The sequence below is a fragment of the uncultured Phocaeicola sp. genome (genome assembly GCF_948499155.1).
Lineage (GTDB): Bacteria > Bacteroidota > Bacteroidia > Bacteroidales > Bacteroidaceae > Phocaeicola > Phocaeicola faecalis.
Genome location: NZ_CAOOSE010000020.1, coordinates 1 through 54,685 on the forward strand (window position 1 = coordinate 1; position 54,685 = coordinate 54,685).

The window sequence follows — 54,685 nt, forward strand, 5'->3', positions numbered from 1 at the left end:
TAAGCTGTTATAGTTCAGTGATTTACAAGCCTATTTTTGCTTAGGCAAAATTTTATGCAAGTTATAAGGGATAATATATACTAATATATAATATTATATAGTTAATTAAGAGTAAATATATGAAATAGGGGTGTGGGGGAAGAACAAAAAAAGGCACTTATGGAAGTGCCGTAATTTTACTTTGGTAGATTCTATTTTGTTTCTACGCTAATTATGTCCGATATATCTTTGTTGAAATGATAAGTGCAATTAGTAATTGCATATCCCCCATAGGAGTTTTTGGCTCTATATCTATGGGAAATCTCCCAAGCTAAAGTATCGTATGGATTTATACCCTTGTTTTCAAACATAGCTTTGATTTGTTCTAATTTTGAGTTAATGCTATCTGTTGGGAACTCTCCATCCGTTGCTCTTTTAACGGTTTCCACTAATGCTTTAGACATAGGTGTGACTATTCCTATTTTCCCCATATCCATACACTCATAACTATCAGGGTCTTTTAAATTATTCTCCAAATACCTATTTATTAGTTTCTCAGCTTTACGTTGCGGAGTGTCGCTATTACATCCTGTTATCAAAGCTATCAGGCAAAGCATTAGCAAAGTTTTCATAAGTGTGTATTTAACGGTTGTACTTAGCAAGCTACTGTAATACACACGAAAGCGTGGGATTACTCCGAGGATTAAGAGGTACGACCAAGCACCTAACAGCCCATACAAGAGTAATGCCCACGCAAAGCGCAGGCATTAGCAAATTGTCTGAGGGCTGTTTCTGAAATTTGGTCGTTTTCTTAATCCCTACAACAATAGCCAATGCTATTTAGTGATATTTTAATTCAGCAGCAAATATAGTGTATTATTTGTTATAAAAATAGTCTTGCAGTGTTATATTTATAATGACGTATCAAAAATATATAGGTTTTTGTTTCCAAATAAGCGGGGATTTTGTACCTTTGTAGAAAATAGTAGTTTATATGGGTAATTGGAGCGTACAACAAGAAGCTAAGAAAGAGGTCAAGGAGAAAGAAAGAACAAGTAGGGAAACGCTTGGAAAATTCTTCTACGACTTGGCTAAACTTGTATTTACGGCTATGGCTTTAGTTGGGGGCGTTTCGCTGATAATTGATGAGCCTCAGATAAAACAAGGGGTGTTGCTCGCAACAGGAATGCTACTGACATATATATTTGCTTCTATAGGTTATAACATTTTAAAAAGATAGAAATATGGATTTTATGATTATGTTTTTCTCTATATGCTCAGTAATAGGCATTGGAATCTTAATTTGGTTTAAAACCAAAAGCGGTAAAAGATGGTTAGCTAATTTATGATATGGAAATGTTAGGAGCTATCTTTACCGTTGGAATAGTCGTGACGGGTGCATTTATGATTTGGCTAAGAACAAAATCAGGCAAGAAATGGCTCGCTAATTTATGATATAGAATGTTTGTAAGAAATAGCCCTATGCAGACTAGTAATGTTTGCATGGGGCTATTTTTGTTCTTCAAACATTCTTCCAAATCCAGTAAGCAGCCATTTGGCACTTACTCCATACTCCTTAACCATAGGATACAACCAAGATAATTGAAACCATCCACGCTCCAAGTCTTTTCTTTGCGCAATAAAATTTCTTCTATCTATGTTGTTGAGCCTACAGTATGTATTTACTCCTCTTATTTTCTTCATGGCTATAATGGCATCCAGCGCACTATAGAACCTTTCCATTATTTGCTTGCTTATAACGGTATTCATTGCGATATATGGCTCTTCAAGTTCTCTATATCGGATTTTAGCAACTCCAATTCACCTGTAGGCTCATTGGTTATTATAGCCGTAGTAATAGCGTTGGATATTTCCCTTTGCGCATCTAATACCCTATCGGGGTTTACCCGGTTAATTAAAAGAACTTCTTTGTAGAGGTTTATAACCATTCTGTAATACTTTTCCATATCAATACTTTCTTTGCTTTAAACCAAACACTATACGGCATTGGCACATCCGGCAGGATTCTCCATTTGGGCACTTCCCTTTTTAAGTTCCTCTATTTCGTTTTGCAATCTGCCTATCAATCTATTCAACCGTTCTATTTCCTTATCTTTTTCTACTAACATTCCATAAGGTGCAATCAGCTTGTCATTCATCATCTTTACGACTTGTCTTGAAAAAGCGTCAGCACCAGCAAACATGAAATCTTCGGGAGTGACTTCTTTTAATATCGTATTTTGCTTTGGTGATATATCCGAATAATACTTTGAAATATCACCGAATTTAGACTGCAATATATCCAATTTCTCTTTTGAAATAGGTTTTATTCCGTTTTCTATATTTGAAATATAGTTTTGTTTACACATTAATATCTCTGCCAACTCCTTTTGAGTAAGTTTTCTATCAAGCCTAAACCTCTTTAAATCAAATCGTTGCATGTAAATAGAATATTTTTAATAGAAAATATATCCAAAAAGTTTTGTTACATTCGGATATATAGCCTATATTTGTTGCGTAATTAAATAAATGACATTACAAATATAGCCAAAAAGCGTGTTTGTAGAACATATAAATTAGAGAAAATGAAAAAAGTAACCCAAAAAGACTATCAGTCTTTTATTCAGATTTACAAAGGATTGCCTGAAAGGAGTGCTGTAAAAGCTCCAAAAACTGAGTTTGTGGAGGAAATAGCGGCTCTGTGTATGTGTAGTACCAAGACGGTACGAATGTGGATTCATGGCGTACAAAAGCCGGATGCCCTCAAACAAAAGATGATTAGTGATAAACTGGGCGTTCCAGCCGATATTTTATTTCCTGTTACAGAATGAAAGCTATAGAGTTCTACACAACCCCGGAGGGTGAAGTTACTATGCGCCCTATCGGAGAAGCCGAAAGGCAGTTGAAAGAAACTGATACCGACTTTATCCAAGCTTTCTTGGCTATACTGAGGGAGTTTTATCCCGAAGCATACGATGCGCTTATGGATATATACTCTAAAAATTCAAACAACAAGAGGTATCGGGATTTCATAGCGGTGCGTAGATTCATTAAATGCAACTTCGGTCTGTATGACAACATGATTGATGTAGATGAGAATTGGAACTTTAATTTTGAGTTTGTAGGTTGTCCATTACGTGGAGAATGCAAACATGATAAAGTTATTTGCGCTCCTAAATTCAACTCTAAGTTGTCCGATAGGCAAATAGAAGTTATGCGAATGCTCTATGATGGGAAAAACGATTCAGAAATAGCCGAAAAGCTGTTTATCTCTTTAAATACCGTGAACAACCATAGAAAAAACAGTTTCCGAAAGGTGGGAGTACATTCAATGGCTGAATTTATGCGGTATGCTATGACTAACAATCTTTTCAAATAACAAATGCAACACCGATGAAAGGAGAAACTTTAGCAAACCTTATCCAATGTGGCGTTACGCTACTTCTTGGCATTATTGCCCTTGCTGGGGCATTGTTCTGTAATGCCTCATTTCACTTCTTTACCGCTATGGCTTGTTTTTGGCTGGCATGGGTTTTCTATACCGACAATGAGTATGGGATAGTAAGTGTTAGAGAATATTTTAAGAACCGCTACAAAAAGGACTGACTTATGGCAATTCAGATGGAACTATACGAGTTAAAGAATCTCTGTATGGAAATGGCTTCTTTGGGTGCTGCCAACTATGTAAAACAGACTATCCCGGCAAAAGACCTCATTTCACAACGTGAAGCATACAGATTGTTTCAAGAGTGCCGGGTGAAACGCTGGCAAAAAGACGGCAGAGTTTCTACTATCCGTGGCGGTAGCTCTATACATTCCAAAGTATTGTATTCACGTGCCGAACTTATGGCAGTGGATAAATCAGAGAAAATCAACTCTATAATTAATAAGTGATATGCGAACAATCAAATTAAAATCATTATCCCTTGTGAATTTTAAGGGAATCAGAAGCCTAAATATCGGTTTCTCCGATGCGGAAACGCTGGTTGCTGGAGAAAATGGTACGGGCAAAACAACTGTGTTCGATTCATTCCTTTGGCTTCTTTTTGGAAAAGACAGTACGGGACGGTCGGATAGTAATTTCAACATTAAAACGTTGGATTCGGACGGCAAGCCTATTTTGCACCTTGAACACTCCGTTACTGGTGTACTATCAGTGGATGGCAAGACGGTAACACTGCAACGCTGCTATGTGGAAAACTGGGTCAAGCCACGTGGAACTACGGAAGAAAGCCTAAAGAATCATGCAACAGAGTTCTATTTGAACGGTGTTAAGTTGGCTACCAAAAAGGAGTATGATAGTGAAGTAGCTGCCATCATCCCGGAAGATGTTTTCCGAATGATAACCAACCCTTTCTACTTTACATCAATGAAGCCGGAAGCGCAAAAAGAAATCCTTTTGGATATGGTAGGAACGCTTACCGACCAAGACGTAGCGCAGACCAAGCCCGAATATTTGGAGTTGCTGGCTCAGTTGTCCGGCAGGAGCATCGCCCAATACGCCAAAGAGGTAGCCGCCAAGAAAAAGGCTTGCAAAGATGAATTGTCAGTTATTCCCTCTCAGATAGAAACGGCTCGTAAACTTATGCCGGAGGAAGAGGATTGGGTAGCCATTGATAGTGAGATTGAGGATAAAAATGCCCGTATTCAGCAGATAGAGGAACAAATTGCCGACAAATCAAAGCTGAATGAGCAGGAATATCAACGTAAGGCTTTTATCCAAAAGCAAATAGGTGAAAAACGCCTACAACTCAATAGTAGAATGAATGAAATCGCTACAGAAGCTAACAAAGGGCGCAATGAGGCATCTTTGAAGCTGAACGAATTGGAATATTCGTTGCGTACTGAAAAAGCCTCTTTAGACAGAAAAAGGCAATCGGTTGCGGATATGGATATTGAGATAGAAAAGCTTAATACCAAATTGTCCGCATTGCGTGGTGAATTTTCATTTATCAGCAAGGAGGAACTTACCTATAATGAGGGTGAATTTATTTGCCCCACTTGCAAACGTCCTTTGGAAATTGAGGATATAGAAGCCAAGCAGCGTGAAATGCAAGCCAACTTTAACGCTAATAAGGCGGCACGTCTGAAAGCGAATAAAGAGGCTGGCATGGCTAAAAAGCAACGGCTTGAAGAAATGCAAGGGCTTAAAGACCGTACCAATGCCGAAATCGAGGAGCTGGAACAAAAGATAGAGCGTATCAATGCCGATATTCAACAAGCAAAGGCTTCTATCCCCGAGGCGCAAAACGTGGAAGCAATGATAGCATCCGACCGAACTTGCATTGACATCAAGAACGAGATTGTCGAACTTGAAAATCAGCTCAAAGTGGATGCAAAGATTGTGGACGTGTCGGAACTGCAATCGGAGAAAAGAACTTTGAATGAAGCCGTGCAAGGCTTATACAAGCGTTTGGCAAACCGTGAACAAATCGGCAGGGCTGAAAAGGAAATCGCTTCTTTGGAAGAAAAGCGCATTGCCAACAATCAAAAGTTGGCAGACCTTGAAAAATGGGAGTTTACGGCACTCCAATTCCAAAAGGATAAGGATGCGGAGCTGTTGAAACGCATTAACGGAATGTTCAGATATGTATCATTCTCCTTTGTGAACGAACAACTGAACGGAGGCGAAAAACTGACGTGTGTATGCACCGTGAACGGTACACCTTTCCTTGACGTGAACAATGCCGGACAAATCAATGCCGGAATAGATATAATCAATGCCATTTGCACGGCAAAGGGGGTATCTGCACCGATTTTCGTTGATAATGCGGAAAGCGTGAATCAAATAATCCCATCACTCAGTCAGATTATCCGGCTGGTGGTAACTACGGACAAAGAACTAACCATTAAATAATTGCGATTATGACACAGCAAGCGACTACAACCATACAACAGGCTGCAAATGGTGGGCAGGTAGCTACTCAAAGAAAGCCTGTAGATATTCTTAAAAGCATGATGAATGCCGAAAGCGTACAAGAACAATTCAAAAATGCGCTTGGTAAAAATTCGGCAACATTCGTAGCCTCTGTAATTGACCTATACAACGGAGATAGCAATCTGCAACTCTGTAATCCTAAACAGGTGGTAATGGAAGCACTCAAAGCTGCCACGTTACATTTGCCAATAAACAAGGCTTTGGGCTATGCTTTCATTATCCCGTTCAAAAACTCCAAAAAGGATGAAAAGGGCAACTGGATTAAAGTGTATGAGCCGACTTTTCAAATGGGCTATAAGGGTTATATTCAGCTTGCCATGCGCACGGGACAATACCGTACCATCAATGCGGATGTGGTGTATGATGGTGAGTTGCGCAAGGTAAACAAACTGACCGGGGAAATAGCCTTTGACGGTGAAAGGAAAAGCGATAAGGTGATAGGCTATTTCTGTTACTTTGAACTTATGAACGGCTTTAGCAAGACTTTGTACATGACAGTGGAGCAAATGGCAAACCATGCAAAGCGATACAGTAAAGCCATCACAAGCGATAAGGATGTAACGGTTGAAAAGTTGCTGAATTTGGCTAATTTGCCCGTTTCTCCCGATAGCAACAAGGTTGGTTGGATGGGTAACTTTCACGGAATGGCACAAAAAACCGTTATCCGTAATTTACTGAGTAAATATGGCTATTTGTCCGTAGAAATGCAAAATGCCATCACCAATGACTACGAGGGTGACGAAACTTCACAGCGTGAAATATTGACCGACAATTACGCAAACAAACAGTTGATTGATGCGGAAGATGTTAGCTTTGAAAGCGTGTCAAGCGAGCAACAAATGGAAACTATTGACCCCGGATATTGATAGCGTATGAAACTGATTGTTCTTGGTTCAAGTAGTAGCGGAAACTGTTACATTTTGGATAACGGTAAGGAGGCTTTGATTATAGAGGCAGGCATCCGTTTCCAAGAAGTCAAGAAAGCGTTGGATTTCAATCTGAGAAAAGTTGTAGGGTGTGTGGTAACACACGCCCACAACGACCACGCCAAATATATTAAGGCAATGGTGGATAGTGGATTTCACACGTTGGCATTACGGGAGGTATGGACTGCAAAGGGCGTTTGGGATTCCCGTTCTTTGGTGGTTAAAGAGGGCAAAGGCTATAAGATGGGTAATTTTAAGGTACTTCCTTTTCCTGCTTGCCATGATGTGCCATGTGTCGGCTATCTGATAGACCACCCCGATATGGGAAAGATGGTATTTCTTACCGATAGCTGTATGTGCGAATATCAGTTCAAGGGGCTTAACCATGTGCTGATAGAGTGCAATTACTCTGATAAGAAGCTCATTGAGGCGATTACAGCCGGGCGCACGTTGCCCTCACAGCGTGAACGTCTGCTTACCTCACACATGGAGCTTACTACGTGCAAGGGTTTTTTGGAAGCAAACGACTTATCCCATGTTTCGGAAATCGTGCTTTTACACCTTTCCGAGAATAATAGCGATGAGCCTTATTTCATATCGGAAGTGGAAAGGCATACGGGGAAAGTGGTTTATGCGGCAAAGCCGGGTTTAACGATTGATTTAGATAGAACATAAGGATATGGCTAAACTCCAAGTAGAAAAGAGAAACGGGTTATTTGATTTGAAGCCTCTGTACGAATGGATGCGTAACGCTTTGGATGGTATCTATAGGATAGAGGTTAAGAAAGTCAGAAAACCACGTTCTTTAGACCAAAACGGGTGGTTGTTCGGGTGTATTTACCCTATCCTTTTAGATGCTCTTTTAGAAGCTGGTTGGGAGTTCGTTTCAGTGGAACAAGTGCATGAGTTTTTTAAGGCTCAAATGACGGCTGACAAAGTGGTAAACAAGCACACGGGGGAGATTGTAGAGTTCCCATGTTCTACAGCCACTATGGATACGGTGACATTTTCCACCTATTGCGAAAAACTGAGGGAGTACGCCAAAGAGTTTCTGAATGTGGATATTCCCGACCCGGATAAATATTGGAGAAGCCATGAAAAGAATACCTAACAGCGTGGTATCTGAGCTGATACGCTTAGTGCCCATTTTGATAGCAAATATTCCACCCGGACAAAGTACGAGAGTGGATAACGCAATAAGATTAACAAAAAAGATTATTAACAAATTAAAAACATTGAAAGATGAAAGTAGAAATTGAAGAAAGCAAGTTGCAAACAGCTTATGCAAATGCTTGTGATGGAATTAAGGATTTTATGGAAAGCCTGTTTGGAAAGAAAGTGTTTGAGGCTGCAAAGCCCACGTTGGACGATTACAAGACTATCCGCACGTATGAGGATGCTTGTGTGGCGTTAAAACAAGATGCAATAAGAGTGGATAGTGTGAATGGAGATACTACCATAGTTTTAACCAATGGAGGTGATAGGGTAAATATGCCATCCCATATTGTTGCTCTTATGAAATTAGAAACTATTAGTCGGGCTTTGTGGGGTAGAAATTTCCAACCAAAGCCGGATGGAGAGGGAAGCAAAGTGTATTGGTATCCGTGGTTTGCTTTGTATACTAAGAAAGAAATTAATGATATGTATCCCGAACAAAGAGGTGCCCTTTTGTCTGCTCTTGCGGGTCATGGTGCGGCTGCGGGTTTCGGTCTTCTGGATGCGGGTTATCGTTCCTCGAATGCGGGTGCGACCCTTGGGTTCCGCTTGTGCCAAGAAACGGAAGAAAAGGCTAAGTATTTCGGGCAGCAATTCATTGAACTTTGGGCTGAATATTTGAAATTCAACTTTACCGTTGGAAATCGTTTGAAATAAAAGTGTGTTTATTAAACATATTATTAACTAAAAACAAGGTGAAATGAAAGACATCATGTTAGCCGATACCCCGGTGGAACAAAGGGCACAGATTCTACGTGATAGCTGCGACCAAATTGTAGAGCGTAGCTATACACGCAAATTCGACCAAGAAGAAATCAACGAAAGGAGGGCAGACCTCGCTAACGTGGCGATTCAAAAAGCAGATTTGGAACAATCATTAGCGGAAATCAGAGCCGATTACAAAGGCAAAATCAAGCCTTTGGAGGAACGCATAGTTAAACTCCGTGACGAACTGAAAGCCGGGGGCGATTGGATTAAGGGCGACTGTTTCAAGTTTGTAGATGAGGAAGAAAAAATGGTTGGCTTCTACAGCCCGGAGGGTTATTTGCTGGAACAACGCCCCATGACACAAGACGAAAGGCAGCGTAACGTGTTCCGTGCTATCCGTGCGGATAAAACGGGTACAGACGATTAAGTATTAATAATTAAAACATTTCAAAATGGAAAATCAAGAAAAAGGATTAACCGTGAACATCGGTGAGTACAAGGGTGAAAAACCTATCGAAGTAGTGTACAGAATTGGTAATGCTCCTAAAGCATTGGACGAATTGCCCATTAAGCAACCGGAAAGTATTTCTGTATCAGGTGTTATCAGAACTCCGTTAGATTGGTTGGAAAAGCGTATTGACACCATCGACCAAAAACGTGCGAATATTAAGGTAAACCGTGAGAAAATGAGTATCACGCTTACCGTGAATGAGGATGATTATTACACCAAAAACACCTTTGTAGGTACGGTGGAATTATCGGAAGTCTTTTCAAAGTTCGGTATCAATGACGGAGAATGTGGCTGGATTCCAGCTAAACTGGGGCAGTTCCTGCGTTTGAATCGTGGCGTATTCATGCAAAAAGAGGATTGTATGAAGCTCGTTTCGGTATTAAAGAACTTCACGGCTAACGCCAAGACTGAAATTCAGAAACAGCGTGACCCGTCCGGCTCTATGGCTGAGGTGTACCGTTCACAAGTAGAAAGTAATTTGCCCAAGAGTTTCACGATAAACATCGCCATTTTCAAGGGAACTGCAAAAACACCTATTGAAGTTGAGTTCGACCACTATCTTTCTAATGGTGATGTGTTGTTGCAACTTGTTTCGCCCGGTGCTAACGAACTGGCAGAGGACTACAGAGATAAGTGTATTGACGAGGTGTTAGACGGCATTCGTACCATTGCCCCGGACATTGCTATTCTTGAAATCTAAATACTATATCGTGGGGGAGAAATCCCCCACTTATAACAGCTCATAATATGGCTAATAAAAAAATCATACCGCCTATGCCTTTCGATGCCACCGCTTGGTTATCCAACAATGCGGCTATGAGGTTGTCATTTGCTTGTAAGGGCTTGTGGTTGGATATGCTTTGCTGTATGTGGGTGAGTATAGAGCGTGGGGTTATGCTGAAACCTATTGGCGGTGCGTACACGGTTGATGAATTAGAAGCTCTCTACGGAAGTGGAACAAAGGAGCTGATAGAATCATTGATTAACGCTGAATTATTGTCTGTAAGGAATGATGGGGCTTTGTACAACGCTGATATGGTTAAGATGGAATCAATACGGGTAAAACGGTCTGAGGCTGGGAAAAAAGGTGGAGTAACTATGGGTAAACGGATATTAGCCAAAGTTGATGCGCTTGTGGAAACGCCACCGATAGAAATGCCACATACACCTTCCCCAACGGCTGAAACACAACAAGGGGCGCAAGCAGACCTATTTCCCGATGATTTGCCGGAGAATCCACCGCCACTGACTGATGAACAACAGCGGAAGATTGCAAAAGCCAAGAAGTACAATTATGCTGATTACGTTACTTTGACACGTGATGAATACACAAAATTATGTACCGAATATGGCGAAGAAGCCGCTAAAGCGATGATTGATATTCTCAACAATTACAAAGGTTCTAAGGGTAAGAAGTATAAATCCGATTACCTGACTATTAGGGGCTGGGTAAAAGATAAGTATTACGAAAATATGAATAGATATGGACAACAAACTGGTACAACGGCTGCAACAGATATTGGCAAACCAAGCGCAAAGAGGACTTTTAGGGACACGCTTTAAGATTGAGAAGTTTCCCGAACAAGACATAGCGGAAATGCTAAGGATGTGTTATCAGTCAGAAGTTGAGCGCAGAAACATGAAGTATGTTTCGGATGAAGCCACGTTGGAAAAGATAGGCAAAGCGGCTAAGTTCCTTTGCGGAAACGGAAAGTTCGGCTTGCTTCTGTATGGTACGGTAGGAAGTGGTAAAACCACGCTTGCAAAGGCGATATGCAATATTATAGGTATCTTGTACAATAGTGATTTATCTTCCGAAAGAAAGGGAGTGTACCGCATATCAGCTCTGAACCTTGCCAAGTCAATAGCCGATGACCCGACTTATTTCAACAAGCTAAAGAATCAAGAACTTTTGTTTATTGATGATGTGGGCACTGAACCAGCAAGCGTGAAAAGTTGGGGCAACGAGTTTTCCCCGGTTACTGAATTAATCTATGCCCGATATGACAGGCAGCTATTCACTATAGCCACTTCCAATTTGGCAGATGAGGAATTTGGCGACAGGTACGGAGAGCGTATTGCTGATAGAATGGAAGAAATGTTTGAACGGCTGCACTACAGCCAAAAAAGCTATCGAAAATGAGATTTGCGCTCAGAAACAAAACAAAGCTCATTAATGCTTTCGGTGAAGCGTATTACAACGAACTTATTGCAAGCATTAATAGCTTTCAATCTAACTACACGCCCGATTGCCATTATTGGAACGAGGCGATACAAAAAGAAATGCTGGATATGCCAAGTAGTACCCACCCGGATAAGACATTTTCGTTTGCCATTGTGAGCGAAATGTGGGATGTGATAACGCTTGCTTATTATTCAGCGAGTAATACACCAAGTAAATAATAAAGCTATGCAACACCAAAAATCAGAAAAGAAAAAAGTGGTTGTGACCTTATGCCGTGTATTCCCGGTTACACATTCTTTGGCTGGAAAGCCTACAGAGTTTGAGGGCAAACTAAAAGAGCATAAAAAGATACATACTATACGCTACAATAAAAATGGCGTGTGGGATAAGAGATATAAAGATATTGCATCCGGTAAAAAATATCTTTCAGTGCGTGAATGGACGGGCAGACCGTACAACTCAGAGCAACGGGAATTTGCCCAGTATGAGAAGATAGGTTTACAGCATATTACTATGACCTATGGAAGCGATGATGCCGTACCCCAAGTATGGATTGACAATAAGAAAGTCCCCGTTGAAGTTGTGGCAAAGAATGACGGTTTGAGCGTTGAAAATTTTGTAGAGTGGTTCTTTGGGAACTCCAAAAGCAATGTGTTTGAGGGTGTTATCGTACATTTTTCTTCGTTCAGATATTAAGCCTATGAAAACAGATTTAGGAAAGCCTCAATATTTGGAATATCTCACTTATCTGGATTGTAAAAAGCGGACGAAAAAACAAGTGGGATTGTGTGATAAAGACAAAAACGATGAGGTTTTAGTGCGTACTATCCTTGCTAATAGTAGTATAGTGGAGCATGAAAACGAACGTTCATATAGTCGTGTTTATGATGCCGTAGATTTGATTTGCAAACAACTTTGTCCCGGGCAATGGTGTACCCGAAGCCACTGCCAACATTATAGTTCAAGTAGTGCATGGAATTGCGCAAAAACACGTCCTGCGGTATGTAAAATATATAAGAAATATATTGAAAAACAGAAAATTAACAGGGAAAGAAGTAATTATGGGAACGAATAAAACAAAAAATACAGACCTCTTTTTGATTGACCCCCGTAATATCGTGGTTGTGGACGGCTTCAATGTAAGACGTGATTTTGACCTTGACGAACTGAAAGAGCAAATAAAGGCAAAGGGTGTCTTAAATCCTCTGACGGTTATAGCTTTTAAGGATGATGAGGGCAACGAGAAATACAAATTAGTGGATGGTGAACGTAGATACAGGGCTACCATGTTGGCTATATCCGAGGGTGCGGATATTCCTTATGTTCGTGCCATGAAAGCCCGAAAGGACGCTTCTACTGAAGAATTGTATATTCAACAGATGATGCGTAACGAGGGTAAGAAATTTACCGAATACGAGTGCGCTATCATGTTCAGACGTTTCAAAGAAGAATTTGGATATAGCCAAGTTGAGATAGCGGATAAGTTCAAGAAAAGCCCGGCTTTCATAAGCAAATGCCTTTCCTTGTTGGATTTGCCCCCGTACATTCAAGAAAGGATTATGAAAGGGGAATTGTCGGTTAAGGCAGCTAAGGAGATTGCCGCCAATTATGGCAGTGAGAAAGAACAGGTAAAGGCTGCAAAGTCGGCTGTGGATAACGCCAAAGAAAACGGTAGGAATACAGCTACCAATAAGGAGGTTCTTAATTCTCTGAAAGATTCTAAAGAAGCAAAAGCCATTGCGGAAGCTCTGAGAAAGGTTTGGGCTTATTTGGATGGTGAGGTTATCGTGGACGTGGATAAGCTGGCAAGGCTACTGGATAAGACGGAAAGCCTTAGCCAAGCGATGAGAGAATACAAGAAAGGGGGCATAAAATGAAAATGAGAAAACAGAAAAAGCAAATTCCTGCGGATTTCCGCAAGAATTTGTATGAGAATTACAAAGCCAATATGACTTTCTACGGTAAACCAATTCTCCCGTACAAACAATGGCTGAAAGAGGTGTTTAACACTAAATTACCTTGTTGTGGTAAATAGATGGCATGAAAACGCTGATGATTGACATAATGCTGAATGACCGCTTTTATGCGGCTTTCAGATACAGGTATTGCCCGGCTTTCAAATTCGATATTGAGGATATGACTAACAAAGTTTATGAGCGATACCCCACCCTGCGAAAAATGGCTATGAATGGCGAAAAAGTAGTATTTGCATTTTAATGATTTGAAGATATGGAAATTAAAAAGAAGATAGTAGTGCCTACGGGCGAAATATATACCGCTATAGGTGAAAAGGGAATGTTGGAGTTCCTTACGGTTGGAGATTATGGTAAGAACGCTAATATCAAAGCGGACTTTTTGGGGATTACCCGTGATTTGAACGGTGTACCCAATGGCGAGCCGATGCCTCTTACTGAAAAATGGGTGATTACCATTTCCACACAGTACGGTTGCTCTATGGGCTGCAAGTTCTGCGATGTTCCAAAAGTGGGTATTGGGAGAAATGCCACTTTTAATGATTTGAAAGGAGAAGTGCTAACGGCTATCAAGCAACACCCGGAAGTGAAGCACACGAACCGCCTAAACATACATTATGCACGTATGGGAGAGCCTACATGGAACGAAAATGTGTTGCTTCATGCAATCAGTATAAAGAAAGACATAGAGCCGTTTATAGGCGATTCTTTGGTACACCCGGTTATAAGTACAATGCTGCCAAAGAGAAATAAGAAGCTGGTTGAGTTCTTACATAAGTGGTGTTACATAAAGAACGAGTTTTATAAGGGTGATGCCGGACTTCAATTCTCCATCAATACAACGAATGATGAAGAAAGAAATTATCTGTTTTCGGGTAGTTCGCTTTCACTTGGTGAAATATCAGAAATTGGAAAATCGCTGCCTATGCCTGTTGGCAGGAAATATGCCTTAAACTTTGCTTTGGCAGATGATACACATATAGACGGCAAGTGTTTGAGAGAGCTTTTCAACCCCGATAAATTTATGTGTAAGATTACCCCATTGCACCGAACAAATAGCTGTGATGAGAACGATTTGCACACAAGTGGAGGCTATGAGCTGTTTACCCCATATAAAGCCGTGGAGGAAGATTTGAAAGGCAACGGATTCGATGTTATTGTGTTTGTCCCCTCTTATGATGAAGATAACGGGCTTATCACGTGTGGAAACGCTATCCTATCCGGGAAAGTTCCTACTTCAAGTTACCAAGAAACAATATACTGATATGGCTAAAATAGTAGATAACCCCAAAAGGTTTAAGGTGATTGAGTTGAGCCGAAACGAGTTGGCTAAAATTGGCGGTATTGGTATTTGCGATAGATGTAACGGTACTTCTAATACTGGCTATTATGTAGCCGTGCTAAATTGCTGGTTTTGTCCTAAATGCTACAATGAATGGTACGGATGCGCCACTCATTACCCGGAAGATATAAATATAGAAAATAAGAATTTTGAGTATTATAAAAATTTATTTGACCTATGAGCAAAGAAGAATTGCAAGCAAAATTGGCGAAAGCCAACGAAGAGAACAAAGGTATGGTGGTTTACCCTGAATACTTCAAGAAGAAAAAGAAGCGTATGCGCCCCGACTTCATAAAGAAGCTGGAAGAAACTGCAAAAGCGGATTTTACCGATGTGGATGATTACGGAGTGTATAAAGTTGGTTCTTTCCTCTATAAGAATGCCTTTGTAACCATATCTAAAGAGGATGGGCTATGGACGTTGCACGTGATAAGTGAAGCCCCGATAGGTTTGCCGCTCATTAAAGAGGTGAGGTACAAATATCTGCCTAATAACCTTATGATGGCTCAGATTTTCGGAGATAGAGCCGAAGCAAACGAGATTAAGGGCGTTATTCTGTATCAGATTCCCAACGGAGAAATGGAGGCTGAATAATGATTTATGTAGGGATTGATACGGGTGTAAATACCGGGTTCGCTGTTTGGGATAGCAAGCAGCGTTCCCTACTTCAAGTATGCTCTTTGCCTATACATAAAGCGATGGAGCGTGTACGTTCCTTGTATGATGAGTATAAGGCTGGTATAGGTGACAAAGTGATTGTAAGGGTGGAAGACCCCCGGCAAAGAACGTGGTTCGGAACGGAGCGTATGAGCCGTGAAATGGAACGTAAGAAGTTGCAAGGTGTAGGCTCTGTGAAACGGGATGCCTCTATATGGGATGATTATCTAAAAGAGTTGGGCGTGGAGTATGAAATGGTTGCCCCGAAACGCAATGTAACCAAGCTGACACAAGAACGGTTTAAGGCTTTGACTGGATGGCAAAAACAGACAAATGAGCATGGACGTGATGGTGCAATGTTGGTTTATGGCTTTTAGTATTCTTTTTACGGTTAAATATGTGTTTGATAAACGCATATTTAGTATATTTGCAATATGATTCACCAAGTAAACAAATAAGCTATGGGTATGTATATTCTTATCGGATTAACGCTGTTTTTTTTAGCCTTGTTGCTCATGTCTGAGTATATAGGTAGGAACTTTTGGAGGTTTGCCCCAAAAGAGCATTTGAAGCAAGGGGAAAAGATACACGTTTATATCAATGGCAAATACGATAGGCACGCAACCATTACGAGCGTGTCCGATGATTCGGTTAGTATCTATGGTGCGGTGGCATTGCCCGTTGATTACCGGGGTTCTTTCTATGCTATTGGCAAAGATTCCGTAGGTGCAAAGCTGGTATATGTAAAGTACCGCAGGCGTTACCGTTTTGTGAAGCTCTGTGAACTTTTTAGAAAGGGCTTCTGTGTAGAAGATGATGAGGAACAATTAATGCCGGATTCCCATTCTTCGGAGAATGACGAAATCAAAGACGAAACGGAGGTTGAGAATGAAATGTAGTGAGATTACATACAAGAAAGTTTCGGAGCTGGTTTTGTTGCCTGAAAATCCCCGTACCATTACGAAGAATGACTTTGAAAGGCTGGTGGATTCCATAAAGATAAACGGCTTTTGGAAACACCGACCTTTGGCGGTTATGGAGCGTGACGGTAAACTGGTGGTATTGGCAGGAAACCAACGCTTGAAGGCTGCAAGAAAGCTGAAACTTGCCGATGTGCCCGTTATTCTTTATTCGGAACTGACCCCGGATGAGGAAAAGGATATTATTCTGAGGGATAATATCAACAATGGCGATTGGGCTTACAATGCCTTACAAATGGATGAGTTTTGGAAAGATGTAGATTTCGGCTTTATTGGGCTTGATTTTCCATCTGATGATGAGAAGCCCGGAAAGGGTAAGAAGAAAGCGGTTAAAGAGGCAGAGGAAACGGAAGCCGACCAAAGCGCAGAGGAAGAAATGGACGATGAGGAACAAAGCGAGGAAGAAGCCGAAAAGGAATCTTTCTACCGTTCCATGTTTAAGGACGTTCTTTATGAAAGCGATAACGTCTTTGAAATTCCCAATCTCTTATTGGATATGCAAGCTGGAAAGGTAGAATTGCCTTTATCTCCGTGGGGTGCTAACAGCCGTTTGCGTAAAGATGTGGCGACATATCATTTCTATGTGGACGATTATCGCTTTGAGGCTCTTTTCAAAGACCCGATAAATTTACTCACAAGCGGATGCAAGGCGGTGGTAGAGCCGAATTGTAGTTGCCACGACCAAACGCCTGTAGCGTGGGGCATTCAGCTTATCTACAAGAAACGTTGGCTTTCTCGTTACTTCCAAGAATGCGGAATCAAGGTTTATGCAGACTTGAATGTTTCTCACAAGTTTATTGAGTACAACAAAATGGGTATTCCCAAAGGATATAATGCTTTCTTTACCCGTGGGCTGGACGGTTGGATGGAAAGCCTTAAATCTGATTTGCAAGTAGCCCAAGAAATAAGCGGGCTTGAAAAACCAAACCTTATCGTTTATGGTGGGGGTACGGAAATTCAGAAGTTCTGCCGTGAACATGGGCTGTTGTACGTCACAGATTTTATTAACGCAAAAAAGAAGTAAAGTATTATGGGACGAAATTCAAGTGGAACACGTGGAGGACTGCAACCGGGTGATGCAACATATAAAGGCTCTGTTGGTAAGCCTGAGCCTTTGGTAAACATGAAAGACCCGGCTCTGTATAAGGCAACCAAAGAAGCTATTTCACGCTATCATTCCGTACTTGGTGTAAGGCAAAAGAATGTAAAGTTGGCAGAACTATCGGCTGGCACTTATGGCGTACACGTTACGGCTAATGGGAAGTCAGAGGGTGTTTACCTTAACAAAAAGCATTTCATGCAAACGAAAAAAGCTGTGGAAGCCTCACACAAGAGAGGCTATGCGAGTGGGTGGAGTACGAAAACCAACAAAGCGGTAGCCCATACCGTAACGCATGAGTTGGCGCACGCTACATGGAATGCAAATATGACAGGGGCAAACCAAAAAGCGGCTGGAAAGGAAGTGAATAAATTATTTAAGTCTTGGAAGAAAGACAATAAGAAATCCGGGTATGGAAAGTATGCGGAAACCAATGTGTCGGAGTTCTGGGCTGAAACCGTTACTAAAGCGATACATGGTAAAAGTGATAAATATACCAAGAAAGTAAAGGAAATCTGCAAGAAATACAAACTATAGAGGTATTTTTGCTTAAATTAATTCAATGCAACATGGAGAAGATAGAATTAACCGCTGATGAGATTAAGGTAATCAAGCAGCAATTAAATGGTGAAATCGAGGTTTGGAATGCTGATGATTATCAGCAAAAGCATCTCACTTCGGTAATTGACAAGGCAAACGCCCTTTTGGAGGAATTGGATGCCTACGATGAAATGATAGACGAAAAGGGCGGTGATACCATCCTTTGGTTTTGGGATAAGTACAAGGCACAAGAGAGTATCATAGAATAATTAACCGGGTAAAGGGAATCGGACGGTATCACGCTATCCGATTTTCTTTACTTCGTAAGTGTGTTTATAGAACACATAAACCAACGATAAATCAACGGATGGCACTTTTTGAGAAAGGAAATAAAATAGGGAATAGATTTTCATCTGATAACCAACCCAAAAATTCGGGTAGGAAGCCGTCCGTGTATAAATACATCAAAGATATTACGGGCAAAAAGGTAGCTCCGGAAATGAGCAAAGAGGACTACTATAAGGTTATCCGTTTCTTGATGGAAAGTACGCCCGAAACTTTGGAGGGGTTGGTTAAGAACAAAGACGGAACGCCCAACAAGAAAACGCCCGTGTGGGTGCTAAATGTGGTGTCTGCCATTAACGCAGATATTCGCTATGGTAGGACTTATACGGTAGATAGTCTGTTTGATAGGGTTTTCGGTAAACCCACCCAACAGATAGAGAGCGAAGTAAACGCACAAGTAACCAACAACAGCATGGATTTGTCGGCTCTTACTACGGATGAGTTGCTACAATACAATTCCTTGCTGGAAAAAATAAAGGCAGGCAATGGCACGAAGTAAGGTTACAGACGTGCCGATGGCACTTGCAGTGAAGATTGAGCTTTTCAAGCGTGGTTGTTTCGACTTCATCACCGTAAAGGATGGTTTGAAGCATGAGAAGCAAGAACACGCTTTGAAGATACTTACCGACAATGAACACGTTGAACTTTTGTACGGAGGTGCTGCCGGGGGTGCAAAATCATGGACGGGTGCGGTGTGGCTTCTGTTTATGTGCCTCTGTTATCCCGGTTCAAAGTGGTTTATCGGACGTGCCGAGTTAAAGCGTATCACACAATCTACACTTATCACATTTTACAAGGTTTGCAATCAGTACGGGGTTGATGATACCTTGTACAAGTATAACGGGCAATACAATTATATCGAATTTTTCAACGGTTCACGTATTGACTTACTGGACTTGCAATATAAGCCGGGAGACCCTCTGTATGAGCGTTACGGCTCAATCGAATATACAGGCGGCTGGATTGAAGAGGGTGGCGAGGTGAATTTTGGAGCTTATGATACATTGAAAACACGTATCGGGCGACACCTTAACAATGAACTGGGGTTGAGGCGAAAGTTATTCATTACGTGCAACCCTAAAAAGAATTGGATGTATGATACATTCTACAAGCCGGATAAGAAAGGGGAATTGCCCGAATATATGTACTACCTTGCTTGCCTTGTACAAGAAAATCCATTCATAGACCCCGATTATATAGAGGGCTTGAAAACCACAAAGGATAAAGTAAAGCGTGAACGTCTTTTGAAAGGTAATTGGGAATATGACGATAACCCCAACGCCCTTTGTTCACATGATGCAATCTGTGAGATATTCGGGAATAAGATTTCAATCAAGACAGGTACAAACTATATTACAGGCGATATTGCACGCTTCGGAGCTGACTATGCCCGTCTTGCCGTTTGGGACGGTTGGCATATCATAGAGCTACAATGTTTTCCCGTGTCTAAGACTACCGACATTCAGACGTGGATAATCAACAAGCAAAAGAAGTATAGAATACCCAACCATAAATGTATCGTTGATGAGGACGGTGTAGGCGGTGGAGTGGTGGATAATTGCGACATTCAGGGATTCGTGAACAACTCTACCCCTTTCAATGGTGAAAACTACCAAAACCTACAGACCCAATGCGGCTACAAGCTGGCAGACCACATAAACGCTACGGAAGTGGGGATAGATGAGGATTTGATAAGCACTGCCGATAAGGAAGAAATCATAAGGGAACTGGAACAACTGCAAACATGGAAAGCTGATTCGGACGGGAAACTAAAATTGAAACCCAAAGAAGAAATCAAGATGGATATTGGTTGTTCCCCGGACTGGAGGGATATGTTTCTGATGCGAGCATGGTTTGACTATAACGAGTATGATATACCCGATGATATAGAACGCAGATTAGGTATAACCGCTTAAAAACAATAAAGCAAAATGGGATTATTAAACATTATTTCTAACGAGGTAAAGGCGGCTATTGGCTACCAACAAAACTTTGCCGACCTTTTGACGGCTAAGGATGTGACCCGTGCTCTTTCCATGATGAAAGCCCATGCGGAAGAAGCCGCCAATAATTTACGTGAGTATAAGATTGACACTCACAAAGTGATGGAGCGTAAGGATAGAGCCGTTTACGATAAAAAAGGCAACTTTCTACGTTGGAGTAAACGGTGGAAAATCCCCATTCCTTACCCTCAATTCATCAATGAAATTTCTTTGGTGTTTCTCTATGGCAGACCCGTAAAATGGCAACAGCTTTCAACGGGTACGGATTATGCTTTTCAGAACTACAAAGATTGGCTGAATGAAATACATTTCAATGCCAAAGTTAGAGAGGCTAAACGTTTGGCTGGTGCGGAGGGCATTTCTGCCATTCTTTACCATGTGTACCGGGATAGTGATAATAAACCATCCCTTTTGCTGAATGTGTTGAGCCGGGAAAACAACGATGATATTTATACCATTCGTGACCAATACAAACGGATTACCGCTTTTGCGTGGGGTTACTATCTGACAGAGGCAGGCAACAATACCGTTTACCATGTGGATATATACACTAAAGAGACTGTATATCGTGCCAAACGTGGCAAAATGGGTTGGGAGGTTGAGATAAAGGATAATCCAATAGGGAAAATTCCCGTGCTGATATTTGAGCAAACGCCCGAACATAAGGAGGTGCAACCCATGATTGAACGCTCTGAAATAATGGAAAGCACCGATGCAGATACTAATGACCGCTTTTCTAACCCGGCAATGGTGGCTACTTCTGAAATCCTCAATAGCTTGCCAAAGTCGGAAGAAGAAGCCAAACTGTTTATTCTCAAAAATGGCGGTGATGTACGCTACCTTACATGGAATGAGGCGAGCGAAAGCAAAAAGAATGAGTTTGAAAGATTGGATAAACACATTCTTTCAAAGTCTTTCACGCCCAACATTGATTTTGACAATATGAAATCATTAGGCAACCTTTCGGCAAAGGCTATACGCAAAGTGATGTTGCTTGCCGTTATCAAGGCAGAACGCCACAAGGAAAAGCACGATGATTATATGAAACGCCACGCTAATCTTATGATAGCTATTTTAGGTAATGTGCTTGACTATCGGCATAAGGCTGAATATGATGCCTTGCTGTTAAGGCATGAGTTCCAAGAGCCTTTCGGGGAAGATGTGAGCGAATTGCTTGCCGACCTATCTAAGCAATACAATGATGGGGCATTGAGCCGTGAAACCTATGTAGAATTGTCCTACCTTGTAAAAGATGCGAAACAAGAAATAGAGCGGCTAAAACAAGAAGAAGCGGAACGGATGGAGCAACAAATGGAGTTAAACAAAATGGACGTTTTCGGAGGGGCTGAATAATGGAAATAAAGACAAAATACAATGTTGGCGATAAGGTTTGGATTATGCGCAATAATAAGCCGGAGAAAATCCAAATTAGCAATATTGAAGTGGAGGTAATAGGTGATGTACCTGTAGGTACTTGTTCCCTTTCGGGGGAGTATTATACCAAAATTATATATGTAGAGGTGCAAAGAAGTGAATATAGAAGTTTTGGTGATAAAGACCCAATTTGTAAGCATAATGAATGTAATTGCTTCAATACTAAAAAAGATTTGTTATACAGTTTCTTAGATGATAGCGACTATGGCAAAGAAGAAACAGACATCAACGCAGAACTACCATTGTAGGGACTGCAAACACGCTTTCGACTTCCACGAATTGAACTGGAAAGGTGAGCCGTTCTTATGCAAATGCCCTTTCCATAAATACAGCAAGTTTTTAGATAAGGACTATTGCGCCAACTTTAAACTAAAGTAGTGGCATGGCAAAGAAGAAGTACATAGACTATAAGAAGATGCAAGCGGAGCTTTTCAAGAGAACGGAGGGTTACGCTGCCAATGTCCGTATCATCTACCAACAAGTATTTGAGCGAATAATTAACTTGGTAAAGGGTACGGAGTTGGAGGATGGGAAGCCTTTCTCTTTTGCCGACTATGGGTATAGTGAGGAAGTTACGCCCATTCTTAGGGATATGTACAGCCGTGTTTACCAAATTATCCGGGGCGGTGTAGAAAAGGAATGGCTTGCATCTAACGAGAATAACGATGCTTTGGTTAAAAGTGTGTTCGGTGAACAATCAATAAAAGATAATCACTTTGCCCGTTTCTTCAAGCGCAACAAAGAGGCTATGGATGCTTTCTTTGCCCGTAAGAGTGGTGACGGTGGTTTGAATCTCTCTCAAAAGGTTTGGCGATATACGGGTATGTTCCGTGATGAGCTGGAAAATACTTTGGATTTGGCGATTGGTGAGGGTGTTCCGGCTAATCGTTTGGCGGCTCAGATAAAGAAGTATCTACAAGACCCCGATAAGTTTTACAGGCGTTTCCGTATCAAGGTAGGGGAAGATGAGAACGGGCAACCTATCTATGGTAGAAAGTGGAAACGCAGGGTTTGGGACAAAGAAGCCAACTCCTACAAATGGGTGGATGATAGCCCGAAACATTTTCATCCGGGGCGGGGCGTGTACCGTTCATCCGCACGTAACGCCCAAAGGCTTGCACGGACTGAAACCAACATTGCGTATCGTACAGCCGATTTTGAGCGTTGGGCGCAACTCGACTTTGTGGTAGGCATTGAAATCAAGTTATCCAACAATCATCCCGTATCTGACATTTGCGATGATTTGAAAGGTGTGTACCCTAAAACATTCTGTTGGAAAGGGTGGCACCCGAATTGCCGTTGCTATCAAGTACCCGTACTGGCAAAACAAGAAGAATTGGACGAAATGCTGGATAAGATTTTGGACGGGGATAATCCGGCAACGGTGGAATGTGAGGAAAAGGTAAAAGAGCTGCCATCTCAATTTACCGGGTGGATGCAAGACAATGAGCAACGCATCAAGGATGCAACGGAGAAAGGGACTTTGCCCTACTTCCTACGGGACAATGAAAAGGTTATCTATCCACCGACTGCAAAAGAGATAGCGAAAGCCCGGCACGAAGCCCGGACGGAAGCGGAAGCAAATGCCATCCGGCAACGGTGGAATGTGAGAAAAGCGACCTATCACTATGGTAATAATATGCTCCGTGTTATGGGTGGTATTTCTGACGTTGATACTACGGCTTTAGCTGAGGCTCTAAAACACCCTGATTTGTCCGCTATCATGTTGGAAGCCCGTAAACTGAAAGTTATAGGCAAGGATATTTATTCACTGGGTTACATAGATAGCCCTATGGAGGTGGCTAAAAAGTTCTCTTTAGCCGATGCAAAAGCCGTAAACAAGGCGGTTGCTGATAAGCTGGCACAATGGGATAGCCTTTCTTTGGAACAACAATTAAAGAAACTGAATTTTGAAGCATACGACTTCTTAGGTGGTAACTATCACAATGTACAACAGAAGTACCCAACGTGGCAGGTGTCACAACAAGCCTATGTTAAACAGATTGGCATTGTTCAAGATAAGATAGATTGGAAAGCCATCAAGGATAACTATGCCGACCTATCTAAGTTCTCTACCAAGTCCAAGCCTTACCAATCGCTCATTGCACAGCTTGAAAATGCAATCAACGGCAATGATAAAGCAATGGCACAACAAACCATTACGGAACTCAATGTAAGGAAAGAAAGCATTGAAAAAGCCGCTGCCAAGCGTAAATCAAAAGTAAAGGAGGTTAAGTTTAAGGATTCCGATTTTACGCAGGAAAGAAAGGATGAGGCGAAATGGTTTATTCATAGTTCAGATGCAAACGATTATTTCTTTGATAATGCCGTGGATATGTGGAAACTTGCAAGCACCAATGAAAAGGCGGCTATGTATCAATATACGGCTGGTAGTAGTTATATAACAGAGCCTTTGCGTGCTATTAAGGGATATTATCACTACTATGGTAGTAGATTGTCCGAAGCTGAAAAGCATATTGCCGATATGACCCAATATATAGCCCGAAGCACACTTAAAGATGATGTTTGGGTAAAGCGTGACGAAATCAGTGCTTTTGTAAACTATCGGTTTGGGCTGTCTGATTTGGATGCTTATATATCTGACCCGTCTAAGCTTGTTGGCAAGGTTGGTACGGATGATTCCTTTATGTCGTGTGGTAATTGCCGGAATACGAACTTTGGAAGTAAGCCCGTTTGTCTGAATATCTATTGTCCGAAAGGTACACAAATGACCTACGCAGAGCCTTTTTCTGCATTTGGTTCAAGCCATGACAATGGGGACTATTGTCCGGGTAAGAAGTGGAACGGAACTTCTAAGCCTACAACAACGGGGGAAAATGAAATCATCCTACAGCGTGGCACTAAATTCAGAATAACCAAAGCTGAATATACAAATGGTAAATGGTATATAGATATGGAAGTTTTGGAACAAAGCCCAAAAGAGATAAAGGAAATGGTTACTACTTCGATGGGATTCTATTGCAAGTATTGACACAATAAAGGCGCACCGTTACTGATGCGCCTTTGCTTTTTGTTTAGCCTTTGATATAGGTGGATTGATACAGGTCTTTGAAGCCCTCTATATCCGTCCTTTCGGCATACTTGCAGTATCTATTGAAAAGTACCGCTTTCAGTGTGATAGGCACACCATCGTACATTTCAAAGTTGGATAGCCCGGCATTTGTGTACTCTTTTAGGATGGGGGCAATACGTTCACACCCGGCATCGCTTGCAAGTTCGGTTTGCTCAGTCCACCATTTTTCACCAAGCCAAAACATTTGTTTGTCGGCTTCTCTGAAAGGGCATTCTTTCTCTCCTTTGTAATAGATGCAAAGGTGAGTTAATGAGTTGTTTTTTGTTTTTGTCATAACAACTTGTTTAAATTACTTCGATTTTAGTGTTATAGAAGCATCCAATAACATTACGCATATCATCAGGAAGTATTCTTAGAGCATTCCAAATGAAACTATCTGGTATGCCCCAAAGTGCTTCTGCCATTGAGCCTACTATTGCCCCTATCGTGTCGCTATCACCACCCCATGAAATTGCCCGTCTGATTGCATCCTCAAAAGAGGTGCTTACACGAATAATTTTCAAACAAAGCGGCACAGTGCCTTGACACGTTTCATCAAATATTCCAGCATAATAATCGTTTACCATGAATTGAGGATAGTACGATTGCATTATATTCTCATATACTTTCTGATTGTGGGTTGTCCTCAAATAATAAATGGCGTGTGCGACTGCTACAGCTCCTTTAACTCCCTCCGGGTGATTATGGGTTACTATAGCCGTTTTCTCTGCCTCCATCAAAACCTTATCTAAGTTGTCATAAGCCCATGCAACCGGGGAAACACGCATTGCAGAGCCATTGCCGAAGCTGTTATATGGTTGTGGGTTGTCTGAGGCTATCCAGCGGGCAAAGCTGCCACCGTATGCCCCTTTCGGATTGGGGTATGCCCTACACCATTGGAGAAACTTTTCTTTGTAGCTTACGCCCGTATTGATTGCATCCGCTACCGCTATAGTACAAATTGTATCGTCTGTAAACGTGCTATCCTTTGTGAATAGTTCAAAGTTGTAGTTATCTGTATTGTTGAACTCAAAGCGTGAGCCTACAATATCGCCTATAATTGCTCCTAACATATTACTTGAAATTTTGATTGAAAAAACGCTCTGCTTTAATTCTATGATATTTAGCTTCACGGTACTTATGTTTGTAGTACCATCGTGTAACAAATGAAGATTCTGCCAGTTTAATGAGCATTGCAGATTCTCTTAAAAAAAGAGCCGATACAATATGCTTTTCTGTAGATTCTATTGTAGATGCACAAGCCTTTTGAAAATCTTCTAAAGATTCATTCATGCCCTCAAATGCTTTCAAAAGGGATTTTGTCATTTCTTTCGTAATACATTCATCCATTGTTAGCCTCCTTTCTTTTGCCTCTGTTTGATTGCTTAGTATGAAGTGTGCCATACCTAACAATCGCCTTTCTTCCCATGTGTTCACCATTCCTTAAAACATTCCAAAGAGATTCTTTAGACACCCCTACTACTTCGGTTGGCAATAGCTCATATATAGCCGTAATGCTTCCAAAGTAGTAGTGACGTTTACCCTTGTATGGCTCTTTCAATTCTACATGAATAACTTTTCTTTGCTGTTTCATTGCTATATGTGTTCTATAAACGCAAAATTACTATATTATATTTAATAAAACAAATGTTTACCGAGTTTATTTTATTATACAAGGTTAATGCGGTCTATCTCCATTGTGTTTATCCTTTTATTCGTCCTAAAAAAGACAATTTTAATATATCGCATTCCAAACCTATAACGGCAAACTCCAACATAGCATTATCATCAGAAAGGTCATTAACCTTTAGAATTGGATAATCTTCTCCGGTACTGGTTACATATCCCTCTTGTGAAATATCATCTGTTATGTGCTCATCGCTGGTATTACCAAAATATGAATCAAGACTTTTGATGATATGCTTGTTTAAATAATCCTCACTATACACAGAGGCTATTTTAGCTTGCTTCCTAAGTGCGTACCTCATTCTTCAATTCCTTTCTGATTTATTATGAGGGGGTATACAATTCATATCCATCATCCCAAAGACTATCACTGCGAAAATTAAAAAAATCTTCCAAAGAGATACGTACGCCATCTTCTAAAAGAAGAAATCCATTTTCAATAGTCATCCATTCGTCAGAGGAAAAGAAACGGTGCGTAACCTTCTTACCCTCTTTCATTGCTTGTATAGCTTCTTCTTTACTCATATCTATATTTTTTTTGAATGTTATCCATTATACAGCCCAACACTATCACGTTTACTTCTTATCACAACTTTAGCTATCTCATCAATATTAGCACATAAAAGTTCAAAGAATTTTCTTGTACATATACCCTGTTCTTCATGCGTCATTTGTCTATCAACAACAAAACCTATTGTTTCATCCATGCGGTCAGTTATATTATTTGCTATCCAGTCATGTACATCAAATGTACCTTTCGGGTATTCATCCTCTAAGCCTCTGATAGTCCACAAGCCGCCATCCATAAGTATGTAATGACACAATATTTTGCTTATATATAAATGCAAATCAGCCCTCTCTCCACTTCCATAACCGGGCATATTGACAAGAATATATCTACCGATTGTTTTATTTAGTATCATCCATAAAAGATGCTTTTCTCTTTTTGTCATATTAGCTCCTTTCTCTAATTATTTATAACTTTGATAGCCATTGTTCGTAAACTCGTGTAGCCACTTGCGCCATCATAACAGGCGGTACACTCATACCGCAAATGTAGTGCGGTGAAAAGCCGCAAAAATCGTAGTCTTGCGGGAAAGTAGAAGCGTTGCACACCTCAGATTTTGATAAATACACAGGCTTATTAAAAGGAATCGTGCTGTCTGCATGAGCCGTAAGCGTGTTGCAAATTTTATCCTCATACAAATAACATTGATTGAAAAATCCTCTTTTGCCTGTCAGCTTCCGATAAGCATTTGACATATCAATATCCCCATGTGTTCTATTATCAAACATTTCTTTCATGCGCTTGCCGTATGGTTTGCCCATGTAATCCGCAAATTCTCCGTAGCAAATCCCCGGCTCGTTGAAGTCCATGCTAATATGCGGCTCAACATTGAAGAGGTCAGACACTTTCAAGAAATTCACGCCCAAATCATGCCTAATACATACAAAGAACACCCGGTTTCGCATTTGTGGTACTCCCATTTTAGAAGCATCAAGTAAGAAGTGTTGGCAATAATACCCAGCATCTTCAAAGTCCTTGTAAATGCGCCTTACATAATCTATGGCATTACCCATAAGCAAGCCTTTCACATTTTCCGCTATCACAACCTTTGGTTGCAGTGCTTTTGCCAAAGCAATGAAGTCGAAGAAAAGTGTATCAAGAACTTGTGCCGTTTGCCCCTCTCTGAACACCTTTTCTTTGCCCCAATCCTTTTCACGGTTGCCGGATAAGGAGAAAGTGGAACATGGGGGTGAGCCGTCCAAAATATCCAAGTTATAAAGTTCGGGCGGTAGCTCTCTCTCTCTCAATTCTCTTATATCCCCTAAAAAATTGAACCGTGGTGCATGGTTGGTTACATACACCTGATTCACTTTAGGGTCTATTTCATTGCAACCTATCACATCAAACCCTGCCAACTTGTAGCCCATAGTTGAACCGCCACCACACGCAAAACAAGAAAACACTTTGCCTTTGTCTTTAGTGAAATTGGCTTCTGCCAGCTTCCAGTTATAAGGGAATTTATGAATTTCCATTATTGCACCTCCTCATCTTTACACATAACGACATCGCCACAAATATAATCCCAACCAAAAATAGCATTGTGTTTATGCGCTATTTCCGTGGCTGTTTCGTTGGAATCTAAAACGTCTTTCCCATTATCATTGATTACGAGAATATCCCCATTGTGTAGGTTTATAATATCAATGTAACCATCTACGAACTTTTGCAGTTCATCCAGTTGGAAGCCCAGCCCGTTTTGAGGTTGGATTTCCAATTTACTTCCGTCTGTCTTTATCAGTGTTGCCATCTTATTTTGCCTCCTTTCGTTTTAGTTGAAGTTTTACCTTTTCGGCATCAAACTCATAGTTCATACACTCAGTAAAGTTTCCCATTATAAGCATTAGAGGGAAGAGCATACCATGCTTACATCCTCTTCCTAATTCGTCTGATGCTGCCTTGCATGAATCACATCTATAAATGTCTTGTACTGTTACTATTGCCATTGTGAGCCTCCTTTCTTGCCTTGTGAACGCCTTTAGTATAATTGCGTTCAACACGTCTAACGTCATTGTATTTTGCTTGCGCTGTAGATTCTATCATGTGGGGTTTTTCGTTTCCCACCCAATGAGCATCCGGGTGTTCCTGCTGTATTGCCGCTAAAATTGCATCTTTCAATATTCCCATATCCTAAAATTTTATTGGTTGATACACACGCTTGTTGGAACGATTAATTTATAAGTCGCACCATTTGGGAAACCATCTTTAATGGCTTCTTTTATTTCTTTTGCGGATGGAACGCTGTTGCGCACTCCAAACTCAATCTTTCCCAAACGTCTGCCGTTATGGTCGAAAATGATATAAGTGTATTCATTCATAATTTTGAAATTTACTTGGTTACTACTGTTACAAATTGGCACTTTGCCCAAAGTGTAAAATCATTGCTGCTTATGTACTTCTGATTTTTGGCTTCAATGGCTTTAGCTTGTTTTTCGCTAATCTCTTTGCCTTGCAAATAATATTTTTTCATACGGTGTTGCATTGTGTAGGGGATTGCTACCCTACTGGTTATTACTTTCTTAAAATTTCGTCTAATAGTTCTTTGTCTAATTTCCAAAGGTTGTACCCTTTGGCTATTTTTCTTCTGAGATACTCTCTTTCTCCAATCATAGCTATTGCTTTTTCTCTTAAATCTGATGCACTCCACTTTTCGGCTTGTTCTATAAGAAAGTTTGCAAGACATTTGCGTTCTTCGTAAAGTTCACGAACTAACACCGTTTTTTGCTCTATTTCTTTCAGAGCTGCCGGGTTTTTCATCCACAACTTACAAAACGCATCTTTATCAAGGTCTGTATTCATGTAGCAAGTTTCAACCTCTATATAGTTGTCCGCTGTTAGCTTCAACCCGGTTCTTTCTTCAAATTCTTTCTGTGTCATGGCAATATGTATTATAGTATTGATATTTCTTTTTGAGCTAATTTGCTGTCTGTGAGGCACAGCACTTCATATTTCATTTTTTTGTAGTTGTAAACTACCTCTAATGTGTTTTGCCCTCTGCCGTCTGCCCTTTCGTCATAAATGGTTTTGATATGCTGGTACATGATATTACCCATCATAAAGTTTACACATCCCGAATCATAGAAGTAAAATGCTACCGCATATTCCAATGTTTTCTTTTTATCAATACTCTTAGTTGCCATAATCTGAAAATTTAGTGTTGCATTATTATTTTTGTACTTTGTATATTTCAACATCAGGTACTACTTTCTCTACTCTGTTGCGTATGAAATCGGTAATAATATCTTCGTGGCTCCACTCTTTAGAATAAGACATTGTATCATGGTAGCCATCACAGATTACGCTTCCATTGCTGGTTACGGACAAGCTAAAATAGATAGCCATTTCTGCTAAACTGTGGCACTTAAAATGCTTGTTTCCTTTTATTAGAATATAATTCACATCCATATCACATATATTTTAAACGTTATCAATCTTATTACGATGCAAATATAGGCTATATATTTAATATAACAAAGTATTTGGATATATTTTTGGATATATTTTCAAAATACCTATGTGATAGTTGGTTTTGATAGTCTTTTAGTGGTAATTTCCTTTATTTAAGATGGGTGAAAATGCTCGAATGGATATATTTACTGCAAAACAGGATATATTTTGTGCTTTTTGAGGATATATTTTTGTTGAGTGAAAAATATTATTCCTATTGTGTTAATCAAACACATATTTGTTATATTGAATATAGTAAATGAAAAATCGCTTTTACGTCTTGTTTTTAAGCGTAAGATGCTAATAGGCAAGTAATTTACCGAGTAAAATATGTGTGTTTATAGAACGCATATATGATTTTATTTCATATCTTTGCTCTGTAGAAGTTCAACTTACTAAATAACAAAAGCAACAATGAATAAGAAACTCTTTGAGAAAGTCAAAGGCTTGTGTAAAGACACTGGTCTTTCGGAGAAGTACCTTAAAGCGATAACCGAAAAAATGGGTGGCAGCATTGAGGATGATTCTACCGATGATGAGGCAATAGAAAGTACGGCAAATCTGATTGCGGAAGTGGCTAAGGAAAGTCAAGGTGAAGCAACCCGATGGGCAAACAAAAAGAAACCAACCCAAACCGAGGATGAGGAAGAGGAAGAAAGAAAGCGTAAGGAAGAAGAATCTAAACGTAAGGGCAAGGTGGCTTTGGACGAAGCGACTGAAAAGAGGTTAAAGGAAATGGAGGAAAAGATTGCTAACTACGAAGCCAAAGAAAGCAAAGAAGCCCGTGCGAAGGAAGTAGTTAAGGCTATGGAAAAGCACAAAATCCCGGCTTATCTCCGTGACCGTTTGGCAAAATCAATCTCCGATGATGAAGATATTGAGGATGCCGTTTCCGCTTACAAACAGGAGCTTATTACAAATGGGCTTGATGATGAACACTCAGGGGGTTCTAAGGCGGCAAGTGAAAAGCAAATTGATGAAGCTGCTGATAGCTTGCTGGAATCAATAACCGTAAAATAAAAGATGAAATGAAAAGAAAGACTGCTTCATTTACCGGGATGCGACCCATTTTCACGGGTTCGCCCTCTATCGTGCAAGGCGGCTTCAATCTGGACGTGGAAAACCAACATTTCGCTGTTGGCGATACCGTGCCTGCCGGAACGCTTGCTATCAAGGATGAGGTGAAAAGGACGGTGCAAGTCATCAAGACTGCAAAAGTGGTGGAAGTGGATGCAGAAAACACCAAGAAAGTAAGCCTGTACGTGGATGAGTTCTACGAGCCTTGCTTTGCCGTTGGTGATTTGGTGCTGAAAGACGGCACAGCCGCTACAGCCATTGCCGATGTTCCCACAATCGAAAAGATTGAGCGAAACGGAAACAATTACATTGTCACTCTCTCCAAAGCCATTGCCGGGCTTGTAAAGGATGATGTATTGGTAGAGGTTGTTTCGGACGGACAAACTGCCGCAAAATCAAAGGAGCGTGGCACTTCCAACTCCGTACTGATTGCCGATGTGGAAGTAGGCGAGTTTGAAACCTCTGTAGATGTTTCTGCCGACACCATGCAATACGCAATGTACGAAAGACGTGTGCCGCCTATCCCTGCCGGGCAAAAGGACACTACGGGCGATTACTTGAAAGGGAATCCCCACGTGAAATTAACGAAATCACACTAACTAAAATTAGCGTAACGACATGAAATCTATTTTTTCAACATTCAAAGGGCTTCACAAGGACGGCAAACCGCTTGACTTTTTGGCAACGTGGAAAAAGACTTTTGATAAGGCTTCCGAACGTGAAACAACCCTTTTTCAGAAGATGTACTGTGATAGCTGGTTTACTACCAACACGCCCCAAATGTCATTGACTGCCGAGGCACTTGTAGGTAAGTACAACTTGCGTATCATGGCTACATTGATTGGTGATGAATCACCTACACCTATGAGGCGTTCTGACGGCTTCGATGTGTGGACTAAGGAAATCCCCCGTGTGGGTCACAAGTTCCCCATGTACGCACGTGATTACCGTAAACTGATGGAGGTTTACGAAAATCCCCGTTTGAGTGAATCCGCTAAGGTGAAGCAAATTGAAAAGCTCCTTACCCACGACATGAAAGATGCTTATTTGGGCTGTAAGGACGTGATGGACTTTATCGCTCTGATGGCATTCTCTAATTGGGGTGTGGCTCAGTTCGTGCCGGAAATCAACAATCCGGGTGGACGTAAGTACGAGGTGGATTATCAAATGCCGGAAACAAACAAGCTGGTATCAGCTTTCTTGTGGAACTCTGCCAATACCAAAGCTGGCAAGTTGTCCCCCGTTTTGATGTTGTCGGCTATCTGTAGTGACCTGCGTAACCGTGGCATTGAGCCGGGCGAAATCCTTATGAGCCAAGACCTCTATTTTTGGTTGCGTATGGACGAAACGACCCGTTTGTTGGTACATGGTAACGATAAAAAGGCTCAGACCGTAACAACGGCTCAGATGGCAGATTTGCTTGCTGGTAATGAAATCCCCCCTGTAACGGTGATTACCCGTAAAATGGGTATGGATATGGACGGTAAGCGTAAATCGCTTGAACCGTGGAATCACAACTTTATCTGTATCAAGCCTGCCGGGGTTATCGGTGAAATTCAGCCCGCCATTGAAGATAGCGAGTTGATAGAGGAAGAAAACGTGGACTACATGAACGCTGGCGGTGGTATTCGTATCGCCAAGTGGCGTACCGGGGAATCCACTGGTCAAGTTGCAGCCGAATATACACAAGGCTCTGGACGTTTGTTGCCTCTTATCACTGAAATTGGTGCTATCATCTGTTTACAGGTGCGTGGCTTTGAGGAAAAGGAAGTACCAGCCGATGCAAATGGTGTGGCACGTACCTATTGGACTAAATCCGAATTTGAGAGTGCAACAGCTCTTGAAGTAGGCTAAATCTTTTGCTTATGGAACTGGCAGTAAAGAAAGCGTTTATAGACAAAAACGACAAAGGCAAAATCTACAAGGTAGGTGAAACCTTGCATACCGATGAGCTTAACCGAGTTAATGATTTGGTTGCAAGGGGCATTTGTGTGATTAAGTCTTTGGAAAGCAAACAGGCTGAAAAGGTCACTTTCCAAGACAATGAATATGATTTGAATGTGGTAAAGGATGCTTTGGAATCCATCAATGCCCCCGTTGCCAAAAATGCCGGGGTTAAAGGTGTAACCAAAGCGATTGAAGCCCTTTCAGATGAGAGTGTAACGGCTTTGAAAGAAGCCCTTGAAAAATAGTAGTGATGGGAACTTTGACAAAATACAATGCGTTGGTGGGTGAGCTTGAACCCTATACCCCAAGCCGCCTTGCTTTGCAAAAGGCACTTGCTGATGTGAAGATAAGCGACTGGGATAGTGAGTACAATGCCGACACAGACCAACGCACGATAGCCATAGCCGCTATAAAGGTGCTAAAGCGGATGATTGTGCTTACCAATGACACGTTAGGTAAGTCCTCACAAGGCTACAGCGTGGAGAAGTTGGAGAAGCGCATTAAAGACCTTTGCAACGAGAACGGTTTGGACGTTTCGGATTTTGTCGAAGTTTCTTCCATTACGGACGGCTCTAATTTGTGGTGATATGGCACGGAATAACGGAACTTTCAGATACACCGCTTTGCCCCTTGAAGCAACGAGGGATGAAGCAACGGGATTTTACACGGACGATGATGCGCCCGTGTGGGTGAAAGGCTGTGAGTGTCAAGTGGAGAAATTCATACCTGCCAAGCAACGATTGGGAACGGACGGGCAAATGTATTCATACACCTTTGATGTGTTTTTACCATCCTACTTTGAGGGTGATTTGAGTATAGGCGCACGTGTGGAAGTGACTTTGGAGCGTGGAGGTGTGGATGAGTTCACCATTTCGGGAATAGATGATACAAACCCTAAATACATAGAGATATGGGGATAATGCCGATGTTTGACAAAGGGGCTATCTTAAACCCCGTGGCTGCTTTCCAAAAGCAACTTGAATTGGCTTTCGTAACCTTGTTAAAATACATGGGCGAAAAGCTGGCTAAGTATGCTAAGGATAGCCACAACTACCAAGACCAAACGGGCAATTTAACCAACTCTATAGGCTATGCCGTGGTACAGAATAAGGAAATCGTTTACTATGGTGGGTCAGACCAGCCCGGAGAGGGTGCGAAAGCCATGTTGGAGGCTGCAATGAAGTATGCCGCCACGCTGCCAAACACTTTTTCCCTCATTATAGTAGCCGGAATGAATTATGCCGCCTACGTGGAAGCCAAAGGGTACAACGTGATTCTACCTGCCGAACTGAAAGCCAAAAGCGAACTTCCTGCCGAGATTAACAAGTTGGTGATGAAAGCTAATAAGAAAGCAATCGAATTATTCGGGAACGCAGCATGATAACGACTGAGGAAATAGCAACAAAGGTTTACGCCATGCTTCAAGCAAGCGAGGTGAAAAACTTCATTTCGGGTGTGATTGATTACGAGCGTAACGACTACACCAAAGAGGATGTGATAATTGTCCCTCATACGATAGACGGTGAAGCATCCGTGCGCTACGGTCAGATAAACGTGAATATTCATGTGCCGGATAAGGTGATAGCCAAAGGCAAGGGGCAAGCCGTTTACAGGACACATTTTAAGAGGCTCATAGAGATAAGGGCAAAGGTGGTTGAGGTGTTGAAAAACCATTATGAAAGTGGGAAAGGCTATAACTGGAACATAGGGCGGTTTAACCCACCGATTAAGGAGAAAGACCAAAACGAACATTTTGTTTCCCTTGCTTTGGAGCTTACAGTAAGAGAAAAGAGTATCAACTAATAAAAAATTAAGATTATGCCGATTTTAGCAACAATGGGGTTGAAAAAGATTTATATCGCCCCTGCCATGACCGATGGAAGTATGCCCGCAAAAGGCAACCAATGGCTTGATTTGGGCGATGTGTATCAAGACACTTGCAACTTGAAAGATGATTCTCCCGAAATCACGGAACATAAGTCGGAAACGTCAAGCAAGGTTATTACGTTGGTGGGTGAAACACCTACAAATGTGGAGCTTTCTTTGATGGACCCGGATTTGGAATTGCTTGCACGTTATTTCGGTGGTACTATTGCTGGAGAAAAGGGCAAGCGCACTTGGATTCGTCCACGAAAATTGGAATACAAGGAGTGGGCGTTATGGATTCAACCGGAAGAGGGCTTGTTTATCGGGTGTGCCAATGTGCGTATCATCCCGACATTCGAGATTACCTATTCTTCAAAGGGTATCTGCCTTGTGCCTATGACTATCAAGTTCCAATCAAACTTGCAAGCAAGCGAGGAAATGAGCGACCCAACAGTAGCATGACACTGAAAAAGTCTGAGAACCGATAGCCTCCTATCCCCGGATGGGGGGCTTTTTAACTTTTAAGACAAATGGAACAACTGAATAATGAACGTGAATTGACCCGTGAAGAACGCTTGGAAATCGAAGAAAAGGCGATACAGGCACTTGTGAACATGGGAGTGAAATTCAATGTACCGCTTAAAATTAACCCGGTAAAACCGCCACGCTTCATCCGTTGGTGGAATAAGCATTTTCCGAACCATGTAAAGATGTGGCGTGACAAACGTATTCCCAAAGGCTGGGATGTGTCCGAAACAGAAGTACCCAATGCCGCTTTGCAAACTATGGAGCGTGTATATATGCGCCACTTCCATTTGAAGCCTCTTTATTTGGGTACGATGGATTGTTTGAGGCGGTTGTATCTGAATATAGAATACGATGAGGAAAAGATACAAGCCGAACCCATACAGGAAAGCAAACGCCTTTTCAAGTATATTCCTCTGATGGCTGAGATTGCAGCCGTAGCCGTGCTTAACAATCCCGTGGTAGCTGACCCCTCTAAAGACAAAGAGGTGAAAGCCTTGAAAGCGTTTTTCATGGAACACCTTACATCTACCCGGCTTGAAAAGCTGGCAGACGTGATAAGCCAAATGATGAATCCCGGGGGTTTTACGTCCTCTATTCGGTCAATACGGGAGATAGGAACGACCAATCCGAAGAAACTCAAAGCAAACCGAGTAGAGTAATCGGGCTAAATAGCCCGTGGGGTAATCGTGGGGAAATTATCAAGTCCTTTGGCTGGACTTACGATTATCTGCTTTGGGGTATCAGTTGGCTAAACGTACAAATCATGCTGGCAGATGCGGCACGTGTGGAACAAGAGCCGGAGCAAACGGACGGAAACAAAGATGGTGGGAAGCCGCCTGTACAGCTAAAGACAAAGGATGATATTAAGAATTATCTGAAAGGAATAATGTAATGGATAATATAAACGGAGCGTTGGCGTTCAAAGCCACCCTTGATATAAATGATTTCAACGTGTCGGCACAAGCGATGGAAAGGAGTATCAAACAGGTTTCATCCACAGCCGTATCGGAATCGTCTGTGATGGATAACTCCATTCAGAGCTTTGCGCAAAATGGGGCGAAATACATTGTTTCCTACCTCGTTGGGCAGGGTATGGGGACTTTGCTTCAAAGTATCGTGCAAACACGTGGGCAGTTTCAACAGTTGGAAATTGCCTTTACAACCATGCTCAAAAGTGGTACGCAAGCAAAGGGCTTGATGGATAGGCTTATTGATACAGCCGCCAAAACTCCGTTTGACCTTTCGGGCATTGCGAGTAGTGCCAAACAGATGCTTGCTTACGGCTCAACCGTGGATAATGTGGTGGATGAGCTGGTAATGCTTGGTAACGTGGCTTCGGGCGTGGGTGCGCCACTACAGGATATTGCCTACCTCTATGGAACGCTACGGACACAAGGCAGGGCATTTACCGTGGATATTAGGCAGTTTGCCGGGCGTGGTATTCCCATCTATGAGGAACTGGCTAAAGTGCTTGGCGTAACCAAAGATGAAGTTTCCAGCCTTGTAACGGAGGGTAAGGTTGGCTTTGCGGAAGTAGAAAAGGCTTTCCAAAACATGACGGGTAAAGCCGGGACTTACTACAACCTCATGCAAGAACAAAGCAAGTCCCTAACGGGTATGATTTCCAACATGGGTGATGCGTGGGAACAATCGTTAAACAAGTTGGGTGCGGATAACCAAGATGTTTTTGCCGGAGCTATTGAAAGTGCTACCTATATGGCAGAGCATTTGGATGATATTTTGCGTATTTTGAAAGCCGTTGCTATAGGCTATGGAAGCGTGAAAGCCGCTATTGTACTGAATACATTAGCCACAAAGGGATATACGGGCGTTGCTCTTTTGGATAACACGGCAAGGCAGGCTAAGATTTCCTTAATGAAGTTGGAAGCCGTTGCTACTGGGCAGATGGTAGCTCAGACAAAAGCGATGGTTGCAGCCCAAAACAGCCATGTCGCAGCATTGCAAGCGCAACTGACGGTAGAGGAACACGCCAACATGGTAAAGCAGTTACGCATTGCCACCATTCAACAAATGCTTACCATCCAACAAGCAGAATACCTTTCCAATTTGAATCTAACGGCTTCTTCTGCCAATTATGAGGCGGTGGCTCTGAGTGTTCTTACCGTTGAACAAAAGCAAGCTCTAAGCAAGTTAGACTTGTCGGCTAAAAGTGCCGTGTATCGTGCCGCTTTGGAAAATGAGGTTGCCGTTAAGACACAAAACAGTGCGGCTACCTTAAATGCCATGCGTACCGATGTCAAGGCAGCAGCCGTAAAGATGGAATCGGCACGGGCTGATGCACTGGCGGCAAAGGCGGCTGTAGAACGTGCCTATTTGGAAGTGTACAGGGCACAACAGACTGGGAACGCTGAAAAGATAGCCATTGCCACTAAGAAGATGGAGGCAGCGGAGGATAACGCAGCTATCGCACGAAAGACGGCTTTAGCCACCCAATCCGATTTTTACGCAAAGAAAAAACTACTTGAAGCTACAGCCACCAAGCAATCCACAGCCGCTTCCGTGGCAGATACTACGGCAAAGACAACACAAGGGGCTGTAACTTCCGTACTGACTGCAATCACGACAAAAGCAACGGTAGCGGTGAAAGCTCTTTGGGCTTCCATGATGAGCAATCCTATCGGCTGGGTAATGGGATTGATAGGTGCATTAGTCAGTGTAATTACTCTTTTTACGGGCAAACAAAAAGAAGCGACCACGGCAACGGGTGAATTTCAAGATACCACGAAAAAAGAGATTGACGATTTGAATTTACTTTTTGCCGTATTGCAAAATACGGAGAAAGGAACTCAAACACATAAAAATACGATTGAAAAAATCAATGCCGTATGTAAACAATATAATAAGACATTGCTTGATGAAAACGCTACACTTGATTTACAGCGTCTTAAATATGAGGAATTGACTACAGCCATTCAGCAAACTACAGCCGAAAAAATCAAGGCTAAATATACCGAACAAGCTATGCAAGAACTGGTACAAAGCCAAACGGATGCACTTGATAAGCTGAAAGAGAATGCCGAAGATGCAACCTACAAAGAAATTCAAGAAGTTATGGAAACCACCCCGGAGGGTGTAACCGTTATGATGAATAAGGTTGTTGATGTGGCTTCAAGTTCTATTCGTGGAGCTTCGGGGGCTGTATGGGATGCGGTAGAATCTATGGCGGTAGAATCCGCAAACCAATTGAAAGGGCTAACAGGTCAAGCCTATACCGATGCGTTCAACAACTCATTGGATAGCATTGTTTCTGCCGTACAAAAGTCCACCGGGGCTACAGGTAAAGAAATGGATGCTTTCAAGGAAAATATAAAAACTTATCTTGAAAGTGTCGCACAATCAGCAAAAAAGGCAGATGAAACCATAGGCAAGGTAGATAGGCAACTTGAAAAATTCTATGGTAAAAAAGATACGACTTCTGTAACAGAGAGTACCGACTATGTGGCTATGTCGTTTAACGAGCTGGATAAGAAAATAGGTGAAACTCAGAAAAGTATTGATACCCTCAATGCCAAAAAGGTAAAGGTGGAAGCCGATAATACCCAACTGAAAGAGCTGAAAGACTTGTTGGATAAATTGAATGGTGCTGTAAACACCAAGAATACAAACCTTAACACGGAAAAGGGAATATCAGACCGTATCAAGCAGCTTAAAGAATTGCGTGAAGCTGCCATTATCGGTAGTTCTGACTATAAGAGTTATGATACGCAAATAAAGAAGTTGGAAGCCCGTTTACCCAAGCATACCACGGGGGATAAAGCGGATAGTGCCGCCAAGCAACTACGTGAAAGGCAACTTGAAGCTGACCGCAAATTGGAGGCTGACCGTATTGCAGTCTTGGAAGAGGGCTACGAAAAACGCAAGCGCACCCTTTCGCTCCAACACAAGGAGGCATTGGATAATATAGACAAAGAGGAAAAGGCTTTGGCTAAAGCTCGTAAGGATGCCGGAAAAGGTGGCTTATCTAAGTCTGAAAAGGACGGCTTCGATGAAAGGCGAACACTTGAAAACAAGAAATATGACAAAGCCCAAAACAAACTCTTTGACGGTGAAATAGAGTACAAGAAACAGCAATATGCCTTGTATTTCCGTTGGGTGCGTAACATGGGCGAAGATGTAGCCAATACCCAATTTGCCACGCTTTTAAAAGGCGGTAAATCATACAAGGAGTATGTGGAAAATGAAATCAAGGCTCTAAAGGATAAACAACAAGCCGGAACACTCACAGAGGGAGAAAGTAACCAACTTATTTCCCTTAATATGCAATACAATGAAATCACGGGGGCAAAGTCCGCTATGGATTCTTTCAAGGAATCTGTATCTAAGACCATTCAGCAAGCCCAAACACTTGCCGAGAAGTTGGAAGCCATAGCCGATGCAAAAGAGAAGCTGGCTAATGGAAGTTCCGGGCTTGTGGGTGCTGACGAAAAAGCGGAAGCCACTTTGTTTGTTTCAGAAGAAGATGAAAAGTTACAGGAAGAAGTACAGCAAAAGATACTTTCCTCTTACAGAACCTTTGAGGAACAAAGAAATGACATCCAAAAGGAATACGCCTTGCTGCGTGCTGCCGCTCAAAAGACGGGCGACCAAGAACGGATTAACCAAGTAAACAAGTCGGAGGCAGAAGCGTTAAGCACCCTTACCGCCAATATGTTAAAGCAATCGGATAGTTGGAAGAAGTTATTTGGCGATTTGGATAGCCTTTCTGTAGCTGAAATAGATAAGTTGGTGGCTGATATTGAAACAAAGCTAAAAGATGCGGATTTGAAACTGAATCCCGTAGATTACCGTGCTTTGATTGATAGTTTGAATCAAGCAAAGGAAACGCTTATTTCAAAGAATCCCTTTAAGGCTTTAGGCACGTTCTATGATGATTACATTGAAGCCAAAAAGAAGCTGGCAGAAGCCAAAGCGAATGTTGCTGCCGGAAAGGGTACGGATGAGGATGTGAAAAAGGCAGAGGCTGACATGAAGAAAGCCGCCAAAGGCGTAACCAAGTCCATTGAAACGATTACCGATACGGCTACCACGTGCGGCAATGCCATTGCATCCATGTTTTCTGATTTGGGACAGGATGATTTGGCAAACGGCTTAGGCACTGCAATGGAGTTGTTCGGGCAGTTGGGCAATGCCGCCGCCTCTGTAGGTAAAATGATGAGCGGTGACATATTGGGAGGCGTTACGGGTATGGTAAGTGCCGTTACTTCTGTAGTGGGCATATTTGCCAAATTGCATGATTCCAAGTATGAGAAGAAAATTCAAAATCTGCAAAAGGAAATAGATGCGCTGGAACAATCCTACAGCCGTTTGGAACGAGCCTACAATAATACTTATTGGGTGTTCAATGATAGCCAACGTGAAGCCTACGAAAAGAATATCCAACTGATTAACGACCAAATACGGGCTTTGGAACAAGAAGCCAACGTAGCAAAGAAGAATTGGGATTTTGCCCGTTACGCTCAACTCAACAAGGAGATTAAGGAACTCAACAAACAGTTGAAGAATGCGGAAGAAAACGGAGATATGTTTTCTATCTATGAGGCTCAGAAAAAGAACCTCAAACAGCAACAAGAGGATTTAAGAAAGCAAATTCAAGCTGAAAAGGATAAGAAGAAAACCGATAACGGAAAAATCCAACAGTGGAACGAGCAAATAGAATCCATTACCCAACAGATAGAGGATTTGGATAGGTCAATGATGGAAACGCTTGCCGGAACGGATGTAAAAACCGCCATTGATGAATTTGCCGATGCGTTGGTAGATGCTTATTGCAAAGGTGAGGATGCAGCGGAAGCATTGGGCGAAAAGACAAAAGAAGTCCTTAAAAAAGCGGTTGTGGAAGCGTTGAAACGTGAGTTTTTGGCAAAGGGAATCAATGATGCCGTTCTCTATTTGGGAGAATCCATGAAAGACGGGAAACTGACCGATGTAGAGAAGCGAGAATTTGAAAGGATGGTGAACGCTGCCGGGGATTTGTTCAATTCCGCATTGGAGGGTATTGGTGATTGGATTAAGGATGTGGAGGAAGAAACCGTACAGCAAGACCCCCTTACGGGTGCGGTTACTTCCATGAATGAGGAAACGGGCGGTGTGATAGCCGGGCGGTTGAATGCCTTTGTCATAAACCAAAGCGACCAAACCTCTATTATGAGGCAGGCACTTGTTTACCAAGCCGAAATAGCCGCCAACACGAAGTTGAGTGCATCAGAGCTGACGGAGATTAAAACTACTTTGAAGCGCATTGAAAATAAAGATAGTTCACTTTTATCACAAGGAATAGCATAGTTATGGAACTGGTACAACAACTTAAAGAGGATGGCAAGGCAAAGGGGCTTTGCCGGATGTGGCAAATGAAGCTAAGAACGGGGCTTGACTATGAGCAACTGATACAGCTTTACATTAAGGGCATAGATTTCTGTATATCGGAGAATTACCCCACGCTTGACTTTATACGGGAACACTTCAAAGGCAAATGCGAGGTTTACGGGGTGTTTGTGGATGATGAGGTTACGGATAAGGTGAATTTACCCGATGTGGTGCTGAATGGTGACTGCAAAGCTATGTTGGAGTATGACGGCTATTCTGTTTCACGGGTATATGCACGGCATGATTCCCATAGTGCCGTAAACGTGTCGGACAATGCGATTGTTACCATAGACGCTTTCGATAACTCGTATCTGTATGTGGCGGTAGCCGGAACGGATGCAAAGGTGCTTGTGAATCTGTATGGCAATGCCAAAGCGGATATAGAGGGAGTGGGGATAGAAGTTAGACAAATGAATAAAAATACTTACTGATATGGATAAGAACATGATTTTACACCTGCCTTTCGATGACCCGGACGGTAGTATAGCTTACGACTTTTCACAGTACCGCAACGATGCCACCTTATCGGATGGTGCGGATTTTTCTAAGAAATCTAAAGTGGGTAAATCACTTGCTTTGAATGGTACGGGCGAATGCGAAACAGCTCGTTCCATACCCTTTAGCGGTAATTTTACACTTTGTTTTTGGGTGCTGCCTGTTTCTCAAAAGTTAGGCTGGGTGCTGAATATGCCCGGTATAGACAATTATAAAGAGCAATGGCTTGATGTAATGCCCGATGGCTGGATTTTCTTTGCTTTCGTTAAGTCCGGCAATATGTTTACCGTCTATGAGAACACGACCCGGATATTCAGTGAAATATTACCAAAGACACCAACGGGGCTTTCCATCAACGACCAATCACTTTTTGGGACGAAAGCCTTGCTGGACGAAGTGAAACTGTTTGACGTGGCGAAAGAACCCCGTGAAATATTCGAGTTGCAGAAAGATACGGATGTGGAATATTTCATAGACGGAAAGAACTTCAAGGAGTTTGGGGTATTCGTTTCCAAAAGTGCCGGATTGGTTGGACGGTTGGAGCGCAAAGAAGCCTTGCAAGTGAACTGGGACAATTACCACGGTATTGTAAGGGATAAGAAGCGACCACGCTACAAGGAACGCAACATTACACTGGATTGCTTTATTGAGGCTTCGGGACGTGCCGCCTATGTGGAATGGGTAAACCTTTTCTTTTCCCAATTCGATGCGGAGGGGAACCACCGTTTGCGTGTGGACTATGACGGAAAGGCAAAGCCTTTGGTATATGAAGTGGAATTGCTGGATGAGGCAGACCCGGAAAAGAGCTGGGGACAATATAGCAACGATTTGATGGTGGGTACATTCCGTTTAAAGCTGGTGGAAGATGAACCTGTGAAAAAGGTGCTTAGATATATAGGTGGAACTGCAAACGGCAAGGCTACGATTACCGTCACTTCGTCCAAGCTGCTTAATATCTATTGGGGTGACGGCACGCACACTTACGATGTGTCCGGCAGCGAACAAACGATAGAACACACTTACGTTACACCCGGTGAATACGAGATAATCGTTTCGGGCGTGATTGAAGACATTGAAAAATTTGAAACCAATGCTATTGTGATATGGGAACTCTTGAAATAATCAGGCGCAACGGTGAAAAGGTACGCTTGTTTTCCAAAGAGCCGTTTTGTACGCTGAAATCAGCCGCTCAAAACAGTTCCTTAATGGGGGATGATAACGTACAGCTTTCCATTGTTTCCTCTGAGTTGCTTAATTTAGGCAAGGGAGATAAAATCATAGTGGAGGGTGAAGAATACACCATCCGTACTAAGGTGAACCGTGAAATGCTTTCGGACAACCATTATGTGCATGATGCCACTTTCTACGGAGTGATGTACGAGCTGATGAAAAGCCTGTACCGAAACACCGATGCAAACGGGAAATCCAGCAAAAGCACGTTTGACCTCACTTATAATATCCGGGACTTTGTAAAGGTGCTTATCTACAACGTGAGCCGTGACTATCCGGGCTTATGGGCTTTCGATGAAGCTAATTGCCCGGACACAGAACCACGTACCATTTCCTTTGCCCGTAACAATTGCCTACAGGTTTTGCAAATGCTTTGCAGTGACCGTGAATTTGATTTGGAGTTTCTCATTACCCAAAAGGACGGGGTGCGTACCATCCACATAGGAAAGTTCGGTGCAAAAGTTGTGCCCCCGGGTGGCAACGCTTTCTTTGAGTGGGGCAAAGGCAACGGCTTGTACAAGCTCAAAGAGCAAAAGGTAGATGATAAGACCATTATCACAAGACTTTGGGTGGAGGGTGGCACGACCAACATTCGGAGTGATTACAGGGACTATTCAGAACGCCTACAGCTTCCGTTTCCAGTGCGTTTGAACAAAAAGGAACACAAACTATGGGACGGTACAATAGTACCGCCTCAGAGCGAATATATAGGCATATCCGATGATAACAAGCGTTATTTGGAGGATGGCGATTTGAGGGATGCACTGGGTAGTGATGAGGATGCTGTGACGTATGATAATATTTTCCCGAAACGGACGGGTACGGTTACTGCTTTGGTGGCTGATGATATAAACAGCTTCATTGATGATACAATGGACTTTGACCTGAACGAGAAAGACGATAAAGGTACAAAGTATCTGATTAACGAGGTATCGGCAAAGATTAATTTCATTTCGGGTAAATTAGCCGGACAACAATTTGAATTGGCGAAAAAGGGAGGATACGACCATGCAACAAAAAGGTTTACGCTCATTCCATTTACGGACAACAGGGGGCTAACTATTCCTACCACTGAAAGCGAGGCTTACCGAATAACGGAGGGTGACACGTATAAGATTACGGATATTCACCTGCCTAAATCTTATGAAGATGATGCAGAGGAAGATTTATGGTATGCCGGATATAACGAGTTCAAGCCACGCACACAGGCACGGGCGCAATATCAGCTTACCTTTGAACGTTCCTATTTTTTGAACGCTTTGCCAAGCGATAGCGAAACAACCGTCTTTCATGTGGGTAACTATGTACCCGTGAAAGATGAGCGTTTCGGTATTGAAAAGAATATCCGCATCCAAAAGGTGACAAAGAACCTGCTTGTGGAGCATGACTATACACTGACCCTTTCGGACATTACAGCCATTTCCCCAATCACTCAAACGGTTGTGGATGTTGGACGGCACGAAACAATCATAGAAAACAATCGGCTTCGGGACTTGACTAAGGCACGGAGGGGATGGCGTACAACAGAGGAACTGCGTACAATGGTGTATGATACGGACGGTTATTTTGACCCCGAAAACATCAAGCCCAATTCCATTGACACCAATATGCTTACGGTGGGGTCTAAGAGCCAACAATTTGTTTTGATAGATGTGATACTGCAAGCCAACGTAAACGGAATATCCAATCGTTTTGATGCTTCTGCCGGGGTATTGGCTCACTTGACTATTGATGATGAGATAATCAAGCATTGGAACATGGCGGCTGGCTCATTCACTCTATCAAGCCCAAAGGGGTACTATGTGTTTGCCAAGTGTTCCAAGAAAAGCACGGATGGCATTTGGTATGTGACACAGGAACAACTAAAGGTTGAACCAACCGAAGACCCGAATAACTATTATTTCCAAGTGGGTATATTGGGGTCAGTGCATTCGGATGATGATTTCAGGGACTTTACCACCACCTACGGATTTACCCGTATTAATGGGAACACTATCACTACGGGTAAGATTATAACAAGCGATAAGGAGTGCTATTTGGATTTGGACGGCAACAAGTTCCGTATCGGTGATTCTTCAAGTTCTATTGATTGGAACGTAACGGCAAAACGCCAATTAACGTTGCACAACGTCCGTTTGCTTTCTGATAGTGGGGACACCTCACATATCGGGGTGTTCCGTGGCACATATAACCCGAAGTACGTGTACTATGCCGGGGATGAGGTGGCTTACACGGTGAATGGTGAAACGTGTACCTACCGATACACTAACCCCACACCAAGCATGGGCAACCTGCCTACCAATTCCGTATATTGGTCGGTTGTGGCGAAAGGTTCTACCGGGGATAAGGGAGAAAGCGGTTTATCCGTATTCTATACCTATAATGACAGTGAAACCAAGCCTGCCACCCCTACGGGGGATGGCTCTACGGGAGGTTGGCACAGAACTTCGTCCGAAAACGTGGTTTGGATGAGTATAAAGAACGCCAAGACTGATACGGAGGGTGCGTGGGGTATTCCTTTTCGTGTGCGTGGTGCTGATGGTACTTCAATCAATATCAAAGGTTCTAAGGACAATGTTTCACAACTGCCTACCGTTGGAAATTCAGAGGGCGATGCTTATCTAATCGGGGGCAACCTCTATATTTGGGATGGCACGAACTGGAAAGATGTTGGAGCTATTAAGGGGGAAGATGGAAAGAGTAGCTATCTTCATAAGAAGTATTCCGATGATGGCGGCAAAACGTTCACAGCCGGAAACGGTGAAACACCCGGAAGATGGTTGGGTTTGTATGTGGATATGATACCCACCGATAGCGACAAACCAAGTGCCTACAAGTGGAGCGACACGAAAGGACAAGACGGAACGCCCGGTTTACCCGGTGAAGATGGGCGTACTCCATACTTCCATATCAAGTATTCGGACAACGGGGGAATGTCGTTCACTGCAAACAATGGTGAAGAGCCGGGCGACTACATAGGGCAATACACCGACTACGTGCAGAAAGACAGTGATAATCCGATGGATTACACTTGGGCTTTGATTAAAGGCGAATCGGGTACAGGTGGAACGGATGCCGGAGCTGGTGAATATTACGAGTATCGTTACGCTAAAAATGGCTCGACTTTAGTACCGCCCGATTTGGATGTTAATTCTTCCAACCCTACCGGGTGGAGTACGGAAATGCCGAAAGTAGGAGCGTTGGAATATATTTGGTGTACAATGGCTAAGAAGTCCGGGCTTGCAGACCGTACCAAATTTCATTTGCCCATTGAAGCTAACGACACTTCAAGCATTGCCGATATTTCGGGTAACGGTTATAATGGTGTGCTGGGCGGTGGGACGGTAGTAAAAGACGGAACGAGATATGCCCTCAATCTGAGTGGTGGAATGGAGAGCCGTATTCCTTATGATTTACCCTTTGGGGAAAGTTTTACACTCTGTTTTTGGATGAAGTCAGACCAAAATCAAGTCAAGTGGATGTTGAACGGATATAACGGTAGGCACTATGTGGAAAAGAGTATTGCAATCACGCCTAATACGTGGTTTCACCTTGCATTCCGTTTTAATGACCGTACCGTTACGGTATTCAAAAACGGAGAGCAATTACATAGTGGTAGCGTTAATATCATGGCTGTAGGCTTTGCTATTTACGATGATGATGTATTCGGTTCTGCCGTGTATTTCGATGATATACGTTTGTTGATGGGGGCTTTACCTGTGAATGACATTGCTTCCGTAATGAATGGCAAAGCAGACCTGATGATACAGAAATGGAGTACCCCTATTCGTGTAAATCCTTATGATGGTGAAGATGGAAAGCATGGTGTTAGTGTGACATTGGCAGATGTGGAATATGCACAAAGCACGTCAAATTCAGTTGCGCCTACTACGGGGTGGCAGACAACCGCCCCGACATGGATAAATGGGAGGTATATATGGAGTAGAACGAAAGTATCTTATTCAGACAACACGACTACCTACACTAAGGCGGTTTGTATTACAGGCGGCAAAGGCTCTACGGGTGATAGCGGTGTTGGCGTAAGTTCTATTATTGAACAATACTACCTATCCAGTTCGGCAACCTCATTACTTAATGGCTCATGGAGTACAACACGCCCAACTTGGAAAGACAAATGGTATATATGGACACGCTCGGTTATCACTTATACGAATGGAACGAGCGACACTACGGCTGCAATATGTGTAACGGGGTCGAAAGGTGATAAAGGTGAAGATGGAAAGCCGGGTGATAAGGGGGAGAAAGGCGATAGCCCCGTACTTGTTTATAGGGGTATTTATGATTCATCCAAGACTTATTACGGAAATAGCAAACGGTTGGATGCTGTAAAATACAACAATCAATACTATATAGTCCGTATTGATGCAGGAACATTCTCAAATGTCACTCCCACGACAACAAGCAAATGGAATACGTTTGGAGCGCAATTTGAAACTATTGCCACAAACTTGTTATTGGCTGAGGGGGCAAACATTGGAGATTGGTTTATTAAGGGCGGTAAGATTGTTTCCACTATGGGTAATGGTAACAGGGTAGAGCTGGATGCTTCAATGGCTCGTATTTATATTGAATCTTCAAGTGGTGGTGGTGATTATGCGCTCGTTGATTTTGGCGCAAAAATGACAATAGATGCCAACCGTGGAATTTTTGAAACAAGGGCTAAAAATGCTCCTAACTATTCTAATGCGGTTTCCTATATGTCACCAACGGGAATATTCTCAAATATGGCAGGTACGGACGGTATGCCAGCAAGTAGCGGATATACGCACCGTGGGGCTATTGTTGGGCTTGGTTTTGCAAATGTTCCGGCAAGAACATGGGCTATAAATGCGGTAGATACAATCGTGGCAGGTGTTTATGGTCGGGCTTCTAATTCGGGGACTGCACCAGCCTTTGGCGGTTTCTTCTATGATTTATTTGCCGGAGGCTTGATTTTTGGTCGAAAGTGTATTACAGGAACGTCGAATAACACATGGTATTTGAATAGAGAAGATACCGTGGTAATAGGGTACACGTCTGCCGCATCAGTAGTGTATCTTCCGGCTTCTCCTAAAGAAGGACAGGTTATATTTGTAAAGCAGTGGTGGAGAGGCTATATGAGATTCAGACCAAGAAGCGGCTACCTAATCTATGATGATACTTCGGTAAATGACTACTACGATTTTGGAGAGGGTCAAGGTGGTATGTTTGTATATACCGTAGGATATGTAGATGGAGTTAAAAAACAAGCATGGTTAGTAAGTAGATGGAAATACTAAAAATATGGAAGAAAGAGTATTATACGGATATATGGATGGCGACTATCTACAATGTATAGAAATAGCCCCTATTCCTCAAAAAATCAGAAATGAGAAAACGGGGGAAATAACAACACGCATGGTATCGGTTATTGAACAGGTGGCTGAACTGCCAACCATATATAAGCCAGTGGATGCAATAGATGAAAGTAAACAAAACACAGATAAGGAGGGCTATGTTGTGCGCATTGTGCCATACGATGCCGGGGACAGGATTTCATTCAGATACATAGAAGTCCCCGACTTTCAAAAGGTGGCACATGAGATTGAACGCTCAAAGGAGGTGTTGGCAAGTAGCGATTATAAGATAATCAAATGCTACGAAGCCGCCCTAATGGGGTATGCAATGCCGTATGAGATAAAGGCATTGCATAATGAAAGGCAGTTGCTAAGAGATAAAATCAATGAACTTGAAGCACGTTATACCTCATTATCTGATGATATACTTTAATTATAATCATAAATGTGTTCAGCAAACACATTTATGATTATATTTGCAGTTAAATAAACTTGATTTACTCAGTGAATTATGGAAACAACGATGTACAGCCTACGGATTCTTTCCAAAGGTAAGGTTACAGACCTTTCCAATGGTTTTGCTTTGGGTGGTGTTCCGTTTACCGTCTTTGTACGACCTAAAGAGGTTACGATGGAAACAAGTACGCTGCTTAAATGCAAGCTCATTTGTGATAAGGAATTTAGTATGTTCCCCGTACCTATCGGGGATTGGACGCCCGGAGCGATAGCCGTAATATCCCCAAACGGTATCGACCTTTCGGTATATGATGTGTATTGGGGTGCTGGTGAAACTATTAAATAACTTATAGCTATGGGATTATTATTGGGAAGCGGAAACACGAAACCGCAATATCCTTACGACCAATGGTATGGGGTGCAAGGTGATTTCAACTCACAGGACTACAAACTAAAGCGTGTGGGTAATTTGGATTTGCACCGTACATTACCCATTCAAGCGAAGCTGAAACGCTTTGTGGAAAACCCTGACGGCTCGGTTAAGTATTACCTTAACCAAAATGACAGCCGTAAAAAGGATTCGGGTGCAACGGCTTTGATTGACAGCACGGACGGTAATGTAATGCTTGAAAAGCCGGAATATTACTTCAAGTTGGAAATAGAGGGAACGAAATGGATTCGTGCCTATTCCGAATATCCGTTGCCCGGCTTTATCAAGATGGAACGAAAGACGGTAAGCCCGTGGTATGCAACGGTGGATATTACCAACTCTGTAGCCGTTTCGGGATGTTGGCTCACTTGGAATGGCGATGAAATTGCAAGGGATTCAGACGGATTTGTTATACTCAAAGCGAATGCCGCACAATTCAGAGGTGGTTCGGGTGCTGGTGATGCCGCTAAGGATGGTACTTACAACTCCATGTTGGGTATGCCTCGTACTTCCATTTCAAAGGCTGGTGTTCGTCCTCTTTGCAAGAACGGAACACACCACGGGGCGTACAGGGTGTACAATGAAATTGCTTGGTTGCAACGTGTGGAATATGCCTCATTGCACTGCCAAGATGCTTACACCGAAACGCTGACTGCTGACGGATTCCATCAAGGAGGCTTAGGGAGTGGTCCGGTTGTTAATGGTACGGAGTGGAATACATGGGGAGGTTACAGACCCTTTGTGCCTTGCGGTGTTACTGCAACGCTGGGGAACAACACGGGTAAGGTGTCCTACACCATCAAGGGATGGACTGGTGGCGATAAGGTGGTACAAATAACCTCTTACCGTGGCTTGGAAACTCCTTATGAATACTTGTGGATGCTTGCTGATGATGTACTAATTTGGCATAAAGCGGATGTATCTATTGCCTATGTATGCGAAGACCCGACAAAATTCACCTCTCATTCAGATAGTGCTACTACCGTACCTATCGGATATGAAGCCATTACGGAGCTTCCACGAACTGAGGGCTATGTGCTTTCTATGGCTCATTCCACTAAAGGTTATTCCTTTGCCGAAAAAGTAGGAGGTTCAAGTAATAAAGGGTATTGCGATTACTATTGGACTCCCACAGGTGGTAGTACGTGGTCTGCTGTAGGCTGGTATGGTGCCCTTTTGTCTGCTAATGCGGGTGGTGGTGCGTATGCGGGTTTCGGTTGTCTGGCTGCGTTTTATCGTTCCTCGGCTGCGATTGCGACCGTTGGGTTCCGCTTGTGCCGTTTTTGACGGACTGCAAAACTCGGTGAACGGAGCAACGAAAATGGCGTTGGATTGAAAAAAATAAAAATATAACAGGGTTGTGGCGGCTGGTGCCCTTTTGTCTGCTAATGCGAATAATGGTGCGAATGCGGGTTTCGGTTATCTGAATGCGAATAATCGTTCCTCGAATGCGAATGCGAACATTGGGTTCCGCTTTTACCGTGGTTTCAACTTATAACTGTTGCTGCCACGCCCTTACCTCACAGGGACTATCGGCACGTCTGATAGTTGGTAAAATAATATGGATTAGGACGGTGCAAGTAAGTAATTGAAAGCTCTGTTTTAGAACAACGGCACAAATGGGTGTAGTAAAGACTGAATACGGGTTATGTTATACGGCTGATACCTGCTTTAATCAATACTCGGATTTTGAGGATTGCGGTTTATATGTCGGTGATACAGGAAAGATATTCATTTCCCAAGCTAAGAAAATTAAGAATGTTTATCACCTGATATATGAATGCTCCAACCTCATACGGGCGCAATATAAGGCACAGCAAGGCAAAGGAGAGCGTACCGAAATATCCAAGTTCAATGAGAACATTTTGGAGAATTTGGATAGCTTGTACTGGGACTTGCGCAATGAAACTTATACCCCCGGTGAATATCGGATTAAGGTTATATATGAGCCGAAAGAAAGGGTGATTATGATTGCCCCGTTCTTCCCGGACAGGATAGTACACCATTGCATTATCAATGTGTTGGGGCGTTACTGGACTAACTTCTTCATTGCGAATACATACGCTTGTATCAAAGGGCGTGGTATTCATAAATGTATGGAGGATGTGCATACGGCTTTAATCATAGACAGAAAAGGTACAAGGTTCTGTTTGAAGATTGACATCAAGAAGTTCTATGATAACATAGACCACGCAGCATTGAAAAGGATAATCCGCTACACTATAGCGGATGAACAACTGTTAAGGCTGTTGGATAAGATAATAGATAGTAACGGTAAAGACAAGGGGCTGCCAATAGGCAATTTCACAAGTCAATATTTGGCTAATCTCTATTTAGCATATTTCGACCATTGGGTTAAAGAAGAACTGGCTAAGATAGTGATGAAGCGTTTTGGGGTGAAAATCTACTACTATCGCTATATGGATGATATGGTGATACTATGCGCTGACAAAGAGGCACTGCATTTCGTACTCGACATGATGGGGCTTTACTTGGGTGGCGAATTGAAAGTAGAGATTAAAAGCAACTGGCAGATATTCCCGGTTGATGCTCGTAGCATTGATTATGTGGGATTCAAACAAAACCATTACGGCATATTGCTAAGAAGCGGTATTCTGAAAAGGTTTTATAAGAAATTCCACCGCACCATCAATAAATACGAAATCAAAGATGAAACGGATATTAAACACTTCTTCCCATCTGAATATGGCTGGATAATCAGATGCTCGGAGGAACACAGTAAATTCATTTTTAATAATTGTTTGAACGATGGAAGCAAATGTTTTGACTACAGGGCTGCTGGCTAAGACTAAGCCGGAGGTGATAGATTCTCTTAATAACGGGCAGGGAACGTTCCTTTATAACCATAACATCAAAGAGGTTAAGGTTATTGCAGACAAAGAGGGTGGCATTGAGATTACGACTGATGCGGAACGTGCCACAGGCACGATGTTCCAATATGACAGCGTGAGGGTGGAATATCCAAAAACGGCTGATAATATTTTCAGCACGTTGCTTACTGCAAGATACCCGGCTAAGACAGAAAGTAAGCTGGTAAACGAATATCAGTCTGCCATGCTGGGCTTGCTTGCCGAAAGTGCGAAATCCCCCTATGAGAACTTTTTGAAAGACCGTTTGGCTATCCGTGAAATGGTGGATGCCGATTGTGAAACCTATAATATACCGATAGACTTATGAACGAGGTAATGGACTTTGAGGAAACCGAATCCTTGAATGAAGATATTTTCGATTGTGAATACACCTCAGTAGATGCCGTGATTAATGAGGTCACGGTGTTTACGGGATGTAAGGAAAGACAGACAGAGAACGGAACGAGAACACTAATCGCCTATGGCGAGGGTATCGGTGCATCCGCTTTCTATACTGATAGTAAGAAGTTGAAAGATGTTGTTTTAGACCCGAAGCGCAAATATCCATTTCGTGCCGTAATCAAAGTGGTACGCTATGGAACGATGTACGGGTTTAAGTTCTTTCCACCGAATACTCCAATCACGCAGGAGGATAGGGATAACTTTGAGTATTACAAGCGAAACAAGTATAAGAAAAACCGATGATGGAAGAAAGTTTGAAAGTAGCACAAGGCATAAGCGATTTTGGCTTTATGGTGATAGTGTGCGCTGTGTTTCTCTGTTTGGCGGCTGCACTTATGGTAGCTTGTTTCAAGTGGTTCAAGTCTATCATTAACGACATGATTAAAAGCAATCAGTCTATGGTAGCCGAACTTCTGACGGAAACCAAAACCCAAAATGATATGCTCACTGACATTGCAGAGGGGTTAAGACCCGAAACGCAGTTGCGGATAAAAAACATATCAAGCATTTACTTTGACCTTGCCGTTGAGAGGGTTTGCCGTATAATAAAGAAAGTGCGTGAAGAAAACCACATCGCAGACCGTGAAGCCACGAAAGCGAAAGTACACACCTTGATTATGAATATGCACGAGGACAGAAACAGCCGATTTGATGCACATTCGTATCGAGGGAAACGATTGTCAAGCTACACTTCGCCCGAATGGATTGAATGGGTAGAGCAATGTGTGTTGTCAGAGGTTTATGCGGAAACGGTGAACAATGGCAGAGCTTATACCAATGTACAAATGGTATATGACAGAATTAAAATAGATTTTTACCATAAATTGAATCAAGAATGAAGATACTTATAGACAATGGGCATGGAGAAAATACACCGGGTAAACGCAGCCCGGATGGAACTTTCAGGGAGTATGCCTATACAAGAGAAATTGCGGATGAAGTCGTGCGTGAACTGGCTAAACGTGGCTATGTAGCGGAACGCATTGTTAAGGAGAACT

75 protein-coding genes (1 of these 75 cut by a window edge) are annotated in these 54,685 nt (G+C 42.3%); 56 read left to right on the top strand and 19 right to left on the bottom strand.

Features of this window, described 5'->3' with window-relative positions; all coding sequences use genetic code 11:
- Positions 1-191: 191 nt before the first annotated feature.
- Positions 192-611, bottom strand: coding sequence for a hypothetical protein (locus QYT14_RS13325; protein ID WP_008642475.1), 420 nt, complete (start codon positions 609-611; stop codon positions 192-194).
- A 362-nt stretch (positions 612-973) separates the two neighbouring features.
- On the opposite strand from QYT14_RS13325, the gene QYT14_RS13330 reads away from it, so the two are divergent.
- Positions 974-1,219: a hypothetical protein gene (locus QYT14_RS13330; protein ID WP_005650576.1), complete on the top strand. Its 246-nt coding sequence runs from the start codon at positions 974-976 to the stop codon at positions 1,217-1,219.
- Between the two features lie 269 nt (positions 1,220-1,488).
- Here QYT14_RS13330 and QYT14_RS13335 read toward each other — a convergent pair whose 3' ends face one another.
- From QYT14_RS13335 to QYT14_RS13345, 3 genes are read right to left on the bottom strand one after another with little or no spacing between them, the layout of a single operon-like run.
- The gene (locus QYT14_RS13335) at positions 1,489-1,722 is read right to left on the bottom strand and encodes a hypothetical protein (RefSeq protein WP_005650572.1); all 234 of its coding nucleotides are present in this window, start codon (positions 1,720-1,722) and stop codon (positions 1,489-1,491) included.
- A gap of 23 nt (positions 1,723-1,745) precedes the next feature.
- On the bottom strand, positions 1,746-1,946 hold the full coding sequence (locus tag QYT14_RS13340) for a hypothetical protein (protein WP_005650570.1): 201 nt from the start codon (positions 1,944-1,946) through the stop codon (positions 1,746-1,748).
- Between the two features lie 30 nt (positions 1,947-1,976).
- The gene (locus QYT14_RS13345) at positions 1,977-2,420 is read right to left on the bottom strand and encodes a helix-turn-helix domain-containing protein (protein ID WP_008642480.1); all 444 of its coding nucleotides are present in this window, start codon (positions 2,418-2,420) and stop codon (positions 1,977-1,979) included.
- A 144-nt stretch (positions 2,421-2,564) separates the two neighbouring features.
- Here QYT14_RS13345 and QYT14_RS13350 point away from each other — a divergent pair, with 144 nt between their 5' ends.
- The 32 genes from QYT14_RS13350 (at position 2,565) to QYT14_RS13505 (ending at position 24,827) form a co-directional block, all read left to right on the top strand.
- Positions 2,565-2,810: a hypothetical protein gene (locus tag QYT14_RS13350; protein WP_005655486.1), complete on the top strand. Its 246-nt coding sequence runs from the start codon at positions 2,565-2,567 to the stop codon at positions 2,808-2,810.
- Entirely contained in the window at positions 2,807-3,358 is a 552-nt protein-coding gene (locus QYT14_RS13355) for a helix-turn-helix transcriptional regulator (protein WP_005655483.1), read from the top strand. The genes QYT14_RS13350 and QYT14_RS13355 overlap by 4 nt, the downstream gene beginning before the upstream one ends.
- Before the next feature lie 14 nt (positions 3,359-3,372).
- Positions 3,373-3,585 (top strand): hypothetical protein, encoded by a 213-nt coding sequence (locus QYT14_RS13360; protein WP_008642482.1) that lies wholly within the window; start codon positions 3,373-3,375, stop codon positions 3,583-3,585.
- A 3-nt stretch (positions 3,586-3,588) separates the two neighbouring features.
- The gene (locus QYT14_RS13365) at positions 3,589-3,873 is read left to right on the top strand and encodes a hypothetical protein (protein ID WP_005655479.1); all 285 of its coding nucleotides are present in this window, start codon (positions 3,589-3,591) and stop codon (positions 3,871-3,873) included.
- A 1-nt stretch (position 3,874) separates the two neighbouring features.
- Positions 3,875-5,836 carry an AAA family ATPase gene (locus QYT14_RS13370; RefSeq protein ID WP_008642483.1) on the top strand — a complete coding sequence of 654 codons (1,962 nt, stop codon included), beginning with the start codon at positions 3,875-3,877 and terminating at the stop codon, positions 5,834-5,836.
- An 8-nt stretch (positions 5,837-5,844) separates the two neighbouring features.
- Positions 5,845-6,783, top strand: a complete 939-nt coding sequence (locus QYT14_RS13375; RefSeq protein ID WP_005655476.1) for a recombinase RecT — start codon at positions 5,845-5,847, stop codon at positions 6,781-6,783.
- A 6-nt stretch (positions 6,784-6,789) separates the two neighbouring features.
- Complete coding sequence (locus QYT14_RS13380) at positions 6,790-7,518, top strand: MBL fold metallo-hydrolase (protein WP_005655474.1); 729 nt, start codon at positions 6,790-6,792, stop codon at positions 7,516-7,518.
- A gap of 4 nt (positions 7,519-7,522) precedes the next feature.
- Positions 7,523-7,954 (top strand): hypothetical protein, encoded by a 432-nt coding sequence (locus tag QYT14_RS13385; protein WP_005655471.1) that lies wholly within the window; start codon positions 7,523-7,525, stop codon positions 7,952-7,954.
- 131 nt (positions 7,955-8,085) lie between these two features.
- Complete coding sequence (locus tag QYT14_RS13390; RefSeq protein WP_289307472.1) at positions 8,086-8,715, top strand: hypothetical protein; 630 nt, start codon at positions 8,086-8,088, stop codon at positions 8,713-8,715.
- Between the two features lie 43 nt (positions 8,716-8,758).
- Positions 8,759-9,193, top strand: coding sequence for a hypothetical protein (locus QYT14_RS13395; protein ID WP_005655465.1), 435 nt, complete (start codon positions 8,759-8,761; stop codon positions 9,191-9,193).
- 25 nt (positions 9,194-9,218) lie between these two features.
- Entirely contained in the window at positions 9,219-9,977 is a 759-nt protein-coding gene (locus tag QYT14_RS13400; RefSeq protein WP_061437376.1) for a hypothetical protein, read from the top strand.
- Between the two features lie 47 nt (positions 9,978-10,024).
- Positions 10,025-10,840 carry a hypothetical protein gene (locus QYT14_RS13405; RefSeq protein WP_061437375.1) on the top strand — a complete coding sequence of 272 codons (816 nt, stop codon included), beginning with the start codon at positions 10,025-10,027 and terminating at the stop codon, positions 10,838-10,840.
- A complete protein-coding gene (locus QYT14_RS13410; protein WP_225665232.1) occupies positions 10,761-11,420 on the top strand; it encodes an AAA family ATPase in 660 nt (219 codons plus the stop codon). Before QYT14_RS13405 ends, QYT14_RS13410 begins: the two co-directional genes overlap by 80 nt.
- Positions 11,417-11,680, top strand: a complete 264-nt coding sequence (locus tag QYT14_RS13415) for a hypothetical protein (RefSeq protein WP_007219318.1) — start codon at positions 11,417-11,419, stop codon at positions 11,678-11,680. The genes QYT14_RS13410 and QYT14_RS13415 overlap by 4 nt, the downstream gene beginning before the upstream one ends.
- 7 nt (positions 11,681-11,687) lie before the next feature.
- A complete protein-coding gene (locus QYT14_RS13420) occupies positions 11,688-12,158 on the top strand; it encodes a hypothetical protein (protein ID WP_061437374.1) in 471 nt (156 codons plus the stop codon).
- A gap of 4 nt (positions 12,159-12,162) precedes the next feature.
- Positions 12,163-12,537, top strand: a complete 375-nt coding sequence (locus QYT14_RS13425; RefSeq protein WP_138293650.1) for a hypothetical protein — start codon at positions 12,163-12,165, stop codon at positions 12,535-12,537.
- Positions 12,524-13,339, top strand: coding sequence for a ParB/RepB/Spo0J family partition protein (locus tag QYT14_RS13430; RefSeq protein WP_061437372.1), 816 nt, complete (start codon positions 12,524-12,526; stop codon positions 13,337-13,339). The genes QYT14_RS13425 and QYT14_RS13430 overlap by 14 nt, the downstream gene beginning before the upstream one ends.
- A complete protein-coding gene (locus QYT14_RS13435; RefSeq protein ID WP_171035765.1) occupies positions 13,336-13,497 on the top strand; it encodes a hypothetical protein in 162 nt (53 codons plus the stop codon). Before QYT14_RS13430 ends, QYT14_RS13435 begins: the two co-directional genes overlap by 4 nt.
- Before the next feature lie 5 nt (positions 13,498-13,502).
- On the top strand, positions 13,503-13,679 hold the full coding sequence (locus QYT14_RS13440) for a hypothetical protein (protein WP_171035764.1): 177 nt from the start codon (positions 13,503-13,505) through the stop codon (positions 13,677-13,679).
- Positions 13,680-13,691: 12 nt separating this feature from the next.
- Positions 13,692-14,699, top strand: a complete 1,008-nt coding sequence (locus QYT14_RS13445; protein ID WP_061437371.1) for a hypothetical protein — start codon at positions 13,692-13,694, stop codon at positions 14,697-14,699.
- Between the two features lies 1 nt (position 14,700).
- Positions 14,701-14,958, top strand: coding sequence for a hypothetical protein (locus QYT14_RS13450; protein ID WP_061437370.1), 258 nt, complete (start codon positions 14,701-14,703; stop codon positions 14,956-14,958).
- Positions 14,955-15,371 carry a hypothetical protein gene (locus tag QYT14_RS13455; protein WP_061437369.1) on the top strand — a complete coding sequence of 139 codons (417 nt, stop codon included), beginning with the start codon at positions 14,955-14,957 and terminating at the stop codon, positions 15,369-15,371. The genes QYT14_RS13450 and QYT14_RS13455 overlap by 4 nt, the downstream gene beginning before the upstream one ends.
- Positions 15,371-15,811, top strand: coding sequence for a hypothetical protein (locus QYT14_RS13460; protein ID WP_005655451.1), 441 nt, complete (start codon positions 15,371-15,373; stop codon positions 15,809-15,811). Before QYT14_RS13455 ends, QYT14_RS13460 begins: the two co-directional genes overlap by 1 nt.
- Positions 15,812-15,895: 84 nt before the next feature.
- Positions 15,896-16,333: a hypothetical protein gene (locus QYT14_RS13465; RefSeq protein WP_061437368.1), complete on the top strand. Its 438-nt coding sequence runs from the start codon at positions 15,896-15,898 to the stop codon at positions 16,331-16,333.
- Positions 16,323-17,438: a DUF4417 domain-containing protein gene (locus QYT14_RS13470; protein WP_061437367.1), complete on the top strand. Its 1,116-nt coding sequence runs from the start codon at positions 16,323-16,325 to the stop codon at positions 17,436-17,438. The genes QYT14_RS13465 and QYT14_RS13470 overlap by 11 nt, the downstream gene beginning before the upstream one ends.
- 6 nt (positions 17,439-17,444) lie before the next feature.
- Entirely contained in the window at positions 17,445-18,050 is a 606-nt protein-coding gene (locus QYT14_RS13475; RefSeq protein WP_005655448.1) for a hypothetical protein, read from the top strand.
- 32 nt (positions 18,051-18,082) lie between these two features.
- Positions 18,083-18,322 (top strand): hypothetical protein, encoded by a 240-nt coding sequence (locus tag QYT14_RS13480; RefSeq protein WP_005655447.1) that lies wholly within the window; start codon positions 18,083-18,085, stop codon positions 18,320-18,322.
- Between the two features lie 230 nt (positions 18,323-18,552).
- The gene (locus QYT14_RS13485) at positions 18,553-18,897 is read left to right on the top strand and encodes a hypothetical protein (RefSeq protein WP_226768321.1); all 345 of its coding nucleotides are present in this window, start codon (positions 18,553-18,555) and stop codon (positions 18,895-18,897) included.
- Positions 18,884-20,314 (top strand): phage terminase large subunit, encoded by a 1,431-nt coding sequence (locus tag QYT14_RS13490; protein ID WP_008642503.1) that lies wholly within the window; start codon positions 18,884-18,886, stop codon positions 20,312-20,314. Before QYT14_RS13485 ends, QYT14_RS13490 begins: the two co-directional genes overlap by 14 nt.
- Before the next feature lie 15 nt (positions 20,315-20,329).
- The gene (locus tag QYT14_RS13495; RefSeq protein ID WP_005655441.1) at positions 20,330-21,754 is read left to right on the top strand and encodes a phage portal protein; all 1,425 of its coding nucleotides are present in this window, start codon (positions 20,330-20,332) and stop codon (positions 21,752-21,754) included.
- Positions 21,754-22,083 (top strand): hypothetical protein, encoded by a 330-nt coding sequence (locus tag QYT14_RS13500; RefSeq protein WP_005655439.1) that lies wholly within the window; start codon positions 21,754-21,756, stop codon positions 22,081-22,083. Before QYT14_RS13495 ends, QYT14_RS13500 begins: the two co-directional genes overlap by 1 nt.
- Positions 22,084-22,217: 134 nt before the next feature.
- On the top strand, positions 22,218-24,827 hold the full coding sequence (locus QYT14_RS13505; RefSeq protein ID WP_032530956.1) for an ADP-ribosyltransferase: 2,610 nt from the start codon (positions 22,218-22,220) through the stop codon (positions 24,825-24,827).
- A gap of 43 nt (positions 24,828-24,870) precedes the next feature.
- On the opposite strand, the gene QYT14_RS13510 is transcribed toward QYT14_RS13505, so the two are convergent.
- From QYT14_RS13510 to QYT14_RS13580, 15 genes are all read right to left on the bottom strand, one after another.
- The gene (locus QYT14_RS13510) at positions 24,871-25,203 is read right to left on the bottom strand and encodes a hypothetical protein (RefSeq protein WP_005655436.1); all 333 of its coding nucleotides are present in this window, start codon (positions 25,201-25,203) and stop codon (positions 24,871-24,873) included.
- Positions 25,204-25,213: 10 nt separating this feature from the next.
- A complete protein-coding gene (locus QYT14_RS13515; protein ID WP_005655435.1) occupies positions 25,214-25,981 on the bottom strand; it encodes an ADP-ribosylglycohydrolase family protein in 768 nt (255 codons plus the stop codon).
- Between the two features lies 1 nt (position 25,982).
- The gene (locus QYT14_RS13520) at positions 25,983-26,258 is read right to left on the bottom strand and encodes a hypothetical protein (protein WP_005655434.1); all 276 of its coding nucleotides are present in this window, start codon (positions 26,256-26,258) and stop codon (positions 25,983-25,985) included.
- Entirely contained in the window at positions 26,251-26,502 is a 252-nt protein-coding gene (locus QYT14_RS13525) for a hypothetical protein (RefSeq protein WP_005655433.1), read from the bottom strand. Before QYT14_RS13525 ends, QYT14_RS13520 begins: the two co-directional genes overlap by 8 nt.
- A gap of 109 nt (positions 26,503-26,611) precedes the next feature.
- Entirely contained in the window at positions 26,612-26,896 is a 285-nt protein-coding gene (locus tag QYT14_RS13530; protein ID WP_005655432.1) for a hypothetical protein, read from the bottom strand.
- Between the two features lie 22 nt (positions 26,897-26,918).
- The gene (locus tag QYT14_RS13535; protein ID WP_005655431.1) at positions 26,919-27,119 is read right to left on the bottom strand and encodes a hypothetical protein; all 201 of its coding nucleotides are present in this window, start codon (positions 27,117-27,119) and stop codon (positions 26,919-26,921) included.
- A gap of 20 nt (positions 27,120-27,139) precedes the next feature.
- Entirely contained in the window at positions 27,140-27,547 is a 408-nt protein-coding gene (locus tag QYT14_RS13540; protein WP_005655430.1) for a hypothetical protein, read from the bottom strand.
- A gap of 22 nt (positions 27,548-27,569) precedes the next feature.
- Positions 27,570-28,634, bottom strand: coding sequence for a DNA (cytosine-5-)-methyltransferase (gene dcm, locus QYT14_RS13545; protein WP_008642510.1), 1,065 nt, complete (start codon positions 28,632-28,634; stop codon positions 27,570-27,572).
- Positions 28,634-28,909 carry a DUF3846 domain-containing protein gene (locus QYT14_RS13550; protein WP_005655426.1) on the bottom strand — a complete coding sequence of 92 codons (276 nt, stop codon included), beginning with the start codon at positions 28,907-28,909 and terminating at the stop codon, positions 28,634-28,636. Before QYT14_RS13550 ends, dcm begins: the two co-directional genes overlap by 1 nt.
- 1 nt (position 28,910) lies before the next feature.
- Positions 28,911-29,105: a hypothetical protein gene (locus tag QYT14_RS13555; protein ID WP_008642512.1), complete on the bottom strand. Its 195-nt coding sequence runs from the start codon at positions 29,103-29,105 to the stop codon at positions 28,911-28,913.
- Positions 29,106-29,297: 192 nt separating this feature from the next.
- Complete coding sequence (locus QYT14_RS13560) at positions 29,298-29,477, bottom strand: hypothetical protein (RefSeq protein WP_005655424.1); 180 nt, start codon at positions 29,475-29,477, stop codon at positions 29,298-29,300.
- Between the two features lie 11 nt (positions 29,478-29,488).
- A complete protein-coding gene (locus tag QYT14_RS13565; protein WP_162487773.1) occupies positions 29,489-29,629 on the bottom strand; it encodes a hypothetical protein in 141 nt (46 codons plus the stop codon).
- A 41-nt stretch (positions 29,630-29,670) separates the two neighbouring features.
- Positions 29,671-30,036, bottom strand: coding sequence for a hypothetical protein (locus QYT14_RS13570; RefSeq protein WP_005655422.1), 366 nt, complete (start codon positions 30,034-30,036; stop codon positions 29,671-29,673).
- An 11-nt stretch (positions 30,037-30,047) separates the two neighbouring features.
- Positions 30,048-30,299: a hypothetical protein gene (locus QYT14_RS13575; RefSeq protein ID WP_007219348.1), complete on the bottom strand. Its 252-nt coding sequence runs from the start codon at positions 30,297-30,299 to the stop codon at positions 30,048-30,050.
- Positions 30,300-30,324: 25 nt separating this feature from the next.
- Complete coding sequence (locus QYT14_RS13580) at positions 30,325-30,501, bottom strand: hypothetical protein (protein WP_225665235.1); 177 nt, start codon at positions 30,499-30,501, stop codon at positions 30,325-30,327.
- A gap of 519 nt (positions 30,502-31,020) precedes the next feature.
- On the opposite strand from QYT14_RS13580, the gene QYT14_RS13585 reads away from it, so the two are divergent.
- The 23 genes from QYT14_RS13585 to QYT14_RS13695 form a co-directional block, all read left to right on the top strand.
- Positions 31,021-31,626: a hypothetical protein gene (locus QYT14_RS13585; protein WP_005655418.1), complete on the top strand. Its 606-nt coding sequence runs from the start codon at positions 31,021-31,023 to the stop codon at positions 31,624-31,626.
- A gap of 8 nt (positions 31,627-31,634) precedes the next feature.
- Positions 31,635-32,282, top strand: a complete 648-nt coding sequence (locus QYT14_RS13590; RefSeq protein WP_008642519.1) for a hypothetical protein — start codon at positions 31,635-31,637, stop codon at positions 32,280-32,282.
- 19 nt (positions 32,283-32,301) lie between these two features.
- Positions 32,302-33,537, top strand: coding sequence for a hypothetical protein (locus QYT14_RS13595; protein ID WP_005655416.1), 1,236 nt, complete (start codon positions 32,302-32,304; stop codon positions 33,535-33,537).
- An 11-nt stretch (positions 33,538-33,548) separates the two neighbouring features.
- On the top strand, positions 33,549-33,875 hold the full coding sequence (locus tag QYT14_RS13600; RefSeq protein WP_005655415.1) for a hypothetical protein: 327 nt from the start codon (positions 33,549-33,551) through the stop codon (positions 33,873-33,875).
- Positions 33,876-33,880: 5 nt separating this feature from the next.
- Complete coding sequence (locus tag QYT14_RS13605) at positions 33,881-34,216, top strand: DUF6706 family protein (RefSeq protein ID WP_005655413.1); 336 nt, start codon at positions 33,881-33,883, stop codon at positions 34,214-34,216.
- Between the two features lies 1 nt (position 34,217).
- Entirely contained in the window at positions 34,218-34,550 is a 333-nt protein-coding gene (locus tag QYT14_RS13610) for a hypothetical protein (RefSeq protein ID WP_005655412.1), read from the top strand.
- Positions 34,541-35,011 carry a hypothetical protein gene (locus tag QYT14_RS13615; RefSeq protein WP_005655410.1) on the top strand — a complete coding sequence of 157 codons (471 nt, stop codon included), beginning with the start codon at positions 34,541-34,543 and terminating at the stop codon, positions 35,009-35,011. Before QYT14_RS13610 ends, QYT14_RS13615 begins: the two co-directional genes overlap by 10 nt.
- Positions 35,008-35,433 (top strand): hypothetical protein, encoded by a 426-nt coding sequence (locus QYT14_RS13620; protein WP_005655409.1) that lies wholly within the window; start codon positions 35,008-35,010, stop codon positions 35,431-35,433. Before QYT14_RS13615 ends, QYT14_RS13620 begins: the two co-directional genes overlap by 4 nt.
- A 15-nt stretch (positions 35,434-35,448) precedes the next feature.
- A complete protein-coding gene (locus QYT14_RS13625; RefSeq protein ID WP_005655408.1) occupies positions 35,449-35,958 on the top strand; it encodes a hypothetical protein in 510 nt (169 codons plus the stop codon).
- Positions 35,959-36,026: 68 nt separating this feature from the next.
- On the top strand, positions 36,027-36,683 hold the full coding sequence (locus tag QYT14_RS13630) for a hypothetical protein (RefSeq protein WP_005655407.1): 657 nt from the start codon (positions 36,027-36,029) through the stop codon (positions 36,681-36,683).
- A gap of 104 nt (positions 36,684-36,787) precedes the next feature.
- Positions 36,788-36,916: a hypothetical protein gene (locus tag QYT14_RS13635; protein WP_005655406.1), complete on the top strand. Its 129-nt coding sequence runs from the start codon at positions 36,788-36,790 to the stop codon at positions 36,914-36,916.
- A complete protein-coding gene (locus QYT14_RS13640; RefSeq protein WP_008642525.1) occupies positions 36,916-42,327 on the top strand; it encodes a tape measure protein in 5,412 nt (1,803 codons plus the stop codon). Before QYT14_RS13635 ends, QYT14_RS13640 begins: the two co-directional genes overlap by 1 nt.
- Positions 42,328-42,329: 2 nt before the next feature.
- Positions 42,330-42,839 (top strand): hypothetical protein, encoded by a 510-nt coding sequence (locus QYT14_RS13645; RefSeq protein WP_005655404.1) that lies wholly within the window; start codon positions 42,330-42,332, stop codon positions 42,837-42,839.
- Between the two features lies 1 nt (position 42,840).
- On the top strand, positions 42,841-44,025 hold the full coding sequence (locus tag QYT14_RS13650) for a hypothetical protein (RefSeq protein ID WP_008642527.1): 1,185 nt from the start codon (positions 42,841-42,843) through the stop codon (positions 44,023-44,025).
- Complete coding sequence (locus tag QYT14_RS13655) at positions 44,007-49,412, top strand: N-acetylmuramoyl-L-alanine amidase (protein ID WP_289307070.1); 5,406 nt, start codon at positions 44,007-44,009, stop codon at positions 49,410-49,412. The genes QYT14_RS13650 and QYT14_RS13655 overlap by 19 nt, the downstream gene beginning before the upstream one ends.
- A 4-nt stretch (positions 49,413-49,416) precedes the next feature.
- A complete protein-coding gene (locus tag QYT14_RS13660) occupies positions 49,417-49,902 on the top strand; it encodes a hypothetical protein (RefSeq protein WP_005655401.1) in 486 nt (161 codons plus the stop codon).
- 78 nt (positions 49,903-49,980) lie between these two features.
- Entirely contained in the window at positions 49,981-50,271 is a 291-nt protein-coding gene (locus QYT14_RS13665) for a hypothetical protein (RefSeq protein WP_005655400.1), read from the top strand.
- Between the two features lie 9 nt (positions 50,272-50,280).
- Positions 50,281-51,642, top strand: coding sequence for a hypothetical protein (locus QYT14_RS13670; protein ID WP_289307473.1), 1,362 nt, complete (start codon positions 50,281-50,283; stop codon positions 51,640-51,642).
- 332 nt (positions 51,643-51,974) lie between these two features.
- On the top strand, positions 51,975-53,162 hold the full coding sequence (locus QYT14_RS13675; RefSeq protein WP_008642534.1) for a reverse transcriptase/maturase family protein: 1,188 nt from the start codon (positions 51,975-51,977) through the stop codon (positions 53,160-53,162).
- The gene (locus QYT14_RS13680; RefSeq protein ID WP_195401483.1) at positions 53,125-53,553 is read left to right on the top strand and encodes a hypothetical protein; all 429 of its coding nucleotides are present in this window, start codon (positions 53,125-53,127) and stop codon (positions 53,551-53,553) included. Before QYT14_RS13675 ends, QYT14_RS13680 begins: the two co-directional genes overlap by 38 nt.
- The gene (locus tag QYT14_RS13685; RefSeq protein ID WP_005650559.1) at positions 53,550-53,930 is read left to right on the top strand and encodes a hypothetical protein; all 381 of its coding nucleotides are present in this window, start codon (positions 53,550-53,552) and stop codon (positions 53,928-53,930) included. Before QYT14_RS13680 ends, QYT14_RS13685 begins: the two co-directional genes overlap by 4 nt.
- Positions 53,927-54,526 carry a hypothetical protein gene (locus tag QYT14_RS13690; RefSeq protein WP_009038912.1) on the top strand — a complete coding sequence of 200 codons (600 nt, stop codon included), beginning with the start codon at positions 53,927-53,929 and terminating at the stop codon, positions 54,524-54,526. The genes QYT14_RS13685 and QYT14_RS13690 overlap by 4 nt, the downstream gene beginning before the upstream one ends.
- Positions 54,523-54,685 carry the 5' end (the start) of an N-acetylmuramoyl-L-alanine amidase gene (locus QYT14_RS13695; protein ID WP_005650556.1) on the top strand. The gene runs 434 nt beyond the window's last position, so only the first 163 of its 597 coding nucleotides appear in the window; it begins with the start codon at positions 54,523-54,525; its stop codon lies beyond the right edge, outside the window. The genes QYT14_RS13690 and QYT14_RS13695 overlap by 4 nt, the downstream gene beginning before the upstream one ends.

Bases quoted from the DNA above. Each gene is read 5' to 3' on its own strand.
- QYT14_RS13325 (WP_008642475.1), bottom strand. From the start codon at position 611: ATGAAAACTTTGCTAATGCTTTGCCTGATAGCTTTGATAACAGGATGT.
- QYT14_RS13330 (WP_005650576.1), top strand. From the start codon at position 974: ATGGGTAATTGGAGCGTACAACAAGAAGCTAAGAAAGAGGTCAAGGAG.
- QYT14_RS13335 (WP_005650572.1), bottom strand. From the start codon at position 1,722: ATGGAAAGGTTCTATAGTGCGCTGGATGCCATTATAGCCATGAAGAAA.
- QYT14_RS13340 (WP_005650570.1), bottom strand. From the start codon at position 1,946: ATGGAAAAGTATTACAGAATGGTTATAAACCTCTACAAAGAAGTTCTT.
- QYT14_RS13345 (WP_008642480.1), bottom strand. From the start codon at position 2,420: ATGCAACGATTTGATTTAAAGAGGTTTAGGCTTGATAGAAAACTTACT.
- QYT14_RS13350 (WP_005655486.1), top strand. From the start codon at position 2,565: ATGAAAAAAGTAACCCAAAAAGACTATCAGTCTTTTATTCAGATTTAC.
- QYT14_RS13355 (WP_005655483.1), top strand. From the start codon at position 2,807: ATGAAAGCTATAGAGTTCTACACAACCCCGGAGGGTGAAGTTACTATG.
- QYT14_RS13360 (WP_008642482.1), top strand. From the start codon at position 3,373: ATGAAAGGAGAAACTTTAGCAAACCTTATCCAATGTGGCGTTACGCTA.
- QYT14_RS13365 (WP_005655479.1), top strand. From the start codon at position 3,589: ATGGCAATTCAGATGGAACTATACGAGTTAAAGAATCTCTGTATGGAA.
- QYT14_RS13370 (WP_008642483.1), top strand. From the start codon at position 3,875: ATGCGAACAATCAAATTAAAATCATTATCCCTTGTGAATTTTAAGGGA.
- QYT14_RS13375 (WP_005655476.1), top strand. From the start codon at position 5,845: ATGACACAGCAAGCGACTACAACCATACAACAGGCTGCAAATGGTGGG.
- QYT14_RS13380 (WP_005655474.1), top strand. From the start codon at position 6,790: ATGAAACTGATTGTTCTTGGTTCAAGTAGTAGCGGAAACTGTTACATT.
- QYT14_RS13385 (WP_005655471.1), top strand. From the start codon at position 7,523: ATGGCTAAACTCCAAGTAGAAAAGAGAAACGGGTTATTTGATTTGAAG.
- QYT14_RS13390 (WP_289307472.1), top strand. From the start codon at position 8,086: ATGAAAGTAGAAATTGAAGAAAGCAAGTTGCAAACAGCTTATGCAAAT.
- QYT14_RS13395 (WP_005655465.1), top strand. From the start codon at position 8,759: ATGAAAGACATCATGTTAGCCGATACCCCGGTGGAACAAAGGGCACAG.
- QYT14_RS13400 (WP_061437376.1), top strand. From the start codon at position 9,219: ATGGAAAATCAAGAAAAAGGATTAACCGTGAACATCGGTGAGTACAAG.
- QYT14_RS13405 (WP_061437375.1), top strand. From the start codon at position 10,025: ATGGCTAATAAAAAAATCATACCGCCTATGCCTTTCGATGCCACCGCT.
- QYT14_RS13410 (WP_225665232.1), top strand. From the start codon at position 10,761: ATGGACAACAAACTGGTACAACGGCTGCAACAGATATTGGCAAACCAA.
- QYT14_RS13415 (WP_007219318.1), top strand. From the start codon at position 11,417: ATGAGATTTGCGCTCAGAAACAAAACAAAGCTCATTAATGCTTTCGGT.
- QYT14_RS13420 (WP_061437374.1), top strand. From the start codon at position 11,688: ATGCAACACCAAAAATCAGAAAAGAAAAAAGTGGTTGTGACCTTATGC.
- QYT14_RS13425 (WP_138293650.1), top strand. From the start codon at position 12,163: ATGAAAACAGATTTAGGAAAGCCTCAATATTTGGAATATCTCACTTAT.
- QYT14_RS13430 (WP_061437372.1), top strand. From the start codon at position 12,524: ATGGGAACGAATAAAACAAAAAATACAGACCTCTTTTTGATTGACCCC.
- QYT14_RS13435 (WP_171035765.1), top strand. From the start codon at position 13,336: ATGAAAATGAGAAAACAGAAAAAGCAAATTCCTGCGGATTTCCGCAAG.
- QYT14_RS13440 (WP_171035764.1), top strand. From the start codon at position 13,503: ATGAAAACGCTGATGATTGACATAATGCTGAATGACCGCTTTTATGCG.
- QYT14_RS13445 (WP_061437371.1), top strand. From the start codon at position 13,692: ATGGAAATTAAAAAGAAGATAGTAGTGCCTACGGGCGAAATATATACC.
- QYT14_RS13450 (WP_061437370.1), top strand. From the start codon at position 14,701: ATGGCTAAAATAGTAGATAACCCCAAAAGGTTTAAGGTGATTGAGTTG.
- QYT14_RS13455 (WP_061437369.1), top strand. From the start codon at position 14,955: ATGAGCAAAGAAGAATTGCAAGCAAAATTGGCGAAAGCCAACGAAGAG.
- QYT14_RS13460 (WP_005655451.1), top strand. From the start codon at position 15,371: ATGATTTATGTAGGGATTGATACGGGTGTAAATACCGGGTTCGCTGTT.
- QYT14_RS13465 (WP_061437368.1), top strand. From the start codon at position 15,896: ATGGGTATGTATATTCTTATCGGATTAACGCTGTTTTTTTTAGCCTTG.
- QYT14_RS13470 (WP_061437367.1), top strand. From the start codon at position 16,323: ATGAAATGTAGTGAGATTACATACAAGAAAGTTTCGGAGCTGGTTTTG.
- QYT14_RS13475 (WP_005655448.1), top strand. From the start codon at position 17,445: ATGGGACGAAATTCAAGTGGAACACGTGGAGGACTGCAACCGGGTGAT.
- QYT14_RS13480 (WP_005655447.1), top strand. From the start codon at position 18,083: ATGGAGAAGATAGAATTAACCGCTGATGAGATTAAGGTAATCAAGCAG.
- QYT14_RS13485 (WP_226768321.1), top strand. From the start codon at position 18,553: ATGAGCAAAGAGGACTACTATAAGGTTATCCGTTTCTTGATGGAAAGT.
- QYT14_RS13490 (WP_008642503.1), top strand. From the start codon at position 18,884: ATGGCACGAAGTAAGGTTACAGACGTGCCGATGGCACTTGCAGTGAAG.
- QYT14_RS13495 (WP_005655441.1), top strand. From the start codon at position 20,330: ATGGGATTATTAAACATTATTTCTAACGAGGTAAAGGCGGCTATTGGC.
- QYT14_RS13500 (WP_005655439.1), top strand. From the start codon at position 21,754: ATGGAAATAAAGACAAAATACAATGTTGGCGATAAGGTTTGGATTATG.
- QYT14_RS13505 (WP_032530956.1), top strand. From the start codon at position 22,218: ATGGCAAAGAAGAAGTACATAGACTATAAGAAGATGCAAGCGGAGCTT.
- QYT14_RS13510 (WP_005655436.1), bottom strand. From the start codon at position 25,203: ATGACAAAAACAAAAAACAACTCATTAACTCACCTTTGCATCTATTAC.
- QYT14_RS13515 (WP_005655435.1), bottom strand. From the start codon at position 25,981: ATGTTAGGAGCAATTATAGGCGATATTGTAGGCTCACGCTTTGAGTTC.
- QYT14_RS13520 (WP_005655434.1), bottom strand. From the start codon at position 26,258: ATGGATGAATGTATTACGAAAGAAATGACAAAATCCCTTTTGAAAGCA.
- QYT14_RS13525 (WP_005655433.1), bottom strand. From the start codon at position 26,502: ATGAAACAGCAAAGAAAAGTTATTCATGTAGAATTGAAAGAGCCATAC.
- QYT14_RS13530 (WP_005655432.1), bottom strand. From the start codon at position 26,896: ATGAGGTACGCACTTAGGAAGCAAGCTAAAATAGCCTCTGTGTATAGT.
- QYT14_RS13535 (WP_005655431.1), bottom strand. From the start codon at position 27,119: ATGAGTAAAGAAGAAGCTATACAAGCAATGAAAGAGGGTAAGAAGGTT.
- QYT14_RS13540 (WP_005655430.1), bottom strand. From the start codon at position 27,547: ATGACAAAAAGAGAAAAGCATCTTTTATGGATGATACTAAATAAAACA.
- dcm (WP_008642510.1), bottom strand. From the start codon at position 28,634: ATGGAAATTCATAAATTCCCTTATAACTGGAAGCTGGCAGAAGCCAAT.
- QYT14_RS13550 (WP_005655426.1), bottom strand. From the start codon at position 28,909: ATGGCAACACTGATAAAGACAGACGGAAGTAAATTGGAAATCCAACCT.
- QYT14_RS13555 (WP_008642512.1), bottom strand. From the start codon at position 29,105: ATGGCAATAGTAACAGTACAAGACATTTATAGATGTGATTCATGCAAG.
- QYT14_RS13560 (WP_005655424.1), bottom strand. From the start codon at position 29,477: ATGAATGAATACACTTATATCATTTTCGACCATAACGGCAGACGTTTG.
- QYT14_RS13565 (WP_162487773.1), bottom strand. From the start codon at position 29,629: ATGAAAAAATATTATTTGCAAGGCAAAGAGATTAGCGAAAAACAAGCT.
- QYT14_RS13570 (WP_005655422.1), bottom strand. From the start codon at position 30,036: ATGACACAGAAAGAATTTGAAGAAAGAACCGGGTTGAAGCTAACAGCG.
- QYT14_RS13575 (WP_007219348.1), bottom strand. From the start codon at position 30,299: ATGGCAACTAAGAGTATTGATAAAAAGAAAACATTGGAATATGCGGTA.
- QYT14_RS13580 (WP_225665235.1), bottom strand. From the start codon at position 30,501: ATGGCTATCTATTTTAGCTTGTCCGTAACCAGCAATGGAAGCGTAATC.
- QYT14_RS13585 (WP_005655418.1), top strand. From the start codon at position 31,021: ATGAATAAGAAACTCTTTGAGAAAGTCAAAGGCTTGTGTAAAGACACT.
- QYT14_RS13590 (WP_008642519.1), top strand. From the start codon at position 31,635: ATGAAAAGAAAGACTGCTTCATTTACCGGGATGCGACCCATTTTCACG.
- QYT14_RS13595 (WP_005655416.1), top strand. From the start codon at position 32,302: ATGAAATCTATTTTTTCAACATTCAAAGGGCTTCACAAGGACGGCAAA.
- QYT14_RS13600 (WP_005655415.1), top strand. From the start codon at position 33,549: ATGGAACTGGCAGTAAAGAAAGCGTTTATAGACAAAAACGACAAAGGC.
- QYT14_RS13605 (WP_005655413.1), top strand. From the start codon at position 33,881: ATGGGAACTTTGACAAAATACAATGCGTTGGTGGGTGAGCTTGAACCC.
- QYT14_RS13610 (WP_005655412.1), top strand. From the start codon at position 34,218: ATGGCACGGAATAACGGAACTTTCAGATACACCGCTTTGCCCCTTGAA.
- QYT14_RS13615 (WP_005655410.1), top strand. From the start codon at position 34,541: ATGGGGATAATGCCGATGTTTGACAAAGGGGCTATCTTAAACCCCGTG.
- QYT14_RS13620 (WP_005655409.1), top strand. From the start codon at position 35,008: ATGATAACGACTGAGGAAATAGCAACAAAGGTTTACGCCATGCTTCAA.
- QYT14_RS13625 (WP_005655408.1), top strand. From the start codon at position 35,449: ATGCCGATTTTAGCAACAATGGGGTTGAAAAAGATTTATATCGCCCCT.
- QYT14_RS13630 (WP_005655407.1), top strand. From the start codon at position 36,027: ATGGAACAACTGAATAATGAACGTGAATTGACCCGTGAAGAACGCTTG.
- QYT14_RS13635 (WP_005655406.1), top strand. From the start codon at position 36,788: ATGCTGGCAGATGCGGCACGTGTGGAACAAGAGCCGGAGCAAACGGAC.
- QYT14_RS13640 (WP_008642525.1), top strand. From the start codon at position 36,916: ATGGATAATATAAACGGAGCGTTGGCGTTCAAAGCCACCCTTGATATA.
- QYT14_RS13645 (WP_005655404.1), top strand. From the start codon at position 42,330: ATGGAACTGGTACAACAACTTAAAGAGGATGGCAAGGCAAAGGGGCTT.
- QYT14_RS13650 (WP_008642527.1), top strand. From the start codon at position 42,841: ATGGATAAGAACATGATTTTACACCTGCCTTTCGATGACCCGGACGGT.
- QYT14_RS13655 (WP_289307070.1), top strand. From the start codon at position 44,007: ATGGGAACTCTTGAAATAATCAGGCGCAACGGTGAAAAGGTACGCTTG.
- QYT14_RS13660 (WP_005655401.1), top strand. From the start codon at position 49,417: ATGGAAGAAAGAGTATTATACGGATATATGGATGGCGACTATCTACAA.
- QYT14_RS13665 (WP_005655400.1), top strand. From the start codon at position 49,981: ATGGAAACAACGATGTACAGCCTACGGATTCTTTCCAAAGGTAAGGTT.
- QYT14_RS13670 (WP_289307473.1), top strand. From the start codon at position 50,281: ATGGGATTATTATTGGGAAGCGGAAACACGAAACCGCAATATCCTTAC.
- QYT14_RS13675 (WP_008642534.1), top strand. From the start codon at position 51,975: ATGGGTGTAGTAAAGACTGAATACGGGTTATGTTATACGGCTGATACC.
- QYT14_RS13680 (WP_195401483.1), top strand. From the start codon at position 53,125: ATGGAAGCAAATGTTTTGACTACAGGGCTGCTGGCTAAGACTAAGCCG.
- QYT14_RS13685 (WP_005650559.1), top strand. From the start codon at position 53,550: ATGAACGAGGTAATGGACTTTGAGGAAACCGAATCCTTGAATGAAGAT.
- QYT14_RS13690 (WP_009038912.1), top strand. From the start codon at position 53,927: ATGATGGAAGAAAGTTTGAAAGTAGCACAAGGCATAAGCGATTTTGGC.